Consider the following 53,446-nt stretch of genomic DNA (forward strand, 5'->3'; position numbering starts at 1 on the left):
ACGCGCCAGGCACTCCAGGATCTTGATCCGGACCTTGGCCTGGAGCCGGCGCGAGGCTTACCAATCCGGACCGCAAAGAATGTCTTCGGCCATCCGCCGGTCGACGGAGGCCGAGCGCAAATCAAGGCCGGGAACCCCGGTTTTGACGAACGGCACGGATGCGCAGCCGATCGGCTTTGTCGCACAAATCCGGTTACGGCCAGTCTACGCCCCTTTCTCCCAAACTTCAGGCGAGCTTGCGGGATGCGGGCATCCCGAGGCTCGTCATGCGGTTGATGACGGCGCAGGCGATGCGGGCCTCGACTTTCTGCGCGGACAGAGTTCGGGCCTGGAGCCTGTGTCCGATCAAAGTTTTGTACCGGAAGAAGGCCGTTTCGCCGAGCGCGCGTTTTCCATAGCCGGTGGCTGTCTGCCAACCCAGGCGGCCCTTCTCGGCAAGCAGCTGGATGTGCTTGTCGCGCTGCATGGGGGCGGTCGTGGCGGTGTCGCTCAGCACCGCCGTGCAGCGCGGTGGAATGATCACCGTGGCGTCGGCGTGGCGTTCGGCGATGGTCTGATACACCGGCTCGCCGTCATAAGCGCCATCAGCCAGCACGGCTCGGACCGGGCCAGCGATTTGATCGAGCAAGGGCCCGACCTGGGACGCGTCGCCGTCCTCGGTCGTGGTCAGTTCGGCGGCGAGGACGTTACCGCTCTCCGGATCGACGGCCAGGTGCAACCGACGCCAGCTGCGGCGCGGTTTGCCACCGTGCTTCTCATGACACCACTCGCCGGCGCCAAACACCTTCAGCCCGGAGGAGTCGATGACGACATCGACCGGCCCAGTCGGCGTCTTCAGTGCGGTAGTCAGCGGTAACCGGGCGCTGCGGCGGGCCAGCGTGGTGTCGTCGGGGACCGGCACGTCGAGCCCGAGCAACTGGACGATGGAGCGCAACAGGCCCTTGGTCTGGCGCCACGGCCGCCCCATCGCCAGGCGCAGCATGATCCCCGTCTCGATGGCGAGGTCCGAGTATGCCAGCGGCCAGCCCCGCCGCCCGGTCTGGGCCGGCGTCCACGTGGCCAGGGCCTCGGGGGTGACCCACACCGTCAAACTGCCACGCTGCCGCAAAGCCCGGTTGTACTCCCGCCAGTTCCCGACTTTGTACTTGGCCTTCGGGATCTTGTGGCGACGCGGTTCGTTGTGCTTGTACGGCATGCGGGCTCTCGGCTTCAGCGCTCGCCTCTATACCCCAATCGCCCCTCAGGCCAACAGAGCGGTCCCTGACCGGACTTGTGCAACAAAGCCGTGGTACCCTGCACCAAACCAGTCCGCCAACCCAGGGACAGATCACTCGGCAGTGTTCGATCCGCGAGCCTGGCCGGCGGGCGACAGGCGCGACAAGGCCTCCAAAAGAAATCGCCTCGCCTCGCGCTGCTCCTCTGTCGACATCCGCCGCGGGTCGAGTTCGAGCTGAAGGTGGGGCAGATTGGCACTCAACGGGCGGTTGTTGGACGTCAGATTCTCCAGTAGGTCAATCGCCTCGTAAGTGACGACTGGATAGGCGACGCCCTTGACATGAATCTGGCCGTGCTCCTCGCAATAGACTTGGTCGTTGACGTGTGCGTAGGTCTCGTAGCTAATCAGGATGCTCCCCACGGGGGCCTCGTGCTCCAGGCGCGAGGCGATGTTCACAGGACCGCCGATGATGGTGTAATCCATCCGGTCCTCGCTGCCGAAGTTGCCGACCGTGCAGTACCCGGTGTGAATGCCGATCCGGCAGCGTGGCGGCGCCTCAACGCCCGAGGCGTGCCAGATGCCGGCCAGTTCGCGCATCCGCTTCTGCATGGCGATCGCCATCTTGACGCAGGCGAGCGCATCATCCTTGATGCCGCGCGTCTCCGGATCGCCAAAGAAAATCATGATCGTGTCGCCGACATACTTGTCAATAGTGGCACCATATTCCAGCGCAACGCTGGACATCTCGGTCAAGTAGTGGTTTAGAAGATTGGTAAGATCCTCCGACTCCATTTTGTCAGTTGCCTCAGTAAAGTTAGCAATATCGGAAAAAAAAATGGTCAATTTTTTGCGCTGACTTTCCAGTTTGACCTCCTGGGCGCCAATAAAAATCGAGTTATAGACTTGTGGCGAAAGGTATTTCGAAAGCTTTTTTGATACTGCCTCGAGCTGTTTGTTTTTCTGCGCGATTTTTTCGACCGAACGCCGCTGCTTCTCGGCCATCGCGTTCAGCTCGGCCTCGTTACGGTCGGAGAGGCGGATGAGCCGGCGGGTGATCTTGAACAGGTGCTCGTAACTCTTCAGGAGTTCGGCAAAGGCGGCGCGCGCGGCCTCGTTCCCGAAGCCGTCGGTTTCGACGAACGCGCGGGCCCGTGCGATCACCGCCTCCTCACTCTCGAAGAGGTCGAATTTCATTCCTCGCCCGCCATCCTCTCGAGGTGGAACGTGGCATGCTCGAGATCCTCCCCGAACTCCTCGCCCAGCTGCCGCATTGTGTCGTCCTCTTCGTCGTAGTGCCAGTTGACGGTCACCGCGGCACCGCCGGCGGCCACCTTATCCAGCTTCTCCAAAAGCGATGTGATCGCCTTGGCGCTCGAGCTGTTGAAGTAGACCAACTCGAAGTCGAAGCAGCATGCGCCGTCGCGCAGCCCGTCGAAATAGCCATCAAGGGTCTCGAACACCGGTCCGTAGAACGCGGCCACGTCCTCGGGGTAGGATTCGCCCTTGAGCCTCAGGCGATGGTTGTCAAAGTCGAAATCAACCTCGGGCGAGCGTTCGGTGGCAGGGATCTTCAGGTTGGGCATGGTGTGCCTCCCTGGCGTTCAGATCTCGGCTTCCAGAGCGAAGAAGGCGACACGGCCGTCGATCGCGCTGATGTCGAAGTTGATCGGGCGCGACGCCCGCCGCGCGATCTCGATGAAGCCGACGCCGGCGCCCTTGCTGCCATCCTCCGGTTCCGATTTCAGCGTCTCCTTGTACATGGCCTTGAGTTCATCCTTGTCGGCCCTGCGGATGCTCTCGAGCTTGACCCGCAACGGCTCGATGTCGGCCACGCCGATGAGGTTGCCGGCCTTGACGACAAAGCCATCGCCCACCCGGCTGATCGTCATAATTCCGTAGCGGAGATCGGAGCGCGGCGCACTCTTGCCGCTGGAGGCGGCGTGCGGCTTCTCCCTCTCAGCCGAGTAGCGGATGATGTTCTGCATCTGCTCGACGAAGACGGCGAAGACACTGCGCGCCGTCTTGGTGTCCATGTCGTCGAGGACGAGCTTCCGCTTGAGCGCGTCGCCAACGCCGGACAGCACCGACTCTGTCACGTAGCCACAGTAGGCGAAGATGATGCCCGACTCATGCAGTTGAGAGCGCAGTTCGAACAGGTCTTTGGCTAGCATCGATACCCTCCTACCCTCCCAGCGCCACGAACCCCAGAACGGTGACGTCGTCGCGACGTCGTTCCGCGCCCTGGTGGTTGGCAAGGGCCGCCCGGAGCGCGTCGCGCTGCTCCGTCATCGCAAGGCCCCGGCACTGCGTGACGACGTCGACGAAGCGCTTGCGGCCGAATGCCAGGTGCCGTTTCCCGCCAATCTGTTCGATCAGCCCGTCGGTCGCGAGGTAGAAGGCCTCGTCGGCCGCGAGGTCAAGCGAGATGTCATGGAACCGCGCCTCCTCCGGCATGCGCCGGTAGCCGATCCCGAACCGGTCACCCTTGATCTCGTCGAGCTCGCTGTCGTGCGCCCGCCAGAGCGACAGATGGGCTCCGGCGAAAACGAGCCGGCGCTCCTTATCACTGACGAAGCAGACGCCAGCGTCGAAGCCGTCGTCGGTCTCGCCCTTCAGGGCCCGATCCTGCCCCAACATCGTCCGCAGGTCGCGATCGATCGTGCTCAGCAGCAGCGACGGTGGCGGATCCTCGAGGGCATGCAGGTGGCGGTCGAGGAGGCCACAGGCGATGAGGGTCATGAACGCTCCCGGCACGCCGTGTCCCGTGCAGTCGCCGACGATGATGTAATAGCCGCGGCCAGTGCGATGGAACCAGAAGAAGTCGCCACCGACGATGTCCCTCGGTTCCCAGATCAGGAAGTAGTCACGCGTCGCCGCCGCCAGCGTCTGGCGGGCCGGCAGCATAGCTGACTGAATGCGGCTGGCGTATTGCAGGCTCTCCAGGATGAGGCGGTGGGCCTGGACGGCCCGTTCTTCGTTCTCCTTCAGTTCGGTGAGGTCGCTGTAGACGGCGACGGTGCCGCCACCGATGATCCGGCGTTCACTGACCTGAACCCACCGGCCGTCGCTGCGTCTCTGCATGATCGGCGCATCGGGGTTGCGATGCCGCGCCAAGCGCTCCTCGATCCACACCTGCGCGCCGACCGCGTCGGCATCGCGGATGCGGCCGTCGGCGACGACCTGCTGGAGAATCGATTCGAAGGTCATGCCCACGGTGACCTCCTCCTTGCCGCCGCCATGCAGCATCTCGCGGTAGCGGGCGTTGCAGAGCCGGAGCCGGTCCTCGGCGTCGTAGAAGGCGAAGCCCTCGCCGATGCTCTCGATCGCGTCGACCAACCGCTGCTCCGTCTCGTGCCGAGCTTCCTCGGCAAGCTTACGGGCGCTGATGTCGCTCCACGCCCCGATGACCTCAATGGGGAGGCCGTCGGCGTCGCAAATCAGGTGCAACTGATCGCTCATCCAGCAGTAGGTCCCGTCGCGGCGCCGGAGGCGGTACTCGTAGCTGTGATGGCCGAGCTGGAACACGCGGGGAAACTCCTCCGCCACCCGAGGGACGTCGTCGGGGTGGACGCAGTTCCGCCAGAAATCGGAGTGCTCGAGGAATTCGTCCGGCTCATAGCCGAGCAGGCGCCGGATGTTTGCGCTGACAAACGTCGGCGCGTAACTGCCCGTCGCCGCAAGGCTGTAGATCACCGCGGGGGTATGAGCGAGCAGATGATCGAGCCGCGCCTGTGCCGCCGCAACCGCGGCCTCGGCGGTCTTGCGCTCGGTGATGTCGCTCCAGGACTCGACAACCTCAACGGGCTCGCCACGTTCGTTACGGACGAGTCGCTGCTCGTCCCGGACCCAGCGATAGCTGCCGTCCTTACGGCGGAACCGGTACTCGACGATGTTGCGCCCCGTTGCCAGCAGCCGCGAAAACTCAGACAACACTCGGTCACGGTCATCGGGATGTACGTGCTCTAGCCAGAACTCGGGGCCAGCCAAGTATTCACTCGGCTCATAGCCAAGCAGGTCACGTACATTCTCACTTATAAACGTCGGCGCGTTTCGACCGCCCACCTGGAAGCTGCAGATGAGCGAGGGTGACGCGGTCAGCAGGTAGGTCAAGCGCGCCTGTGTCGCGAGCAGCTCCTGCTCGGTGCGCTTGATCTCAGACACGTCCATATAGACGCCGACCGTTCCGCCGTCCTGGGTTCTCCGCTCGTTGATCTGTATCCAACGGCCATCCCTTTGCAGCTGCAATGTTGGGCCAGAAGGCGATTCGTGCTGGGCAACCCGCCGCCCAAGCCAATCCTCGGCCGATGTTTCCGGTCCGCGGTGTACGCAGCGCTCCACAGCAGCGCGAGCAATTGTGCCGAAAGGCACCCCCGGCACAATCACTTCAGCGAGGCCGGGATAAAGGTCGCGGAAATGGCTGTTGCAGAGTACGAGCCGGTCCTCGTTATCAAACAGCGCAAAGCCCTCCGAACTGCTCTCGATGGCATCGATCAAGCGCTGTCGAGCTGCGGCGATCTCCCTTAGGTTTTTCTCCTCAATTTCAACCGCCGTGTCGCGGAATACGGCGAGTGCTTCGGCCATCTGGCCGATTTCGTCGCGGCGTTCGCGCCCCGGGATGGCAACCGTGGTATTCCCAGCTGCGAGTGCGGCCATTGCGTCGGTGATGCTCTTGATGGGACGCACGACGCGCGGCTCAACGTATTGCAGCATGATGACGGAGCCGCCAATGATGCTGAGGGCAGCGATGATCAGCAGGAGAATTTTGCCGGTTCTGATCGCCTCTGCAGAACGGATCGCGGCGGCATCGGAGGCGCGCTGCGCAGCGGTGACCAAAGCCGCCACTTCGTTGCCAAGACCCAAGGCGAGCATCCCGCTGGCTTCGAGCGCCCGCTGGGCGGTCGTGCCTTGATGCAATTCATCCCGACGCGCATCGAAGATGCTACGCTCTCCACGGCCGAAGGCCAGGAGGGCTTCAGTGACATCTCCGGCCCCGCTCGACTTCGCTGTTTCGGGCAACCGAGCAAGCAGTCTCTCAAGGTGTCCGACTGCGGCAATGAAGCGCTCCCGCAAAGGCTGCAGTGCGCTCCCATCTAGTACGCCCGCCGCCTCGGTAAGCACACCCACCGCGAGATTCCCTTCGGCGCGCAACGCAAGAAGCACGTAGAGTGCATCGACGTCGACATCGATCGGTTTCGTGACAGCGGGTTGGCTTCGCGCCGCCATCGCTTCCCCGGCGAGGACCAATTCAAAGGTGGCATCGTCCACCAGAGACTCAAGATTCTCCAGGAATTTCGCATGCGCAGCCGCAAGACCTGAGATCGCCATCTCCTTGCGGGTCTTGGCGGCTAAACGCTGTTCGACGGCCGCATCAAGCTCCCGGAGCTTCGCCGTGATCTCCTCTTCGGTTCGGGTGAGGGCGGTGACGCTCTGATCGCTGATGCCGGCGGTCCTTAGGGCCGGCGTCAGACCGGCCAACTCTTTTGCCTTCCGGTCCAGTTCCACCGTTTCACGCTGGCGGTCCTCCTGCCGTACGCTCGCTATCAGCGCGGGTGCGGTCGCGGCGATTTCGGCTGCCCTTTCGGCCAAGCGCAGCGACGCTGCCATCCGCGGCAGACTATCAGTGACATGCTCGACCGATGCATCGATGGTGGCGAAGGCGTACCAAGCCACGCCGCTGGCGACCATGGTGAGTGTGGCCATCCCGAAGAAGGCGAAGAAGAGCTTGCCCTTGATGCCCAACACAGACTTCGTCCCGGCGCTCACAGCGGCCTTTGTCTTCAAAGATAGTGTTTCGATGCTCATGCTGTTGTGGCGCATGCTTGGGGCAACCTCAGTATCATCGGCGGAGGGGAACCCTTCCTGCGGTGTCAGTCTCCGAGCCGGTCGACCGGTCTGATGCGGGCGTCTGCCTGAATAACGGTGAGGAAAACTTGGTTCATGCCCTGGTTGTTGTCCGGGCTGTAAGTGAACGTGATGCCGCCGAGATCGAAGGGGCCACCCTTTTTGATGGCTTCGAGCAGACCGGTTCGCGTCACAGCGCTTCCCAACCTGTTGAGAGCCTCCACGATCAGCCGGCCGACCATATAGCCTTCGAGCGAAACGAAGCCGAATTCGGCGTCTGGCTCGGCCGCTTTCAATGCCTTTTGATAGCGGGCGACCAGCGGGATATTGGCGTCCTCGGGGAACGGGACGACCTGCGAAATCACGACCCCTTCTCCGTCCTTCCCGAGTTCCTTGGCGAGAGCGTTGCTGCCAACAAAGGAGATGTTCACGAAGACGGCGTCCAACCCAATCCTATGTGCCTGCCTGATGAATTCGGCGCACGCCTTGTAGGTGCCAATCATGCCCACAGCCTGCGGCTTGGCCTTGCGAATTGCGAGCAAGGCGGTCTTCACCGCGGTCGTGTTGCGCATATAGGTACCCTCGGCGACCAATGTCATGGAGCGCCGTTCCAGAGCGGCGATAACGCCGGAGCGACCCGCGAGGCCAAACGAGTCGTCCTGGTAGAGGAGCGCAACACGCGACACGCCGAGGTCAGTGGTGAGATGCTCGATCCACGCTTCCGTCTCCTGATCGTAGGACGCTCGGACGTTGATCACGTTGTACAAAGATGGATCACGCAAAAAGCCAGCGCCGGTGAAGGGCCCAATGAACGGCACCCGTGCCTCGGCCGCAATTGGCTGGGCGGCTCTCGACGTCGGGGTTCCGACCTCGCCGACCAAGGCGAAAACCTGATCATCGATGATGAGGCGGTTGGTGTTTCCGATTGCCTTGCCTGGTTCGTAGCCATCATCACGGGACACGAGCTCGAGCCGGCGCCCGTTGACCCCGCCGGCCGCATTGGTTTCGGCGAACGCCGCGAGGATGCCTTCGCGCATACCAATGCCCAAGGCGGCAGCGGGCCCATCAAAGGCCGCCGATTGGCCGAACACGATGCGATCGTTGAAGACACCCGGTTCGGCGCAAAGGGCGGAAGGCAGTACAAAATGCGCGGCTATGCCGAGCATCACCGCAGCCACACTATTGAATGTTCGGGCAACGATGGCCATTACCAACCTCGCACATCTCGGATGACAATGCGATTTAGAAACCCGCACGTTACGAGTACTACTTAAGCGTCCATGCGCGACGATCGAAATGGTAAAATGCGTGAAAGTGCGATAGCACCTTCAGAAGCCAAGACTGTGCGGTGGTTGCGACTGTTGTTTGAGTGGCGAATGACCTTCTAGCGAGAGCGAAGCAGTTAAAAAACCGCCATTATGATCGCTCCTCTCTGCGTAAGAGCTGCGCAGCGCGAGTAAAGATACAGCGTTATTGTTGAGCTTTCAAACGATTTCGTTTCGAAGTGTCGATGAAAAGTTGGTATATCGACAGATTTACGTCACCAGAATAGGAGGGTATTGAGAACCTGGATCATTTATGGTGAAATTATTAAAAGTGATGGCTCTTGTCGAAAACCAAGGGGTGTTGTCAACTTCGCCAGCGTTTGACGAACTGAAGGCCTGAGCAACTGCCTTTGGTGTTGGTGCAGCGAGGCTCTGGTTTTCCGGTTCTGGGGAGTGGTGTAGAAGGGCGCCTCCCCGTGTTCCCCTGGATTGGTCCGCCTCGGTATGCCGAACAAGCACAATGACGCCCGGCGCCATCACATCCGGAAGATGCGGTTCAAGGTGACGAACAGGACGGCCTACGAAGCCGGCCTTCGGCGACGCGGCAGCCTGACGCTGTGGCTCAGCGACGAAGCGATCGCCGCTTGGCGAGCGGCACCGCGGCGCACGCCGGGTGGGCAGGCGCGCTACTCGCACACCGCCATCGAAACAGCGCTCATGGTCCGTTTGGTGTTCCACCAACCGCTGCGCCAAACCGAAGGACTGCTCGGCTCCCTGCTGGACCTTATGGGTGTTGACCTGCCGGTTCCCGATCGCACCACCATCAGCCGGCGCGCGGCCCGGCTGACGGCGGTGTTGGCCACGGCCCTGCCGACGGGCCCAGTCACGCTGGTGATCGACAGTACCTGACTGAAGGTCTACGGGGCTGGCGAGTGGCACCGGGACAAGCACGGTGTGCGCGGGCCGCGGACCTGGCGGAAACTCCATCTGGCGGTGGACGCCGCCGCCAACACCATCGTCGCCGCCACGCTGACGACCACCAGCGACGGCGACGCTTCCCAGGTCGGGCCGCTGCTCGACCAGACCAGCGGCCCCATCAACACCGTCATGGCTGACGGCGCGTACGACGGCGAACCGATTTACCAGACCATCGCCGCCCGGGATGCCGGTGCTCGGGTGGTCATCCCACCGCGCGCCACGGCGGTTGCGAGCGACGCCGCCAAGACGGCCCCTACCCAGCGGGACCGCCATATCCAGACCATCGCCGAACGGGGCCGGCTGGGCTGGCAACGGGAAACCGGCTACGGCAAGCGCTCCAAGGCGGAAACCGCGATGGCACGCTACAAGCGCATCCTCGGCGGCCAGCTTCATGCCCGCACGCTGCCCGGCCAACAGGCCGAAGCGGCCATCGGGGTCACCATCCTGAACCGGATGAGCGATCAAGCACGCCCGAACTCCGTCCGCATCGCCTGATCAAGGGACAGATCAAGCATCGGTCCGTCTGCGCGGACCTCGGTGCACCAACACCACGCAGACGGCGACGCAGGCGGCTGAGGCGACCAGCAACACGCTGTCCGCGGCCGGAATCTGGGGCACCATTTCCCTGTTGCTCGGCGCGGCGGCGGCGGCGCTCGGCGGCCGCATGGGCACGCAACGACGCGAGCACGTGATCGTCACTGAGTGACGGCCCGGCCGATCTTTAAGAGTTGTTAACTATGGGGCGGCATGGTGTCCGGACTTGGAGGCACCATGTCGCTTTTTTGGTTTTGCGCCTGCGCGTACTTGTTGTTCAGCGCCGTCGGGCTGCTTGAGGCGGATATCCGGGTCAAGCCGGGGGCATCGCCCTCGACCGCGTGCATCGTCGGGACGACGCTGTGCTTTGCCTTGGCTCACCCGACGAGCGCCGCCCTCCGGTGGGCGGCGGCACAGTCCCGGAGGTAAGGCCGGGGCGCCGCATGGGGCGCGCCGGGTGAACGTAAACGCTCGAAAGCCGGGAGGCCCCCTGCCGATCGATCCGTCGCGCAGCGCCCATTGTCGCCGTCCCCAGTGAACACTGTGGAACGGTGTCGCCGGCGCTGGTAAGCCGCTGGTCCTCGCACCATCGTTCTCCTCTCCACACAGGCGTCTATGTCACGCCGCTTCTTGGTGGGCTTTGCGGTGAGGAGGCGGTCTCGCGGGTGGTTTGCCGTTCCATTTCGGCGTTGAGGGCGGCTCCGAGGAGGATGGCGTAGGCGATCAGGTTCAGCCAAAGCATCAGCGTGATCACCGCGCCGGCAAGGCCATAGGCTGCCTGGTAATTGGTCACACGCTGCACATAGGCGGTGAACAGGGCCGAGGCGACGATCCACAGCGTCGCCGCGACGACCGCCCCCCAGCTGACCCAACGCCACTTCGGCGCCGTCCGGCATGGCCCGACCCGGTAGAGCAGCGCCAACACCAGCAGGATCATGGCGACCAGGAACGGCCATCGCAGCCATAGCAGCATCCAAACCAGCCTCGCCGGAATCCCCAGCGCAGCGGAGAGCGTCGAGGTCCCGAGGAACACGCCGAAGGTCAACGGAACGAAGCTGAGCCAAACCAGACCGAGCAGCAGGGACAGACCGTTCAGGGCGAAGAAGCCGCGGCATTCCTTTGTCCGGTAGGCGAAGTTGAGCGCGGCGATCAGCGCCCGCATGCCGAGCCACAGACTCCACAGGGTCAGCAGAAGGCTGCCGGTGATGCCCCAGCGCAGCGTGCCCCCGGTGTTGCCCACCATATCGGCCAGCTGATCGACGAAGGCACCCAGCGCCTGCTCCGGAACGATTTCACGAAGCTGCCCGAACCGCTCCTTGATGCGGTCGGCGCCGCTGATCATGCCCAGCGTCAGCAGCGTGAAGCCGAGGCCGGGCAGAACGGCCAGCACGGCGTAGAAGGCGACGCCGGACGCCATGACCCAGAGTCCGGTTTCCGATTGGATCAGCCTGAGCCGCCACAGGATGGCTCCCCAGCTGGATGGCGAGAGGTCCTTCGGGCAGTCGACGTCGGCAACGTGGGCGATATCGCCCGGCGGCTTGGTCATGGCTTGCGCTTTCGGAAATGGCAGGCGGAGTGCAGCGGACACGAGGACCGGCACCCGTCGAGCCAACGGGCTAGAATGAACAGCACGGCGGGCGCCCGAGTTCTCTTCGCCGCCGCGGAACGTCAGTCGTGCCGCGGCCGGATTGAACGCACGCTCGCCGACGTCTGGTCGGCATCGGCGTCGACGATGGCCATTCCAGGGCACCGCACGGAGCGGGCATCGCGTCGGCAATGCCGGGCTTCTGTGCGCCCCGCCCGTTTTGGAGAGGAAAGTTTTTCGCAAACGGCGGCACCCGCCGGTTCAAGGGCGTGGAGCAACGAGCGTTTGCTGTGGACAAGGACCGGAACGGCTCACTGCGGACAGGCCAATGGGCTTGCGGACGTGAAGTCTGGACGGGTCAGGCGCCTCCTCGCCGCCTTTGCAGGCTAGCGGTGCTGATGGCCTTCAATGCCGAGTGACACAGCGCGATGCGGGAAAAGTCCATGTCGGGATGACAGTCGATTTTCGGGACCTCAAAGTGCCCGTCCGCCCGCCGGAAAAACCTGACGGTTCCGGCTTCCGATACCGCAGACTCGTGGTTGAAGTCAATTTTCCACGTTAGGTTCATTTCAAACGTCACACGGTGCCTTGAGAAATTCAGGTGGGAGTGGTTACGTTCAAGGAACAGCAATGTCAGGATACCAATTGATCATACCACGCGAGCGGTAAGCGCGCGCCAATCAGGCCGGCATGGGCTTGACTTGTCTTCAACGCACGGATTGAGTTGGCCGTCGTTCCCAATGCAGGGTGTAGCCTGACCAATGCTTACTGAACCGCGCTGGGTTTCCGGTAAGCCCCATTTCTGGTGAGTATGGGGTTGATCGGGAGAACGCGGAAACATCAGGTCCCTTACACCGTTATGGCTGTGCTTTACAGCATCGGAGGGTGACATGGAGCGCAAGAAGCTTATCTGCCCCAAATGCAAGGCCCAGCGGTTGGAGCGGCACAACCAAGGCAGTGAGTTCGAAGAGATCCATTGCCAGACGTGCGGATTCATCGCCTATGTCGGCCTAATCCGAAAAACGCGCTCCACCGCCCACCAAAGCGGGCCGAGATCGGCCGCGTAAGCAGCGACCATCGCGGCTTCGATCCCACGGGGGCCCGCGGCTTCCCAAGCCCCCGTTCGGAATTCCGCCAACGGGCTTGAGCGGTGGGCGCCGCGCCGACCACCATGGGGCGGGGCCGCCGTGTTCAAAACGGTAGCGCCCGCAGCCATTCGGAGGCGGCGGTCAGCCATGGCGCGCTCGTGCGATTGATCGACGGGCGACCGGCAGGTCCTGGAGACGGCAGAAATCCCAGATCGCAAGCCGTGCGCTCACCCCCTTGACGTCTGTTGGACGCGGGCGGTGCTGGAGGCTTACAGCTCGGCGCCGGCCCGCCAAGAGGCACAGGCTGCAGCGAGCGCCCGGCGGATCTCCGTGCCGTTGCTCGGATCGAAGGCGTCAGATCATCTGCCACCTTTGGGGCGCGGCATCGTTCTGCTCCGCACCACATCGAACTGGCGGTAAAGGTCGGACAGCCCCTCGAGAAGGCGCAACTTGGCCGTAGACCATCCTTTCGCGTCGGCGGTGCGAGCCAAATCCACTCGGCGGTTGATAGCCCGTAACGAGGTTTCCATCCCGGTCAACGGACGCTGCTCGGCCTCGTCCCGAGCGCTGCTCTTTAGGTCCTCGGTGGCAGCGCGCAGTGACGCCAGGCTTTGCTCCACCCGGTTGAGGAACTCGTCTCGGCGCTCGAAGGTCCATTCCTCGACCCGGTTCACGTCGATGCGGGTGACGTCGTCCTGAGCGAGCCCGTCGGGCGGGGCGAACACTGTCGTGGCCGCGGCCAGAACAAGGCTGAAAAGCCATCGCCGGACGCGTCGAGGCGTCCTGTTGGTAGCGACGCCCCGGTCATGCTCTTTTGTCCACTTCCTTGTCATGGCTCCCTCCGCATGGACCATGCTCGGCCTTACCTCGAGCGCAGCATGCGCGATGCCGCAGCCGCATAATCGAGCAGATCGAGCAGGCAGGAGACGTCGTGCTCCCTCACCGCGAGACTCTCCCGGGTCGGCCCGCGCAGCTTCGCTTCCAGAACGGCCAGCAGGCGCTGCAGGCAAACCCAGGCGGCGCTGGAAAGGCCCACCACCACGCCCGCGAAGGCGGCCGCCAAGGGGGAACTGAGCAGCATCAGGAGCACAAACGTGCTGGCCAGGAGGTTGGTCGGTACCCACGCCGGAAACACAAAATACCACAAGCCGCCGAGGGTGGCGCCGAGGAGAAAGCTGGCCACCGCCGTCTGCTGCGCGAGCACGGTGACCACGCTCGGGCCGAGGGTCATCATCCCGGACGTCACCTTGGCGAAGGCCAGAGCTCCCGCACCGAGATTGACGCAGGCGCTCGACACTTCACCCGCCGCGTTCCTGGTCCACCGTGACGCCCAACATGAACGACACTGGCGCGCCGGCAATCAGTCCTGGCCGAACGCGCCGCCGACGTGCGCGTCGTGCTCTGGAACACGCACGTCGGCCAACGGGCCGGAATCGGAAAGCCGGGTGGCCCCGCCCCGCCAGCGAGCGGGGGTTACTGGCCGAGCTTGTTGGTGTCGAGCACGATCATCGCGACGCCGATCTTCTCTTTGCTCGCCGGGTCGACCACAGGAACGCTGACCTCGGTCAACAGGGCGTTGGACTTGTCGTCCTTTTCCGGCTCGGTCATGTAGACGTCCGAGCCCTCAGTGTACACCTTCTGCCATTTGGGCTCGTCACCCTGCCAGTAATCCGAGGTGCTGTCGGTCTGCGCCACGTTCAGGCCGCGGTTGTCCATCAGCAGGATCTCGGCGACTTTGCCATTGCTCTTGGCTTTGATGTCCTTCAGATGCTTGGATACGGCATTGGCAGCGATTTTGTCGTACAGCGGGTTGGCGCTGCTTTTGGCGGCAGCCTTCCACTGGTTGTCCATCTCATCGATTTTTGCTTGGTCAAGGCTCTTATGCTGGGCGTTTTGCGCTTTGACCACGTCCACCACAGCCGGTTCGGCGAGCCATGGCTGCGCATCCCGGCTCACCGCCTTGCGGACAGCCGCTTCGAGGTTGGGATCGGCCGCCTGCGCGGACCAAACGAGCCCAAACATGGCCATACCGACGCAGGCCGACGCAAACAAAGCAGAGCGTTTCATCATTGATTCCTCCCATGAGCAAGACGCTCGCGGCGCGGCCTTTGCGGCTGTCATCCGCGGGCGGGCAAACCGTAGGTCACGGCGCACCACGCCGACAGATCTTCCGGCACATTTTCCGTCAGATGAAATGCTTCGCCGTCAATACTTTTGCTCCCGAACCCGGTCATCAATGGGCAACTCGTTTGAATGAGTGGGTGTGCTGTGCGCGGCATCTTGGGTGCGGTCTTTTGCGCAAGAGCTGGCCAGCTGTTTTGGGTTTTGCCACAGCTCAGCGATGCTTTCGTCAGCGTTGATGTCACTCGCGAAAGCTTTGGTCTGTATCCACGTGCAGGTCCGGCAGGTCTCCGTCACCGGTGCCACATGCCGCTATCGGTAATGGATTTTGTCGTCCTCGACGAGGCGCTCCAACAGCTCCCTGATGAGCACCCAGTCGCGCCCGGCCGATCCGGACAACAGGAGGCCGCTGTCGAGTGCGTGGTCGAGCAAAGCACCGGGGTCGGAGCCTTCCGGGCCCTCAAAGACGTCCCAGTGTCCATCGCGCCATGTGGCCACGATCTTCCCCGTCATGTCCGAGGCTGGCCACGGTTCGACCTCCAAGCGCACGAACATCGGCTTGTTGAGGTGGACGGTCGCCGTCACCTCGTGAGGCCTGCCCTCCAGGCGCAGCTGAAAGCGACAGCGGACCGGGTGTTCCGACATATACAAACTACCACCTGCATGGGCGTCAGGTTTTCACGAGCGCATCGGGCGGATCGATGACCAGCCCATCGGGCTCGACCCGCAGAAAAGACCCGACGTCCACCCACCCGTCCGCGATGGCGTCGTTGAGCAGAATTTGCGTATCGGCCACGGTCAGCGGTTCCCCCGCGTGGAACACCCGGCCGTCGGCATGTCGGATCACGGAGTATGTTTGCGTCATCATCGCCCCAAACCACGGCCACCGTGTGGTGGCCGTGGATCTCGTTGTCGTCGGAATCAGACCGCGGCCTCCGAGCCGGTGGTTGCCGGCAGGAGCCGCATCCATGCATCCGTGGCAGTGGCTCGATCACATGAGCTGGGCCTTGGATACCGAAGCCCAACGGTCTCTCCGGTCCACACCGGCCACGGCGTCGCCGTCCGCGCCCTCTCCGGCGTGACCAACCGGATTGGATCGGTCATCCATTCCGGCCGCCCGCGCGTCCATCGTTTCCATCACGAAGCGGTGCAGAGCGGCCCGGTGCTCGCCCGACCACCAGAGATCCGAGCCGGTTTGTCGGTGTTGGTTCATGTCCGTCCTCATGGTCTGAGGCCAGCCGCTTTGGCTCTCTCCCGCCCAAGCTCACCAGCGGCTGCGGCGTGTGACGTGCTGGAGAGCGGGACGGGCCTCCAATGCGCCCGTCCCGCCGATGGATGGTTCAGCGCCCGCTCACTTCAGGGCGCCCTTGATGTCCTCGTACTGGCCCTTCTGCCACTTCTCCAGGCCCTGCATCTGCTCCTTGGTCATGTCGACGGCGAGCTTGTCGCCCGTCATGTGCAGCTTGTTCATCGGCAGCACGACGTCCTTGTCGCTGATGTTCACAACGTGGTCGACGTCGAGCACAGCGAAGGTGTCGTTGCCCTTGCGCACGACGCCCTCAATTTTGGCGAGCTCCTTGCCGTCGCTGCCGTAGACCTCTTTGTTCTTCAGCTGGTCGGCGCTCATCCTCGCGATCGCCGGGTCCACTGCTCCTGCCGATGAGGAGGGCGAGGGAGCGGTGGTCGTGGTGGTCGCGGTCGTGCTCTGCGCAAAGGCCGGAGCACCGCTCAGCAGGGCAACGACACCGCACGCGGTCATCAGGGATTTCATCGTGGGACCTCCCGATCCGACGTCTGTCTATGGCGAAAAACGGCGCACGCGCCGGATTCATCCAGTGGTACTCCATCTGGGAGCGGGCTTTGGGACTGCGGACGAATCCCTGGCGCGTAAGCCAGTGAACAGGCTTGCGGACCGAACGGGAGAGCGCCGACGGGAAAAGAGTGGAAACGGATGCGGCGGCCTGTCCAGCGTGCGACGAACAGCTGTGATTGCGGTTGAGTAAAGAACCACAGCTGGGGAGGAAACCATGGACAAGGACCGCGTGGAAGGCTCGGGCAAAAAGCTCAAGGGTGATGTGAAGCAGGCCGCCGGAGATGTCACGGGTGACGAAAAGATGAAAACCGAAGGTGCCGCGGACAAGGTCAAGGGCAAAGTGCAGAACGCCGTTGGCGGTGCCAAGGATGCTCTGCGGGGCAAAAAGTAACTCCAGCGCAAAGAGGGCGGCCGAAGGGCCGCCCCGTTTCCTCGAGGACCTGATCGCCGGCGGGCAGCCGCACTGTTCGGAACTGCCATCACGACGGCGTTGATGTGGCGCGCGGTGTTCCGTCTGGCGTGGCGCCAGACCGAGGGGCTGATCGGCTCTATTCTCGCCGCCGATCGGGAAACAGAAGCGCTATCCGGCGTTCACTCTGACAGTCCTGCATGCCCGGGAACGTGAGGCGCCCGCCGATCGGCCGCGCATCAACTGGAAGCTCCTCAGCGATCTGCCTGTCCTCTCGAACGGCGATGCCGTCGAGAAGCTCCGCTGGTACGCGGCGACGTGGAAGATCGAGGTGTTTCACAAAATTTTGAAGTCGGGCTGTAAAGTCGAGGGGGCGCGCCTGCGAAGTGCCGACCGCTTAGTGAAGTTGATCGCCGTCTATTGCCTGGTGAGCTGGCGGGTCTTCTGGCTGACAATGATCAACCGATCGGCACCGGACGTCGATGCGGGGATCGTCTTCACTGATCGCGAGCAACTGATCCTGGATTTCCTGGTTCCGAACAAGGCTCCCAGCCTGCCCGGCAGCAACACTCTGGGCATCTATCTCACCAAAGTGGCCAAGCTCGGCGGCTATCTCGCCCGGAGTTGCGATCCACCGCCGGGGAATACGGTCATGTGGCGGGCTATGTCTCGTCTGATCGACATTGCCCTGGGTTCGGAGATCGCCCCGCAGCTTGTGGGTAATTGAAAGTCTCACCGGAGCAATACGTGGAACCCAAGCGATGCGCATGATTCTGAACGCAAAAGGCGCCGGCTGAGCCGGGAGTGTCCAATGACCAAGTGCGCCTTGGCCTCCCGCTCCCCCGCTTGCGCAGCCGCACCATCAATTTTTCGCGGGCGATGAGGATGCCATTCCGTCATGGGCGCGCATCGGCCAGAAAAATGGCCGCTGGGTTTGCCCAGCGGCCTGAAAGTCTAGGGAGGAAACGCCTAAAAGCGTTAACGAGTTCAATATAATGCTGCGCTGCACAACGGGCAACGCCCGGCGCACCGCGGTGCGGTATGCAGTGTTCGCATGGAACAGAAACAGACGACGACGTTTCGAACTCCGCTCGCTCGACAAATGGGCGATCTGCGCAACGTGTGCTCGAGAGCTGTCAATGGCCAGTCTTGGCGTGCGGCGCGGCGACCGGCTTGGACTCCGGCGATCCGCGCTCGCGCAGATAGATGCCCAAAACCATGAGCAGGCCCATGGACAGGAACTCGCTTTGCCAGTTCTGAAAGCTCTCGTACCAGAACTCTGGGTCGCCCAAAGTCTCGGCCATGGTCTTTGTGGGCTGGTGGTGCCGCAACGCCTCCTCGTTGGAGCGCCGCGTGCTGCCGGCGAGATGCAGCCAGAACGACAGGGCAAAAAGCGTCACCAAGGCTAGGCTGAGCGAATGCGAGTAGAGCCGCAGCAGCAGGCCACCACGGTGAACTGGCCAGGGGGCGTCGGGATCGGCGCGCTGCTTCTCAGGCGCCTCATCCTCCGGATTTGACTCCCCCGGCGTCTTGGACTCCGACGAGCCTTTTTGGACCAGGATGACGGTCAGCAGCACATAGACCGACATCTGGAGAAACTCACTCTCCCAGTTCTCGAACGTCGCCGACAGGAAATGACCCGTGGTCAGGTAGTCGAGCAGGCCGACCGGCGGCAAGCCGTGCAAGCGCAGCTCCTCGATGAGCGCCCGCCACCCGGTTAAGGTTTGACCGACAATGGAGAGTAAGAACAGGGCGAACAAAGTAATCGACAGCCCATTGTTTTTCAGGAACCGGCGCATTGGGTTCAATCTCGCGTTCCGCTACGTGCTTTCCGAACAACGCTCGCACTGACCATCAGGTTTCCACGCCCGCAGGATGCGGACATTCGCGCGCCCTTCGTGATTGTGGGCGGATATTCGAGATCGTCGTTCTCCCCCGGATGCTCGCTCTCCAGCATCTGGCCACGCTTCCCCGTCACCACACCGCGGCGGAGACCAGCGGGCCTGCGGTGTCGGTGCGAACCGCGCTCGTCCACCGCTCGCTTGGGCGCTGCTGAGAAGCCGGGTCCCGTTCCGCGTCCCGAGGAATTGCTGCGGCGCGCGGACATTGCACGGCATCCATGCCGGTGAGATGTGTGCGATCTCCTGGGCCTTGTTGAGCACCAGGCGCGGGCGGACGCCCAAGAGGGACCTTTCCTTGACGGTTTCGGTTCAAAAATTGTTGGAAGGGATGGAGCCGTGCGAACAGCGAGGCGATGAGGATACACATGGCCGGACAGCGCTCGACGCGAGAGACCCTCGCCCACACTCATCCTCGGAGTGGCCCGGTCTACCCTCCGCCACAGCCTCCCGGCCTCAGCTCGGTGCTGGAACGCAACATCGAGGCGTTGCAGCGACGTCGGCAGCGGGAGGAGAAGCAAGCCAGCGTGCAGGAGCGGATCGCTGACGCGATCACCCGCTTCACCGGCAGCCTTCGGTTTGTTTATCTGCACCTCGCCTATTTCGGGTTCTGGATCATCGCCAACCTGGGCTGGATCCCAGGCATTCCAGCGTGGGACCCCTCCTTCGTGGTGCTGGCGATGCTCGCGTCCGTGGAGGCGATCTTCCTCTCCACTTTCGTCCTCATCAGCCAGAACCGCATGGCTGCGGCGGCGGACAAACGGGCAGACCTCGACCTGCAGATCAGCCTGCTCGCCGAGCACGAGGTCACGAAGCTCGTCACGCTGGTGTCGGCCATGGCCGACCGGATGGGCGTGACGACGGAGGTTGACGCCGAGCTGGCGGAAATCACCCAGGACGTTGCCCCAGAGGCGGTCCTCGATGAACTCGAGGCGGACAAGCCGCCGAGTGAGTCGCACTGATTCCAGCGACGCGGGGGCATCGTGGTCGTTACCGCTCGCGCCTGCTCTCCTCCGGAGGGCGGACGTGGCGGAACAGGCCCAGCAGCAGCAGGTCATAGGTGATCTTCAGCCCGCCCGCGAGGACGAGCGGCCAGCCGAACCCGGACAGCGCCAGCAGCTGGCCTGCCAGAAGCGGACCCAGAGCCGACGCGAGGCTGCGCGGCACCGCCGTCACGCTCGCGGCCGCCGCCCGCTCGCCGGGGGTCACCACGGCCATGACGTAGGAGGTGCGCGTGGGAACGTCCATCTGCGAGAGCAGGCTGCGCACCAGCAGCAGCGCGATGGCCGTCCTCAAGTCCGGCGCGAAGGGCACCAGCACCAGGCAGACGTTCGACGGCAGGTGCGTGAACACCATGGTGTTGATGAGCCCGATCCGCGCCGCGATCCGCTCCGCCACCAGGTAGGAAACGGCGGACAGCACGCCGGTCCAGAAGAAGATCGCCCCGGTCGTCGTCAGCGACAGCCCGAACCGCTCGAACAGCCAGAGCGCGAACAGCGACTGGACGACCAGCCCGCCGGCGAAGGCGTCGAGCGAGAACAGCGCGGCCAAGCGCAGAACGATGGCGCGCGACCGCCGCAGCGGCTCGGCCGGAACGCTCACGGCGTCCGCCCGGGTGTCCGGCAGGCGCCGGTAGAGCAGCAGCGACGCCAAACCCAGCAGCGCGTAGGACACGAACGCACCGTCGATCGCCATGCCCGGGTCGATGCCGGTCACGCCGGCAAGCAGCTCGGGCGCGCCGGCGCACAGGGAGCCGACCGCGGCGGCCAGCGAGCCGATCAGGCTGTAGCGGGCGAACAGGGCGGTGCGCCCGCGGTCCGGGACCGTCTCGGTCAGCCGTGCCTGCTCAAGCGGCAGGAAGACGCTGACGTCGCCCGACGACGGGTTGATTGTCCCGACGAAAGCGATCAGGAACAGTGGCCAGAACTCCCGCGCCAGGGGGAACGCGAGGCCGGTCGCGACCATCAGCACGGCGGCGCCGAGCAACGGCGCGCCCCCCTTGGGCAAACGGTGGGCGGCGAGCCCCACCGTCAAGGTCAAGGCCGCCGAACCGGCCAGGGTCGCCGTCGCCAGGGCGCCGATCGCGACCGGGCCGAAGCCGAGCCGAGCGAGGTGAACCGGCAGAAGCAGGCTGATCAGCCCGTCGCCGAAGGCCCGCAGCGCCCGCGCGCCCAGCAGCAGCGCCGCCTCCGGCGCGGTGCCGGTCGGCAGCAGCGCGAACCGTTCGGCGGGGGCGCCGCCCGTCATCGGGCTAGCCCGCTACGCCGGCGAAGTGCAGGAGGAGCCCGGCCGCCGAACAGGCGGCGAGCACCGGGATCATCCCGACCTTGAAGCGGAACACCGCCAGCATGGCGCCGGCGGTCAGGACCAGCGAGGGGAGGTTGAGCGTGCTCAGCACCGGGACATCGAGGGTGGCCCCGGCGACGTGCACCGGCTCCAGCCGCCCGAACAGCACGTGCAGACCGAACCACACCGCCAGGTTCAGCACGACGCCGACCACCGCGGCGGTGATCGCCGACAGGGCGCCGCCGAGCGCCTTGTTGCCGCGCAGAGCCTCGACGAACGGAGCGCCGAGGAAGATCCACAGGAAGCAGGGCACGAAGGTAACCCAGGTGGTCAGCAGCCCGCCCAGCGTGCCGGCCAGCAGCGGCGGCAGCGCGCCCGGAGCCCGAAACGCGCCCATGAAGCCGACGAACTGGGTGACCATGATCAGCGGTCCCGGCGTCGTCTCGGCCATACCGAGCCCGTCCAGCATCTCGCCGGGCCGGAGCCAGCCATAGTGCTCGACCGCCTGCTGCGCCACGTAGGCGAGCACCGCGTAGGCGCCGCCGAAGGTGACCACCGCCATGGTCGAGAAGAACGTGGCGATCTGGCTGAACACATTGTCGGACCCGAACGCCAGCAGCAGCGCCGCGACCGGCACGAGCCACAGCGCCAGGCAGATGGCGCTGACCCGCAACGACCAGCCGAGCGTTGGCCGCGCGTGGACCGGCGTGCCCTCGCCAAGCAGGCTGTCGGCGTCCGCCAGGGTCTTGCCCTTGCTGGCCCCGTGCCCCCCGCCGACCGCGAACTCCGGACGGCCCAGGCGCCCACCGATGAAGCCGATCAGGCCCGCCGCCAGGATGATGATCGGGAATGGCACGTTGAAGGCGAAGATCGCCACGAAGGCCGCCGCGGCGATGCCGAGCATCACCCGGTTCTTCAGCGCCCGCCTGCCGATGCGCACCACGGCCTCGAGCACAATGGCGAGCACGGCCGCCTTCAGACCGAAGAACAGCCCCTGCACCAGCCCGACGTTGCCGAAGGCCGCGTATATCCAGCTGAGCGCCATGATGGCGACGAGGCCGGGCAGCACGAACAGGGTGCCCGCGATCAGCCCGCCGACCGTCCGGTGCATCAGCCAGCCGATGTAGACGGCCAGCTGCTGCGCCTCCGGTCCCGGCAGCAGCATGCAGTAGTTCAGCGCGTGCAGAAACCGCGTCTCGCCGATCCAGCGCTTCTCCTCCACCAAGATGCGGTGCATCACCGCGATCTGCCCGGCCGGGCCGCCAAAGCTGAGCGCGGCGATGCGCGCCCACACCCGCGTCGCCTCGCCGAGGCTCACCCCATGCGTGCCGTCCTTCGTCGCGGATACGGGTGTAGCCACGGCGGCGTCCGCCTCGGTCATCAACCTTCTCCTCAGTCGCGCTTCTTGCGGAAGTATTCGTAGAGGTCCTCGAACACGGCGCCGCCACGTTCGAGGCGGCGTTCGTCGTCGTCGGTGGCGGCGGCGATGCCGGAGAGCAGCGTGCGGATTCCCGCCGCCTCCTCGCGCTGGAACTTGCCGTCCTTCAGGTCGATGTCATGGACGATCTCGGCAATCGCCTTCAGTGCCCGGTCCGGCTTGACCAGCTTCGCCAGCAGAACCTCGAAGGTGCAGTGGTCGCCCTCGTGCGTGAACTCCGCCTCGAACATGTCGAAGCGCAGTTCACCAGGCTCCGGGACGTAGCCTTTGTCCGGCACGAACGTGAAGCGGGCCTCCGGGTCGATGAACCGGCGGATCAGCCACGCCGAGGCGATGCGGTCCACCTGCACGCCGCGGCGTGTCACCCAGGTCCGTCCCTTGAGCGGTCCAACGTCATCGACGTCCATGGTCGTCTCCTCCTCATCCGGACCGCGCTCGGCTTCGGCGAGCCGCGCCTCGATCCCGGCCAGCAGTCCCTCCACCGGCTCCCGGCCGCCCGCACCGAAGAAGTCGATGGCGACGATCTCCGCCAAGCGCCGCCGCAGGCGGGTCGTCTGGGCCCGGACCTCGCCCTTACGGGCGCGCCAGGTGTCCGGCCCGGCGGCGAGGACATTGGCAACGTCGCGGGCATCGGTGGCGAGCGCCTCATAGTCGGCGTCGCGGGCCTTGTCGAACAGCGCCCGAACCTCCTGGTCGGTCAGCCCGTCGATGAACCGCGCCTCGAAAACCGCCGCCTCGCCGCCACCCTCGTTGATCTCGCGCAGCAGCCACTGGAAGTCCTCCTGGGCTTGCCCCCCGGCCGGCAGCGCGTAGAGCGAGTTCTTGATCGCCACCGCCCCCAGCCCCTGCAGGCGGCGCCAGACCTTCACGCGGAAGTAGGCGGGCTTCGGCGGCAGCTGGTGGGCCAGCAGCAACCAAGCGTACCGGGAGTCCGAGGTGGTGGGCGCGTCGCTCATTGGCCACCTGTATCTCAGAGATACCAACAAGGCAACACTTGTATCGTCACATATCCGGGGGTACAGTTCGTTTCCTCACCGGATGGTCCGGCGACCCAACAGGAGGCGCGTCATGCCCTACGAGGTCGCACCGCTCCCGTTCAAGCCGCCGCGGCTGAACGGCCTCTCCGAACGGCTGCTCGCCAGCCACTTCGAGAACAACTATGGCGGCGCTGTCCGCCGCCTGAACGCCATCGAGGCTGATCTCGCCCGCCTCGACTGGATCACCGCGCCGACCTTCGTCATCAACGGCTTGAAACGCGAGGAGCTGGTCGCTGCCAACTCGATGATTCTGCACGAGGCGTACTTCGACGGCCTCGGCGGGTCCGGGGACGCCGGCGGTGCGCTCGCCGCCGCCCTTGAGCGGGACTTCGGGTCGGTGCAGCGATGGCGGCAGGAATTCACCGCCATGGGCAAGGCGCTCGGTGGCGGCTCCGGCTGGGTGCTGTTGACGCTCTCGGAGCGCGACGGCCGACTGCGGAACGTCTGGGCGGCCGACCACACGCACACGCTCGCCGACGGTCGGGTGGTGCTGGCGCTCGACATGTACGAGCACGCCTATCACCTCGACTTCGGCGCCAAGGCCGGGGCCTACGTCGACGCCTTCATGGCCAACATCGCCTGGGAGCGCGTCGCGGATCGCCACCGGCGCGCCGTCGAGGGGCTGCGCCCGGCATCACGGTCCACCGACGCTGAAGCCCCGGAAATGAGCGTTGGCGAGGCTCGCCGGACGATCGAGGGCGGCGAGATCCTCGTGCTCGACGTCTGCTGGGACGAGGACTTCGCGCGTTGCCCGGACATGATCCCGACGGCCGTCCACCACGACGCCCGCCGCATCGGGGAATGGGCCGACGGCGTGCCGAAGGATTGCGAGGTCCTGGCCTACTGCGTCTACGGGTTCCAGGTCAGTCGGGAGGCCGTCGCCGAATTGCGGCGGCGCGGCGTGTCCGCCCGCACCCTCGCCGGGGGCATCTCGGCCTGGCGCGCTATGGGAGCACCAACCGTGCCCAAGTCCTGAGCCCTTCACAGAAGGAGGCCCGCCATGAAGTGGGTCACGCGCGAACGCCCGAAGATCGACCGCATCGCCTGTCCGTGGCTGATCGCCCGGTTCATCGATACTGAGCCAGAGTTCCTCTACGTGCCCGCCGAGCGCGTGCTGGCCGTAGCCGAAGAGACCGGCGCCACTCCCTTCGACGTGGCCGGTGTTGAGCTTGGTCATGTCGGGGACCATTGCAGCTTCGACGCGTTCCTGGCGAAGTATCACCTCACCGATCCGGCTCTTCACCAGCTGGCGGACATCGTCCGCGGTGCTGACACCGCCCGTCTCGACCTGACGCCGCAATCGGCGGGGCTGCACGCCGTCTCGCTCGGACTCTCCACCGTCTTCACGGACGACCACGCGATGCTCCGGCACGGCATGGTCGTCTACGACGCCCTGTACGCCTGGTGCCGGATGCGCCGGAGCGGGACGCACGACTGGCCGCCCACGGGATGGCCCACGGCGGCCTGACAGCAAGGAGGAAGGAACGCCATGATGCGACACATCGGAGCCTTGGTCGCCGTGATCGCCGCCACCGGGTTGTCCACGGCCGCCCTTGCGGCGGACCCCGCCTGGAAGGCCGTCGATGAAGCGATGGGCCGGGCCGGGGCGATGCAACCGGGCGTGGTCTACAAGTTCAGCTTCCCGCGTTCGGACCTGAAGGTGACGGTGGACGGCGTCGCGGTCAAACCGGCGCTCGCGCTTGGCTCGTGGGTCGCCTTCAAGGGCGAGGGCGGGCACGCGATGGCCATGGGCGACCTGGTGCTGACCGAGGATGAGGTCGCGCCGGTGATGAAGAGCCTGGTCCAGGACGGCCTCCAGGTCACCGCCGTGCACAACCATATCCTGCGGGCTTCCCCATCCACGCTGTACATGCACATCGCCGGAATGGGCGACCCGACCAAGCTGGCGCAGGCCATTCACGGCGCCTTGGGCAAGAGCAAGACGCCGATGGAAGCCATTCCGGCTTCCGAGCAGCCGCTCGACCTCGACGCGGCGGCACTGGACGCCGCGCTCGGTCAGAAGGGCAAGGCGGCGGGCGGCACGTACCAGTTCAGCATCCCGCGAACCGAGACGGTGCAGGACATGGGCGCGCCCGTTCCACCCGCGATGGGCACCGCCATTGCCATCAATCTCCAATCGGCCGGCAGCGGCAAGGCCGCGACGACCGGCGACTTTGTGCTCACCGCCGAGGAGGTCAACCCGGTGGTCCAGGCCCTGGTGACGAACGGCATCGAGGTGACGGCGCTGCACACCCACATGCTCGCCGAGGAGCCGCGGCTGTACTTCATGCATTTCTGGGGCGTCGACGACCCGGCGAAGCTCGGCTCCGGCCTGCGCGCCGCGCTCGACAAGGTGAACATCGCCCGCAGCCAGACGTCGGAACTGCCGGGTGCAGGCAAGCAGTAAGGTTCTGTTGCAAAGTTCTGACGGAGACAAAATCGCTGTGGTTTTGCGCCGTTCTCAGGCGGCAACGTCGAACAACGCGTTCACGAAGGCAGCCTGGGCGACGATGTCGTCCCCAGTGATTGCTTTCACCTGCCCTTTTCTCATCATCGCCAAAGTCTCATAGCCAACCAGGGTGCGCCACGCGGTTCGGAAGCTTTTGAAGCCGAGCCCTGGCCGGACCAGCCGCTTTATTCGCCGATGATCTTGCTCGACAATGTTGTTCAGATACTGAACCTGGCGCAGTTTGGCGAAGCGCCAGAGCCGCCGGTTCCGCTTCATATCGGCCACCACCTTGGGGTAAGCGGCGTTCTTATCGACCGTGATGGTGCGGGGATTGACCGTGTTCGGCCGGGCCAGCGTTTTTTGGAAGAACCGCTTGGCGGCTGCGGCATCACGCCGGGCGCTGAGCCGGAAGTCGATGGTCTGGCCGCGGCCGTCGACCGCCCGGTACAGATAGACCCAGCGACCCTTCACCTTGATGTAGGTCTCGTCGACCCGCCACGAGCCGGTGGTCGGGCGCAGGTGCGGCCGCAGCCGCCTCTCCAGTTCCACCGCGTAGGCCTGGATCCAGCGGAAGAGGGTGGTGTGGTCGACCGACACGCCGCGGTCCCGCAGCATCAACTCGAGGTCGCGGTAGGAGATTGGAAACTGCAGGTACCAGCGCACCGCCCACAGGATCACCTCCGCGGTGAACTGCCGGCCCTTGAACGGCTTCTTCCCGCTGCCCATTACCCCGTCACCCCAGCTGCCGAAAGGGGTTGGGTTCTACCCGATCTCCGTGCCGTCGAAAACGCTGCAACAGAACCCGGCAGGCGGTGGCGACGTCCACCGCGGGGGCCGCCTGCTCGATGGCGGCCATCACCTGCGCTTGCTGCGGTCCGGCGAGGTCTCCAGCAATTGAGCGACTTTTTATGGAATGGCCCGCCCCTCACGCTCCGCCGTTAAAAGCGGCGGACTGAGCTGAGAAAGGAGGGCGACATGCAGATTGCCGTACTGGGGATCGACCTTGGCAAGCGGACGTGCAGTGTGGTCGGACTGGACGCGGCGGGGCGCGTCGTCCTGCGTCGCCGGATGGCGCGGACGAACGTGATCGGGTTCACCGCTGGGCTGCCGACCTGCGTCGTCGCCATGGAGGCCTGCTGCGGCGCCCACCACGTTGGACGCGAGATCGCCGCGCAGGGCCACACCGTGCGGCTGATGTCGCCGGAGTACGTGCGCCCCTACGTCAAAGCGCAGAAGAACGACGACCGCGACGCCGAAGCGATCGCCGAGGCGGCGACGCGGCCGACCATGCGCTTCGTTCCTCTGAAAACCGAAGCGCAGCTCGACGCGCAAATCCTGCATCGGGTCCGCTCGCGGCTCGTGGGGGAGCGAACGGCGCTGATCAACCAGCTGCGTGCGGTGCTGCTTGAACGCGGCCTCGTGTTCCCACAGGGACGGCGACAGTTCGAACAAGCTCTGGCCGAGCTGTTAACCGGAACTGAGACGGCTGATCTCAGCCCCCGAATCCGTCAGTTGCTGGTGGATATGCAAACCGAATGGCAGGATCTCGACCAGCGCATCGCTGCGCTCGATGACGAGTTCGCGGAACGCGCCCGCAGCGATGACAGCGCGCGCCGCCTGGCCACCATTCCCGGCATCGGCGTGCTGAACGCCACGGCGCTGGCGGCGGCAGTGGGCGACGCGAGCGCCTTCGCCCGCGGCCGCGACTTCGCCGCGTGGCTTGGCTTGGTGCCCCGGCAGAGGACAACCGGAGGCAAGGCGAAGCTGCTGGGCATCAGCAAGCGAGGCAACGTGTACCTCAGAACCCTGCTGATCCACGGCGCCCGGGCCGCCTTGCCGGCGCTCAGTCGCAAGGCGACACCGCTTGGTGCCTGGCTGCGCGCCCTGTCCGCCCGCGCCCACGTCAACACGGTGGTCGTGGCGCTCGCCAACAAGCTGGCCCGGATCGCCTGGGCGGTGCTGGTGCGCCAGACGACCTATGAGGCGCACCATGCACACGCATGAACCGAGCCGCCTTCAGCCCACCGGGCATCCGCAAGCGATGATCCGCCTTCGGCCGCCCCTCCTCAAGCCTGGCCCTAGCGGGCCACCGCCTACGGCGGCTGCGGGCTTGACCAGGGACGACCTCCAGGCGCCCTGTTCCACCATCGGATGCCGGATGGGGTCAGGCGGAAGGGATAGAATTGTCCGGGGCCGATCGTCCCGGACGGTGATGTCGATCGTGCCCCGAGGCGTGGTGTCTGAGGGGGCCTCTGTGCTCTTCGGCGGGTTGAGGCCGCCGGTCTACTCCGCTGCGATGGACAGCGGATCAGGGGTGTGAGGGTGGCACAGCTCGGCCAGGCTTTCCATGGTCATGTAGCGCCGGGCCACCGCCCATTCATCATGCTGCTCCAGCAGCAAGGCGCCGACGAGGCGCACAACCGCCCCTTCGCCAGGGAAGATGCCGACGACGTTGGTGCGCCGCTTGATCTCGCCATTCAGCCGCTCCAGAGGATTCGTGCTGTGCAATTTGGTGCGCAGGTCCTTGGGGTACTTCATGTAGGCCAGCACGTCGAACTCCGCCTCGTCCATCAGCGCCGCCAGCTTGGAAAAGCGCGGCCGCAGGCTGTCGGCCACCCGGCGCCACTGCTCATGCGCCGCCTCAGCGGTCTCCTGGGCAAAGGCGGTGCGAATGGTGGCCGCGACCATCGTCTGGTGCGCCTTGCCGACGCAGGCGAGGAGATTCCTCATGCAATGAACACGACAGCGTTGAAGTGTGGCGCCCAGCACCTTGGAAGCGGCGGCCTTCAGCCCGAGATGCGCATCGGCGATCACCAGCTTTACGCCGCGTAGGCCCCGGCGGGTGAGGGTGCGCAGGAAATCGGTCCAGAAGGTCTCGGCTTCCGACAGCCCGAGGCCGAGCCCCAGCACCTCGCGCCGGCCATCGCTGTTGACGCCGATGGCCAGTATGGCGGCGAGCGAGACGATGCGGCCGTCCTGGCGCACTTTCACGTAGGTCGCATCCAGCCACACAAAGGGCCAGTCGCCTTCCAGCGGCCGGTTCAGGAACGCCTGCACGCGCTCGTCGATGTCCTGGCACAGGCGGCTGACCTGGCTCTTGGAGATGCCGGTCATGCCCATCGCCTTGACCAGATCATCGACGTTGCGCGTCGAGATGCCCTGCACGTAGGCCTCCTGAATCACCGCGATTAGCGCCTTCTCCGCGGTGCGGCGCGGCTCCAGGAAGGCCGGGAAGTAGGAGCCGCGCCGCAGCTTGGGGATGCGCAGGTCGATGGCCCCGGCGCGCGTCTCCCAGGTCCGCTCCCGGTAGCCGTTGCGCTTGGTCTGGCGGTCCTCGCTGCGTTCGCCATACCCGGCGCCGCACAGGCTCTCCACCTCCAGCTCCATCAGGCGCTGGGCGGCGAAGCCGACCATCTCGCGCAGAAAGTCGGCATCGGCGCTCTTCCCAATCAGCTCCTGAAGAGCGATCCTGTCCTCGGTCATCGTGGTCTCCGTCTTGGTTGATGGTCGTTAAGCAACCTCAACTTAGCCGAAGAACACGGTGACCGCCGCTCCCGAACGGCCGGCCCGCCTGCGCCAGCTATGGGGGAGCGCTCCGGCGGGCCAGCCTCACGCCTCAGACACCACGCGGTGGGACGCGATCGTGATGGCGGGTGGTTGAGCGAGATGGCCTGAACAGTCGAACGGCGGCCCGGAAACCTGGTTCAAAATGCGGCGCGTCGATGCCGTGACTTTTATGAGGACCGGACCGCGCGGATCTCCATCTGGGCCGGGAGCTGTGCTCCGAGGCCGGATACGTTGGGGCAGACTTTCAGCGCTGGATCAGAAACCGCTTGCCGACGGGGCGGGCCATACGTTTTTGGAGATCAATGACCGCCTCGGCGCGGGTGAGGCGCTCACGCAGGCGCGCGTTCTCCCGCTCCAGGCGTTCCACGTCGCTTTTCAGCGGATTGGCCGGCGGGCTCTTCGGGCCGGGCTTGGCCGGCACCAGTCCACGCAGCATGCCGGCGTCGCGCTGCCGGCGCCATCGCCCGACATTGGACGAGTACAGCCCTTCGCGGCGCAGGATGGCGCCAACATCACCGGGGCGAGCGCGGTCGATCTCCTCCAGGATACGCAGCTTGTCGGCGACGCTGAAGGTGCGCCGCTGCGGGCGCTCGCTCACCTCCGGGTCGGGAGCGGACAGGGCGGTAGAAACGTGGGAGAGTGTCGGTGTGCTCATCGGGTCCTCATCTATGGACGCCCCCCGCCTTGCAAGAGCGTTTTCAACGTGACGGCGTGCGAAGTCGGTTGCTGCCATCTATCCGGCCTACGGGTGCAGCCCACGAGCTGCTGGCCTTGATGAGATCCGCGGATCGACACCCAATCAACGTCGCGAGCTTATCGGCTCGTTGGTGCATACGGGGTTAGCCGATCCCGGTCCGACCTATGCTGCCATCATGTCGGTTATCGCCCTCGCAACCGAAGGGGGGCTTGGGGTGCCGTGCTCAGTCCGCCGATCCGATGACCAGCGTGGCGATGATCCTGTTCACCTCATTGTTCAACCTCTTTGTTCGACCGCCGGGCCCCACCTCTTTGTCCCGACCTGTCTTCCTCGAGAGCGCCGCGCGCTGGGCTTGGCAAGGCCGGCCCTTGGGCCGCCGCGCCAGCGGCTTGGCCTTGCCAAGCCCGAGCCCGGCGCTATGCTGGCGGCGGTCAGGGACCCGGCCATTCTCGTCAGGGCGCGGCCGGCCCCGGCTCGGGGCGCCGGTAGGTTTCCCCGCGCGTCATCACCGCCCAAGCGATGCGCGCTGTCTTGTTGGCCAGCGCGACGACGGCGACGGTGATCGGCCGGCGCCCCAACAGCCTGGCCAGCCACGGCGAGGAGGTGCGCCACCAGCGCAGCACCGCGCGGGCCCCGTGAACCAGCATGCGTCGTCGATAACCGTCGCCCGCTTTGGAAATGCCGCCCAGACGCTCCTTCCCGCCGCTGGAGTTCTGCCGCGGCACCAACCCCAGCCAAGCCGCCAAGTGTCGGCCCGAGGTGAAGGTCTGGGCATCACCGATGGTGGCCACCAGCGCCGTTGCGACGATCGGGCCGATGCCGGGGATGGTGAGCAAGCGCCGGCAGGTCTCGTCCCGTTTGGCCTGCTCGCCCAACTGAGCATCGAGGTCGGCGATCCGGCGCTCGGTCTCCCGAAGTTGCTCCACCAGGACCTGCAGCACCGTCTTGGCGGCCGCTGGGACCGCCTCGTCACCGGGGTCCGCCAGCCGCATCGTCAATTGCGCGACCTTCGGTGCCCCTTGCGGCGCCACAATGCCGAACTCGGCGAGATGCCCACGCAAGGCATTGATCAGCGGCGTCTTCTGGCGGACCAGCGTCTCGCGCACCCGGTGGACGACAAGCGTGCTCTGCTGCTCCTCGCTCTTCATCGGCACGAAGCGCATGCTGGGGCGCTGGACGGCCTCGCAGATCGCCTCGGCATCGGCCTGGTCGTTCTTGTGACGCTTGACGTAGGGCTTCACGTACTGCGGCGGCAGCAGACGCACCGTGTGCCCGAGCCTGCTGATCTCGCGAGCCCAGAAATGCGCGCTGGCGCACGCTTCCAGGCCGACCACACAGGCCGGCAGGTTGGCAAAGAACGTCAGCACCCCATCGCGGCGCACGCGCTTGGTAAGCACGGTCTTACCGCGCCCGTCCACACCGTGAAGCTGGAACACCGACTTGGCCAGATCGAGGCCGATGATCGTGGGCTGCATGGAAAGATCTCCGTTTCCAGAGGGCCGATCCCCTTCAGGTAAGATCACTCACCAGAGGCGGGGGCGTCCATTCCATCACGCTGGCCCCCGGCAGTCGCACGGGCGCTGTTGTGCCGGTGGGCAAATCCACCCGGAGTGACGTGGAGCCGGGATGACCCGTTTGCCGACCGCAAAGTTCACGGGGGATTTCGCCCCAACCACTGACGCGTGGTACTCTCATTCCGTCATCGTGCACGCATCCGAGGGGGAGACGGTATGATGGACTGGGACAAGCTGCGGGTGTTCCACGCGGTTGCCGAAGCCGGCAGCTTCACCCATGCGGGAGAAGCCCTCAACCTGAGCCAATCGGCGGTCAGCCGGCAGATCAGCGCCCTGGAAGACAGCCTGGGCGTCGCGCTGTTCCACCGGCACGCCCGCGGGCTGAGCCTGACCGAGCACGGCCAGGTGCTGCACCACACAGCGCACGATGTCTTCGCCAAGCTGGCCACGACCGAGACCCAGCTCATCGCGAGCAAGGAGATCGCCAAGGGCCCCCTGAAAGTCACGGCCACCGCGGCGTTTGGCGCCACTTGGCTGACGCCGCGCGTCGGCGAGTTTCTGGCACTCTACCCCGAGATCCAGCTCACTCTGCTGATCGACGACACCGAATTGGACCTCGGCATGCGCAAGGCCGACGTCGCCATCCGGGTGAGCCCGCCCCGGCAACCGGACCTCATCCAGCGGCACCTGATGGCCTTTCACTCGCATCTCTACGCGCACCAACGCTATCTCCAGGAGCGCGGGACGCCACAGGCGGTTTCCGATTTGGCGGCGCACGACCTCATCACCTACCCTCCGGATGTCCGCGGGCCGTTCGCCACCATCCATTGGCTCCGCAGCCTGGTCACCGAGCCGATCGCCCGCGATCGGACGGTGCTGCAGGTCAACAACCTGTACGCTATCTTCCGTGCGGTGGAGAGCGGGCTCGGCATCGGCGCCCTGCCCGATTATCTGGCCAAGGACCGCCCTGAGCTGGTGCGCGTGTTGCCCGCCCACTCCGGCGCACAGGTGGACGCCTTCTTCGTCTATCCGGAGGAGCTGCGGAATTCCAGGCGCATCGCGGTGTTTCGCGACTTCCTCGTCCACAAGGTGGCGGAGAGCCAATTCTAAGGGTTCGGTTGGACGGTGGGCGGCGCGGGGTTTGAGCGGCATCGGGCGACGATGGTGGCAGGCATCAACGGGCTATGGCTTCGACGCCGCTCTGTAAGCCGCCGCCAATCCTCCATCCCTGCGCTACGCTGCCGGTCGGCCCTCTTTTTCCTTGCGCCGCGGGGGCCGTCCCACCGTGACAACGCCGAAGCGTCTTTTGCGCCGCGATTGCAGTGGTCCGTGGTGGTGATGACTTGGATGATCTGGCGATGAACGCTCCCAGGCTCGATCGCTGGCGGCTGATCCAAATCGCCTCCCACGCGGTCCTGATTGGTCGCGTCAGCGGGCGTCCGCAACGCCGGACGGGGCCGTTGCGGTCACATCACCCGTCGTGCAGCGCGCATTGGACAGCGGCACGGCGATCACATGCTCGGGCAGCAGCTGTCACGGGTGCCGCGCCTATTTCTTAGTTTTGGTAGGGGCAAACTCAAGGCTGTTTAACAGATTTGCCCAATGAGCCGCATGCTCTTCATCATGGAGAGCAAGAACTCCAGCCTTCACGCGGACAAACCCGCCCCCGTCATGGTCAAAGACGGTCCAGGCGTGTTGGTCGTCGTTCAGGGCAACGGCGTGTCGGGGTTTCTTGCGCTGCATCATGAGCGCATCTATGCCGGAAATGCTGCGATGCAACAAGCCGAACGAAAGGTTAATAGCGGGGCCAGATGCGACGGCCGGCGTGTTGCATGGATGGAGCCGTTCGGGTAGGCGCGGGCCTGCGTTCCTCGTCAGCCGGACTGTCGCCATTCCGCACAAGGCCAATGCCGCTCGTCGCCATCACAGTCCGCGAGCGAAGCGCACCGTGACGAGTTGGGCCGAGTACGATGCCGCCCTGCGCCAGCGCGGCAGCCTCATGGTCGGGTTCTCGCAAAAGGCCATCGAGGGGGGAAGGCGGCGGTGCGCCGAACGCCGGGTGGACCGGCGAGCTATTTGGATCTCGCCACACCAGCGCGCTCCTGCAGCGGGCCGTGTTCCGGCTGGCGTTTCGCCAGACCGAAGGGCTGATCGGCTCCGTCCTCCAGCGGCTCGGGCTTGAGCTGCTGGTGCCCGATCACTCCACCATCGCCTGCCGCGCCCGAACGGTGACGCTGCCATCAACGCCGCGCTCAAGCAGCGGGCCCATCCACCTGCTGGTCGACAGCACGGTACGGAAGCTGTGTGGCCCCGGCGAACGGTTGATCGAGAAACATGGGACGAAGCGGCGGCACTCCTGGCGTGCGCTACACATCGGCTTGGACGCGGGCAGTGGCCGAATGGTCGCGGCCACGCTGACGGAGCGCGGTGTTGATGACGCCGCGCAGGTCGGCCCCTTGCTCGATCAAGTCTCCGAACCCGTAGTCTCGGTGACCGGCGATGGCGCGTATGACCGGAGTGGCGTCTATGCGTCCGTGCACGAGCGCCATCGCGAGGCTGCGGTGGTGGCGCCACCGCGCCGCGATGCCGTGCTCAGCGACACCGCCGAGACGGCGCCCACCCAACGGGACCGCCACATCCTGACCATCGCTGCGATGGGCCGGATGGCTTGGCAGCGCGCCAGCGGCGACAACAAGAGAGCAGGTGTGAGAGCCAAATGGCGCGCTGGAAGGGCGTCCTCGGCGAGGCGCTGCGCTTCCATTCCGATCAGGCGCAGGCCACCGAAGTCGCCATCGGCGTTGCCGTCCTCAACCGCATGCTCGACCTCAGACGCCCGAACTCTGTCCGCGTCGCCTGATCACCAACGGCAATGGTGGCGACCTCCTGCCCGTCTCGCCTCCCCGCACACGCCGATTCCCGTCCGATGGCGTCACTCCGTTTCGAAATGGCCGCTCCCCTTCAGATGGGACCACTCGCCAGACACGGGGGCGTCCATCCCATCATGGTGACCACAAAGGATATCGCCGCTCCGCTTAGAATCAGACCGTCCATACCAAATCGAATTGCCATTCAGAATAAGGCATCTCTGAAGGAAATTTGAACGTGGAAAGCACAGAGTGCACCATAGGGACACAAGCGGTATTGGGAGGACAGCGCCATGCATAAAAATAGCGCGATTTTCGGAACAATAGACAACGATTTCATCTGGGCAAAGTCCGGCAGCGACGTTGTGCGCGCTGGTTCGGGCAACGACATCGTGTTCGGCCGAGCCGGGAAGGATGAGCTTTTCGGCGAGGCTGGAAACGACACGCTCTACGGCGGAAACCAAGTTGATCATCTGGAGGGAGGTCCCGGCAACGACCTGTTGTGCGGTGGCAACGGCGATGACCTGTTTTTCTTCTACAGCGGCCAGGACACCTTCGTCGGCGGGTCCGGGCACGACTACTTCATGATGAACGGCAGCACCACATCCGGGAACTCGATCACCGTCGAAGACTTCAAGCTTGGGGAGGATTGGCTCCACAACACTGACTACTTCGGCCTGACAAGCGTGTCCTCGATCAACGGAGGATGCGACACCCAGCTGGTCTTTTCGGACATCCTGCACGAGGACAATCCCGGATCGCCGGTGTCTATCGTCCTGGCTGGCGTGTCGCTGAGCGAAATCCACGACTATCTGGCGCCGATCAACGGCGGCACCGATCTGCTGCCCTTGTTCAAGAGCCACCTCGAGATCCCCTGGAATTTCTGACGTGAGGCAGTGTGGCAGGGCTGTGCAATTCTCCTCATGAGGCCCCGAGTGCGAGCAGGCGAACGAGGCTGAATGCGTTGGCGTAGGTTCCGGCAGCTTTCGCGTCAGCTTGATCACGCCGGGGTTATAAAAGACGGAGAGGACCACCTCCAATGAGTGCTCGTGCAGCGAGGCTCTGGTTTGGCGCCGTGGGGTGTGGTGTAGCAGAAGTGCGCCTCCCCATTGCTTTGGTGCAGGGATGGGGTAGCTGTCAGCATGGACGTGGTCGGGTCAGGCGTACCCCCTGCCTGATCGATCCGCCCGAGTATGCCGCACGAGCACAATGCCGACCGTCGCCACCGGATTCCGAGAGCCCGCTCCAAGGTTAGGAACTGGTCGGCCTATGAAGCCGGGCTGCGTCGGCGCGGCTCCTTGACCATCTGGTTTTCGCAAAAGGCCATTGCGGCGGGCGCCGCCGCGGTCCACGCCGGGTAGCCAAGCGCGCTACTCGGACCTCACGATCGAGACGGCACGGATCCTGAGGGCGGTGTTTCGCCAACCGCTGCGGCAGACCGAAGGGCTGGTCAGCTCGCTGCTCGCACTGATGGAACTGGACCTGCCGGTGCCGCATCACTGCACGCTGAGCCGGCGGGCCGGAACGCTGGCGATGGCGCCGGCGGCGACGGACCGGTGCGCGTCCTTGCTCCGTTTGACGTGGCGCGCTCGGGCAAGCCCCGCGAACATCCAGCCGTATTCCTGAATGCCCCAACACACCGGATCCCAACAACGTTGGCCATCGCACAGGGGCCCAGCTGTGTGAGGGTGCTGAGGGAAGTGATGGCGAGACGGTTCAAGCCGGGGATCGGGAAGACCCATGTACTGTCATGCGCCGGGACTATCCGGAATTTCGTGCTCGGCGGGGGTATAGTGAGACGGAAGGAGCCCCCTTATGGCACGACGCAAAGCCCCTGTTATCCCTGACGCGATCCTTGACCAGCTGCTGGCGGGAGCCGATGCCAAGACGGCGTTTGAGCAGAACGGCTTGCTCGATCAGCTGAAGAAAGCACTGACGGAGCGGGCGCTGAAAGCGGAGTTGGATCATCATCTGGCCAGCGATGAGAGCGACAACCGCCGCAATGGCTATGGCCGCAAGACGGTGCTGACCAATGGGGGAAAGCTTGATTTGGCCATTCCCCGCGACCGGACAGGGACGTTCGATCCAGCGCTGATCGGCAAGTACCAGCGGCGTTTCCCCGGCTTCGACGAGACGATCATCTCGATGTACGCGCGGGGCATGTCGACGCGGGAGATCACCGGGCACCTGCGGGAGCTCTATGGCAGAGGTCTCGGCCGACCTGATCTCCACGGTGACGGACGCGGTGATCGACGAGGTGACGACCTGGCAGAACCGGCCCCTAGAAGCAATCTACCCGCTGGTGTTCCTGGATGCCATCCGGGTCAAGATCCGGGACGAAGGCTTGGTGCGCAACAAAGCCATCCATGTGGCCATCGGCGTGCGGGCCGACGGCGCCAAGGAGGTGCTGGGCCTGTGGATCGAACAGAACGAAGGCGCCAAGTTCTGGTTGCGCGTGCTGAACGAATTGAAGAACCGCGGCGTGGAGGACATCCTGCTGGCCGTGGTCGACGGCCTGAAGGGGTTTCCCGAGGCGATCGCGGCGGCCTATCCCGAGACGATCGTCCAAACCTGCATCGTTCATCTGTTGCGCCACAGCATGGAATTTGCGTCTTGGAAGGACCGCAGGGCCATCGCGGCCGCCTTGAAGACGGTCTACGACGCCGTCGACGACAAAGCCGCCGAGGCCGCCCTGACCGCTTTCGAGGACGGACCCTGGGGTGAAAAATACGCAGCCATCGGCAAGGCGTGGCGCCGGGCGTGGCAGGAGGTCATTCCCTTCTTCGCCTTCCCCCGCGAGGTCCGGCGTATCCTCTACACCACGGATGAGATTGACAAGTTCCGATGTGACCTGATCTGCCGACAGCGTTTTTCACCCGTGACCGTGGTACAGGCCCTCGCAAGCATCGGCTCGCTCCCCGGCATTCGGGACATGAATGCCCCTCTGCGCGGCGCGGTGCCGCGGTCAAGCCCCGCAGCCGCGCAGCGGTGCGCCTTCGGCGCAGGGCTTGACCGCGGCACCGCGCCGCGCGACCCTTTCTTCGTCCCGAAGGCGGGCTGATCTTGCACTCAGTTCGCCGGTGGCATCGGTGGCGGTCCGCCGTCACGGCTCTCCCGCGGGTGCGGCTTGCGTTGGCGCCGACGCCGCTTTAGGGCGGCGTGGCTGCCAGTGGCTGACGAACGCCTCGTCAGCCTGCTGGGCCTGTTGCGCCATGACGATCTCATGATCGCGCAGGACCTTGATGTTGTAGGCGTAGGCCGCACCAGGCCGATTGCCTTTCTTCAGCGGCGCTCCCGCCTGCAATTCCATCGCGCGGGTCTTGTGGGCGACCAGAGCCGGCCGTGCCCACTGGTAATCCGTGCCCTTGGACAAGAGATGCCAGCAGAGCACCGCCAGCTTGCGAGCCACGGCGACGGCGGCGACTTGGTGGCCACGGCGGGCGCGAATGCGCAGGAAGAACGCCCGCAGCGGTCCCGGCGCCTTGGACGCCGCCCAGGCCGCCTCGACCAGCAGGGCGCGGGCGTGGGAGCGTCCCCGCTTGCTGATGCGGCCATATTGGGCGAGCCCAAGCCCGGACTGGTGAACCCGAGGATTGAGCCCGACGTAGCTCACCAGCTTCTGCGGGCTGTCGAAGCGATGGATATCACCAATCGCGGCAACCAGCCCGGCGGCGACGGTGAGGTTGACGCCGGAGATCGTCAGAAGCCGTCTGACCGCAGGATCATCACAGACGGATTGGGCAATCTCACGGTCGAGCCCCTGCAAGTCCTCGCCCAAGCGATCAAGTTCGCGCAGGTGGCGCTCAATGGCCGCCCGTTCGTCATCGGGAAGTGGTTGACGCGCCAGCCAGGCCCGCCCCCGGTGGCCGAACAGATCAGCGTGCGGGCATGGCGGGATCAGATGGGCGTGCAGGATCGCGTGGACCTCGTTCTTGATCCGGGTGCGGTGCCGGACCACTTGGTTGCGCCGCGTCACCAGACGGCGGCGCCGTTCGGTTTCGGCGTCCGGCAGCCAGACCTCGGGCAGGAAATCGGCCGCCCGCAAAGACGCCAGCACGCCGGCGTCGATTTTGTCGGTCTTGACGTGGGCGTGGGCGATCGCCTTGACCTCCAGCGGGTTGGCAATGATCACGCGCGCCACGAAGGGCGAGAGAACGCGGACGACGGCCATGCTGTTGCCGGTCGCCTCGACGACGACCTCGTCCTCCGTGGTCAGCATGCGGCCGAAGCCTTCCAGGCCCGAGCGGGTCATATCGACCCGGCCGGCCGGTCGCAGCCGGCCGTCCTCCCAGAACACGACCTCGGCAAAGGTGCGATGGATGTCCATTCCGACGATGCGTCGCATGATGGCTCTCCCTCATGAACGGCGGGAGCGGCGGGCAACACGACAACTACGGATCCGCGCTCGCAGCGCAACCGGGTGGGTCGCAGGGGCGGCCAGCTACTAACACGAGCTCGCAGCTCATCGTATACATCGGCCTGCCCACCTTACGCGCTCCCGATGCCCCTTGTCCCGGATGGTCGCACCTTACATCAGAGCCCAAGAGGCCCCAACCGGACGAGGGCGGCATCGGGCATCATCATACCAGTTACCAACGCCATCGAGGCCTTGAACTCAAAGCTGCGCCGGGCGGTGCGGGCCAGGGGGCATTTCCCCAATGACGAGGCCGCCCTGAAGCTCCTGTTTCTCGTCTTGAACCGCGCCGAGAAAGACTGGAAAATGCCGCCGCGGGAATGGACGGCCGCCAAGGCGCAGATGGCCGTCATCTTCGGCGAGCGATTCTCTAAGGCGATGAGCGCCTGAAAGTGAAACCCGCCCCCGCCGAGCACGAAATTCCTGATAGTCCCCATGCGCCTCAAGCGCGGCACGTTGATCGGGACCCAATCCGCGGAGTTCATCATGGCCCGCGGTCATCAGCACCGCACCTTTCGAGGCCGGAAACAGGACCGCACCTGACCATTTCGCCAAGCCAGACCTCTTTTCCCTTGCACCGCAGCGGTCGTCCACACATGACGGTGCCGTTCATATTGCCTCCCTGCGTCACTCAGGCCCTGGTTCCTGCGCTGCGTTCCGCTTCACCTCCGTGGACTCGTCCCACAGTCCCCGGCGGATGGTGCCGGCCATCGTGGCTTGCGCTTCATCTGTTGCAGCCGTTCCGCCGCCTCCTTAGCGAACTTCTTGCGGGCGGCAAGCGCCAGTCGAGCCTGCGCACTCACCACCTGAGCCCGGTGCCCCGCGTCCTGCGCCTTGCTCAGTATCGCTTGGAGATCGATCGCGTGAACTGGCTGGCGCCCGCTGGATGCGCTGGGGCCACACCTGGCGGCCTTGAGCAGGTGGTGGCACATGGCCGGCCAGCGTCCGGCCGCTTCGAGCCGTCGATAATATCCGTATACCGTCGGCCAAGGCGGAAAGTGCGGCGGTGGGGGCAACTCCCGCCAGGAGCAGCCGGTCCGCAGCTTGTGGTACAAGGCGTCCAGTACCGGCCGGACATCGGGCGCGCGGGGCCGCCCGGTCCGCTGGGGTGTGGGGACCAGACGCATGAGGTGGGCGTAATCCGCCTCACTCAGACAGTCGTTCGGCGCCCAGTGCGGGGCGCAAGGTCGATCAGCCATGGGCGCCACTCTAGGCGACGCGCAACCCGGTGTTCCAGCTAGCAAATTCCGTATGCCGGTCGGGGTTTCCCTTTCGGAACGAGGCATGACCAAACGGCGGAGCGATCCATGACAACCGGCTGGTGGTGCAAAGTAGGCTGAATGTATGCGGTGAATGATACTTTCAAAACAACATGCTCAAGTTTTGAACGCTCCATTACGGCTATGCAAAACTCTCATCCGCACAGCTTAAGCAAGCAAAGGTGAGGCGGCAAAGAAGTTTCAAAACGCACCAGAACACGCAACGCGGAGAAAGCACATCGCCATGTTCCCCCAGGGTTAGCCTCTGTTGGCAATAAGCATTTTGAGATCGGTGCGGCGGTCTCTTTTGCCTTGACGGCGAGACCGCCACGATTGTTATGCTATTAACGCGATGCCGGCCCGGAAATCCAGGAGGTTCTTGGAATTAGGGCCCAACGGCACTGGTGGACCTCATGAACACAGCGGTCGCTTTGGTCCGGTTCACAAGAACGCGAAAGGCAGGGCCGGGCGGGCGGTGGTCTCAATTCCGGTGTGCATGGGACTGCTTTGAGGATGAATCCGAAGACGCTGTCCTGGTACTGCGAAGGCGCCGGACAAACCACGGCGCCTTCCTCGTCCTTTGCAAAGAGGACCACAGAAACGACCACACCGGGTCAGGCGCGGTGGTTCTCGCCAGAGTCCGCCTGGCCTCGGGGAAGCGAAGAAAAGGGTCATCCATGAAGAAGAATACGAATGACGTGACCGCACGAGAGCTGGAAGTCTACATGGCCGGTGGTCTCGATCACTCCACCCGTGCGAAGATCGAGCACCATCTGCTTCGCGATCCCAGTTCATCTGATCAGGTCCGGGCGGATGGCGTGGCCATTTGGCACCTGCGGAAGCTGTTCGCGCCGATCCTGCACGAGCCAATCCCTCGCCGCATGCGCGACCTCATCACACGCTCTTAAACGTCCCCTGCGCTCGTCGACCGACGGGGCGCGTTCATCGCGGCCTCCCGTTGCCAGGGGAATGGTTGCCAGGGGGATGGATGCCTGAAGGAACGCTCACTTACATCACGCACCGTTGCCCAAGCGTGCCGAATCTGTCCGGAGATCCGCAGCGGGTCGCTTGGCGGGTGGTCGATGAACACGTGCCAACGCGTCTGCCGCGCGGCGTGTATCGGTTCCAGGTGATGGCTCTGCCTGGCGCAGCGGGGCCTGCTCAGCCGCTCGAAGCCACCGGCGATCACGAGACCATCCGGAGCAGCGCCGCGGCGGTCATCGCCGAGGCCATGCGCCGGTTTGGCGAAGTGAGCCTGCTTGATCTCCAGCTCAGCCGGGTGGTGCCGTACGCCACCGCCGCGCGGCCGTTTTGAGGAGTCATGTTGGGCCTTGTTGCACAAACCCGGCCGGGGGCCGTCCTGGTGGCCTGAGGGGCGATTGGGGAATAGAGGCGGGAGCTGAATTTGAGACCCCGCATGCCGTACAAGCACAACGAACCGCATCGCCACACGATCCCGAACGCCAAGTACAAAGTCGGGCGCTGGCGGGAGTACAACCGGGCTCTGCGGCAGCGCGGCCGTTTGACGGTGTGGGTCTCCTCCGAGGCCCTGGCCACGTGGACGCCGGTCCAGACCGGGCGGCGGGGCTGGTCGCTGGCATACTCGGACCTCGCCATAGAAACGGGATCATGCTGCGCCTGGCGATGGGCCGGGGTGTTGTCAGGTTGGCGAGGGCGGATCGCGCATGGCAAGTTGGTCGGCATGAGCACGACGCCTGACCCGTACCGCGGCTTCCGCTTTCCGGCCGAGATCATCAGCGAAGCGGTGTGGCTGTATCACGGATTCAGCTTGAGCCTGCGCGAGGTCGAGCTGATCCTGGCGGCGCGCGGCATCGAGGTCAGCGACGAAACCATCCGGGAGTGGGGCCTGCGCTTCGGCCGGGAGTTCGCCAACACGCTCAAGCGCCGCCGGTCCCAGCCGGGCGACACGTGTTTGCTGGACGAGGTGTTCATCCGCATCCGCGGCAAGCAGCACCACCTGTGGCGGGCCATCGACCAGAACGGTGTGGTCCTCGACATCCTGATCCAGAGCCGCCGCAACACCAAAGCGGCCAAGCGCTTCTTTTGCAAGCTGCTGAAAGGGCTGCGCTACGCCCCGCGTGTCCTCGTGACCGACAAGCTGAAGTCCTACGCCGCGGCGACGAAGGACCTGAAGCTCGGCCGCGAGCATCGGCAAAGCCGATACCTGAACAACGCCGGCGAAGTGTCGCATCAACCGACCCGACGGCGCGAGCGGCACAGGAAGAGGTTCAAATCCGCCCGACATGCCCAGAGGTTCCTCTCCCCCATAGCCCGATCCACAACCATGTCCAGCTTCGCCGCCATCTAATCACTGCCACCGAATACCGCGCCGCCCGAGCTCACGCCTTCACCACCTGGCGCGAGGTGACCGGCCTCGCCCTGACCGCCTGAACCATCCAACACACGGATTGTCCACACCCTCAGTTTGTCAACCAACCGTGAAGTTGACAGCACCGCAAACGGGCACCCGGAACGGCAAAGGCCGGACCGGGAACCAGCCACCCCGCACCCCGGACGAGCCCCGGCCATGCCCGACACCGCCCCGATCCTGCCCGTCCCCGACGACGGAGACGACCGCGCGCTGCGGCGCCTGGGCGCGGAGCACGGCATCCTGCTCGACGCCTACCGAGCCCTGTGCCGCACCCCACCCATCGCCGACGAGCCGCTGGACCGCCTGACCCAAGCCCTGACCGAGCTGGAGGAGTGCGTCGCCGGCCTGCCCGCGCACAGCGCGGCGGGGCTGCTGGTGCGCCTGCGCGTGCTGTGGGCCGCCCTCGACCACACCGACGCCAGCCTGTTCCGCCCGCCCGGGTCTGAGGCCGGCATCGTCCACCGCCTCGTCAGGCGCGCGCTCGACGACGCCCGGCGCCTCGCCGAGCGGTGGTGACCGCGGGACCGGCCTTTCACCCGCCGGACGGCGAGCCCAGGTCCAGCAGCGTTCTCGGCGGCACGGCGAGCGCGTCCGCCAGCTCCTTCAGGACGGTGACGGTCGGGTTGCGCGTGCCGCGTTCGATGCCGCTGATGTAGGTGCGGTGCAGCCCCGACTGGAAGGCAAGCTCCTCCTGCGACCAGCCGCGCGTGCGCCGGACCCGCTGAACGTTGAGCCCCACCTGCTTGCGGATGTCCATGGCGCCAGTCCTGCCCGCTTGCAGCCGATCGGTCTACAGACTATGAGTCACATTTTGCCGGAGGCGCGTGTGGCGCGTACTGTCGGTGCAGCCGATGCGCGATGGTGGCGGAGGTTCATCGCGCGGGCTTGCGGGCATGGCCGGTGCGGAGCAGGAGGGCAGGGCTGGGCGGCGGAGCGAAGGCGAGGCACACGGGACGGGGGCGGGCGCCCGCGGCGGGGTCCGGGCTGGACACCGTCGATGCCCACGTCGGTGGCCGGGTGCGCCTCCGCCGCGCGCTGCTCGGGCTGTCGCAGACCGACCTCGGGGAGCGCCTCGGCGTGACCTAGCAGCAGGTGCAGAAGTACGAGGCCGGGCGGAACGGCATCGCCGCGTCGCGCCTGTGGCAGCTGGCCGAGGCGCTCGACGTGCCGGTCAGCTTCTTCTTCGACGGCATGCCGGACGGCCGCGCCGCCGGGACCGGCGGCGAGACGCCGCTGGACCGGCGCGAAACACTGGACCTGCTGGCCTGCTACTACCGGCTCGCCGCCCCCAAGCTCCGCCGCCGGGTGCTCGCCCTGCTGGCGGCGACCGTGGCCGCGCTGGAGGACACCGTCGCCTGACCCGGTGCGGGCCCCGCGCCGCGCCGTCCGCCTCTCCCCACAGCCGACACGCGAAGGAGGTGATCATGCCGCCGATGGCCCGCGCCCCCACGGCGGGGACCGCATCGCGCCGCGCCGCCCTGGCCGCGGCGACACGGCTCCTGAGGGCTGAACTGGACCGGGGCGGCCCGGCCGATCCGCTGGTCACGCTCTGGCGGGACTGGCGCGACGCCCATCGCGCCCTGGTCCGGCTGTCACGCCGGGCGCAACGGCTGGAGCGCGGCCTGGGCGGGCGCATCGGCTTTCCGCGCGTTCCGGTGCCTCTGGAAGGGGTCGGTGCACCACCCGCTTACGCGACGGAGGAGCGTGACGTGGACCGGCTGCTCGGCACCGGTCCCGCCACCCGGGCTTTGCGCGCCCGGCTCAAGCGCGACCTGGCCGCCGTGCGGACCGCCTGGACTGTTGGGGCCGAGGCCTGTGGCCTGACCGCCGCCCGGGCGGGCGAGGACGCCGCCGACCGGCGTGCCGCCGCGCTGATGAGAACGGCGGCCGCCACCCCCGCGCAGTCCCTCGCCGGCGTGGTCGCCCGGCTGGCCATCGCCACCGAGTGGAGCGCCCACGAACCGGAGCCCGACGGGCAGCCCTGGACGTTCATCCGCACCACCCTGGCCGACCTGCTGGTCCTCGCCGGCGCCGCCCGGACCCCTTGCGAAGATCCATAGTCGGGACATTGGCCGATTGGCACCAGGAAAGGACGACGCTCATGGAGCGTGACATCGGTGCCCAGCGAATCCCTGAGATCATCGCCGCGCTTTCCGGCGAGCCCAATCCCGCCGTGCGGCGCGCGGTGCGGCTGGCGATTCTGGACATCGCCGATCGGTACGGCGTCGGGCCGTCCAAGCCGGAACGGACGCCGATGGTCCCGAGGCGCCTTGCGGCCCGATCAGGTGATGCCATATAATGGGATCAGTTGGTTTGGAGGCGGTGATGCAGGTTCAGGAGATCGTGAACGTCATGGGCGGCCCCGCCACCTTCGGCCGCGCCGTGACCACCCCGTTGGACCTACAGCGCCGGATCGGCGAGGGGGTGACCGTTGACGCCCTCGACCGGGTCGCTAGGCACGTCTACGCCGATCCGGCGGCGCGCCGGACCCTGATGACCCGCATCGTGCCGGAGGGGACGCTGAAGCGTCGCCTTCGCGAGGGACGGCTTACCCCGGCCGAAGGCGAGCGCACGGCGCGCGTGGCGAACGTCATCGCGCACGCCGAGTACGTCTGGCGCAACGCCGAAGACGCCCGGCAGTGGCTGACGACGCCGCACCCGGAACTCGCCGACCGTGCTCCCATCGAGGTGGCCGTCGACGAGTTCGGCGCCCGGCACGTCGAGGACATCCTCGACGCGATCCTGCATGGGCTGCCCGCGTAACCCATGCCGTCCCACCCGACCGGGCCGCACCGGACTGAGATGTTGACGGCCTTCCGCATCGCGGACGACCGCTTTCCGCTGCTGGACGGCGGCGGGGCCTTCAAGACCGGCGGCCGCTGGAACTCCAGGGGGCGCTACGTCGTCTACGCCGGGCTCGGCTTCGCCACCGCGATGCTGGAGAAACTGGCGCACACCCGGATCGGCAAAATCCCGGCCGGGCAGCAGTTCGCCGAGGTTTTCGTTCCGGGGCACGTTACGGTCGAGGAGATCGGCCCCGGTGACGTGCCCGGATGGGATGATCCCGGCTACGCCGCCAGCCAGGCCTATGGCGATGCGTGGTACGACGGCCGGCGGTCGGCGGTCCTCGTCGTGCCGTCGCACTCGGCCATGGGCTTCGAGCGCAACCTCCTGATCAACCAACTGCACCCGGACTTCGCCGACATCCGCGCATCCCGGCCACGGCCCGTGCTGTGGGATGCCCGCCTGTTCGCACCGTCTCCTTAACGCGGTCGCAAACCTCGGGCTTTCACACCGTATGGGGACCGTAGGACGCGCCCGCCATCGGGCAAGGCCGGGCGCCATCGGCGGGTGCGCCGTTCCTTGATGGCGACGGTTCTCTGCCCTACCATGGATGGGAATGACCGGGATGACGGTGCGGGGGAGTGGCGCGTGGGCGACCTGACCATTCGAAACTTGGACGAACCGCTGGCGCAGCGGCTCCAGAGCCGTGCGGCCCATCATGGCCGTTCCATGGAGGACGAGGCGCGCCTGATCCTGCGCGACGTTCTGGCCGGGCAGCCGGAGGCGGCGGCGAATCTGGCGGAAGCGATCCGGCGCCGCTTCCAGCGCTTCGGCGGTGTCGAGGTGCCGGACGTGCCACGCGAACCGCTGCGGGAACCGCCGACGTTCGAGTGACCGGGGTTTTCTGACCATGATCATCCTGGACACCAACGTCCTGTCGGAGTTGATGCGGCCGAACCCGTCGGCCGCGGTGGTGCGGTGGATTGCCGGCCAGACGGCGACCGACTTGTGCACCACCGCCGTTACCCAGGCGGAAATCCTTTACGGTCTGGTGTTGCTACCGGAAGGCAAACGGCGCAATGACCTTCTGACCGCCGCGGGACAGATGTTCGCGGAGGATTTCGCCGGGCGCGTGCTGCCCTTCGATGGAGCGGCGGCGGAGGCCTTCGCCTTGCTTGCTGCGGGCCGGCGCCGGGCGGGGGCGTCCGACCGGAACCTTCGACGCGCAGATTGCCGGCATTGCGCGGTCGCGCGGTGCCGCCGTGGCGACCCGGAACGTGGCGGATTTTCAGGATTGCGGCGTGATGGTGGTCAACCCCTGGGACGAATGATCGTGAGGGAACGGTCGGCGGGAGATCGGGACGTGCAACGCTTCGGATCGCCCCGACCCGCCCAGCGCTTCGTCTCATTGCAGTCCGCCGCTTTCAACACCTTCAACGTCCAGCGGCATCCGATCTCCCGCCGCACAGTCCGGGCGCAGGGCATGGCTGATTGGCGGAGCCCGGTCGTCGCGGCGTGAGCCCGTCGGCGGTTCCGGGATCTCCGCGCATCGGAATGGTCCCTGCGACAAAACTCCACCGTGGTTGCCCGCGGACTTTCTCTCGACGGCGCGGCCGACCCGGACTACCAATGGACCTGACGCGGCGGGAGACGGCAGGCATGAACACGCCACCATGGCAGGAACGGGATCGGCTGGTTGCGATCGACATCGAGACGACCGGCCGGCGGATGCCGCGTCTCGAGGACATTCGCAAAGCCCCCAAGGGTCTGCGCCAGCCGGGCATCATCATCGAGATCGGCTGCCTGGAGATCGTCCGCGAGGGAACGGAGTGGGTGAAGGCGCGGACCTGGGAAACCCGGGTCAACCCCGACGCGCCGATCAACCCCGATGCGATCAAGGTGCACAACATCCGCCCCGCCGACCTGAAGACGGCGCCCCGCTTTCCACAAGTCGCCGACGAGCTGCTGGCCTTTCTGGGCGAAGACCTCCTGGTCGCCCACGCTTATGAAAACGAGATGGATTTCCTGAATTACGAGTTCGCCCGGTGCGGGCGCGTCCCCTGGGGAACGGATCTCTTCGAGAGCAGCCGCTTCATCTGCACCCGGGAGATGTCGCACGAACGCTTTCCGGGTGCTTCGGGCTCGCTCGATGCCTTGTGCGACCGGTTGTGGCTCGATCGCAGCGCCCGCTTTGCCCACCATGGGGCGTTGCTCGACGCGGACCTGACCGCCGATGCCTTCCTCACGTTGGCCTTCGGCGACACCAGCCCCCGCGGTGCGGTGTTCGACTGATCCCGTGCCGTCGGCGGGAAGCGTCTTGAGCGTGTCGCGGTGCTTGCCGCTCCAAGAAGGCGGAGGACGATCATGCCGGAGTTGCGGGTGCCGGTCCTGAGGTTCGCATCCGAGGCCGCGTGCCAGCGGGCAACCGCAGTTCTCAGCGAGCAACAGTTCGACTGGCGCAAGGAGTCGGAAACCGAGATCGGATGCACACCCTGGGACGATCTCGACGAAGCCGTTCAGGGGCTGAAGGCCGAGGGCATTCCCTGCGAGCGGGCGGACAAAGCCGCCGTCAGATTGGGGCCCCGGATTCCTCGGCCGCGGACATGACGGCCGAATGCTCGGCGGGTGGCTGTCGAGCACGGGCGGGCCTTGGCGGCCGTAATGCCTCGACGGATTCGTCATTTGCGGCATCAGGCATCCGGAGGGACGCGCACCTCCGCCAGGAGCGCGTCCAGGAACGCGGCGTGCGACGCCGGCAGGGTGCCGGCGGCCCAATAGGCGAAGGCATCGCAGCACCATTCCTCGGCCACGGCGTTGTGGTTGGACAGGAGCTTGCGCGACACCGGGTCGGCGAGCCCGCCGAGGCGCTGCATGCGGCGCAGGAAGTCGGCGTGTTCGGCTTCGATGCGCTGGCGCACGGCACCGGGGCTGGCCTCCCGGGCTTCGAGGCGTTCGAGGACGAAGTGGGCGTATTCGTGCAGAACGACGAAGGCGACCTCCCACTCGGGGTCGGTGCCCCGCTGCGCCACGTCGGCGAGCCAGGCCAGATTCAGCCGGATGTTCGCTGTCCCCTTGGTGTGCAGGCCGATCGCCGCGCCTGGCCGGTGAAGCTCCTCGATGAAGTAGGAGACGCGGCACGGCGGCAAGCGACCCAGGCCCCGGGCTGCCAACAAGCGGTTGGCCAGCGCCGCCGACGGCGCGACGAACGCGTCGGCGACCCGGGATTGCTCGACGAACTGTGCCGACGCCAGAAACCGCATGCTGCCTCTCCATATTCTCCGAAAACAGATGGGGGCGGATCGCGGCCCGCCCCCTGGGGCCCCACCGTTCGTGCGTTCCCGCGACTTGGGTCCGGCTTTGCCGGGCGCCGTGCACCATGTCATCGGCGCAGCGGGTTTCGGCCTTGGCGGGAACCCTTGCGAGCGTGCTTCGCATCACCGTGCGCGGCGACACGGTGGCTGTGGCGGAGGCGCCAGTCCGCGGCCGGGCTTCCTTGTGGCCTCCCTTGACCGACGGCGTGCGCTCGATCAGCAGCAGTCAGGGCGCGCGGGAGCGGGCACCCGGCGGTGATCGGCCGACCGGGAACCAGTCACGGTGTTGTCAGGTTGGCGAGGGCGGATCGCGCATGTTCGTCTCGGCCAGCCGCAGCCGGCCGAGGGGGATGGCGATGGTCTTCATGGGAATGGATCCTGAAAACGGACGCGCGGCGGGACGGCCCCACCGGCGCGCTGGGGACGGGGAGAGGCTCGGGCGAGGCGGCTATTCGGCGGCCAGCGGCGCGTCGAACGACCGCTCGACGATCGGGGCGATGGCGGTCGCCGAGACCACACGCAGCCGGGCGGTGGCATCGGTGGCGAGAAAGTCGTTGCCCTCGAAGCCGGCCTCGCGGACCAGCCGGACGGACGCCAGATGCGCCAGCAGCGGCGGGGGCACGAGCGCCAGCGGGATCGGCAGGAAGCGTCGGGTGTCGAGCTGCACCAGCAGCAGGACGGTGGGGTGGGAGTCGGTGTCTTCTTCGGCGCTGTGGGGGATGAGGGCGAGCGGCGGGTTTCCGCCGGTGGTCGGGCCGGTGTGCATCGTCGGGTCCTCCGGTTTGCCTGCGTCCGTGCAGGCCGTCCGAATCCGTTTCCATCCTGACTGCCTCCTGCCCGCCCCGTCGATGCCGCGGTGGGCCATTCCGCCGACGCGGCAGGGCTTGGCTGTGCCGCGACGGAGTCAGGAGACGACGCCGACGGCGTCGCGGTCTTGGCCAGCCCGGAACCGGAGGACAACGGGTTGCCAATTCGCGCGACTCGAATCATCTTACATATCCTATCGCGCGTGATTCATGATAAACAGCTACCGTGAAGAGAGATAACACGGCGATCATCAGCCGTGCAGTTGCGGAACCGAGCCGGGTGGTGCGAGGTTATCCGACGGGGTGGTGAGGAGGTGCAGGCCATGCCGGCCGATGGTAACCGTGATCCCGACTTGGCCGAACTGATCCGCCGGCGCGAGGCCGAAGCCTCGGCCATGGGCCGGACGGAAGGCCAGCTCTGCATCGAGGCCGAGATACTGTTGCGCCTGGCCGAACGCCGTTTCGGCCCAATGCCGGGCAGCCGTCCCAAAGGTTTTGCGCGCAGGCCGGTTGGGGCTACAGTGCGCGGCCCCGGAGAGGCACGCCATGACCGACCACGCCGACCTGACCCCGAAGGAACGCGACCTGATCCGCCGCGAGTTCATGCGCCGCCTGACCTCGGCGCGCTCGATCCACGACGGCATCATGCTCAAGCGCTGGTCGACCGGGCCGCGCAAAGGCGAGCCGAAACTCCAGGCCGCCGTGCAGTCCCTGCGCAACCGCGGCTTGGTGGAACTCGCCGACCTCGACCGGCACTGGCCGACGGCCCGCTTCACCGCGGCGGGCTACGCCGCGCTCCGGCGCTTGGCGGCCGACCGCCGGGCGCTCAATGCCGAGGACCACGCGCAGATGATCGGGGAAATCACCGCGCTGGACACCCCCACCGCGACACCGGACGCAGCCTGACCGGCCGGCGGCCGCCATCCCGCCACGCTTTTCCGCCCTTCCGCAAGGAACGCACTGCCGTGAGGGCGCGAACGCCGTCGCCCCGAGGATGAACGATAAGCCGGTCAGTGCCCGCGCGGCTCGTCCAGCCAGTCCTCGCAGCGCAGGCCGGGCACGCGGCTGAATTCGCCGAGATTGCCGGTCACCACGGCGAGGCCGCGGCTGCGGGCGTGGCCGGCGATCATCAGGTCGTACGGCCCGATCACGCGGCCCTGGCGCTCCAATTCGGCCCGGATGTCGCCGAAGTGCCCGGCGGCTTCGTCGTCGAAGGGCAGCACGTCGAGACGGGCGGTCAGCCGCTCGACCTCGTGGCGCTTCTCCGCCGGGCGGTCGGACTTGGCGGCACCGTGCAGCAGTTCCGCCAGCGTCACCGCGGAGATGCACAAGCCGCCCGCTTCCGCGTTGAACCGGGCCCGGGCGCTCGGCGGGCGGTCGCGCAGAACGCGGATGCAGACGTTGGTGTCCAGCATGTAGCGCAGCATCACCACGCCTCGCGCTCTTGCGGTGCGGGCTGGTCGCGGTCCGGAAAGGCGATGCCGGGGGAGTCGAAGAAGTCGTCCCAGACGCTGTCGGCCGGCACGATGATGCGACGGACTCCTTCGCGCAGAATGACGACCTCGCGGACATGCGCGGGGAACGACACGTCCTTCGGAAGCCGGACGGCCTGGCTGCGGTTGGACTGGAACAAGGTCGTGCGGACGGTCATGGATCACCCCCGTGCGTATATCCTGAATGTATATCCCAAGACACGGGGCGTCAATGCCCGGAGCGCCCCCGAATCCCGACTCTGAAGCCACAGACACCGCTGAAGCACACACGCGGCGCATTCGGCGAAGACCCAGGCTCATTGGATCGTCCGGCTGGACAACACCGCGGCGGAACGACAGGTGATGCACCCGGCACCATCAGCCGGAGCCACTCTTCGCGGGCGCGCAGCATGAGCGACGACGTCTGGCGGCTTCCGCCAACCCAGCACGGCCGCGACATCCGGCTCGGGCAGGATCGCGCCCCGGTGCCCCTCCCCTCCGGCGGCAAGGCCCAGCTGGGGCGCGTTGCGACGAAAACGCCCGAAGCCGTGGTGAAGGGTGTTGGTGCAGCGAGGTCCGCACAGACGCAGTGAAGCCTGACACGACCTTTGATCAGGCGATGCGGACGGAGTTCGGGCGTGCTTGATCGATCATCCGGTTCAGGATGATGACGCCGGTGGCGGCTTCAGTTCGTTGGCCGGGCAACGTGCGTGCACGCAGCTGGTCGCCGAGGATGCGCTTGTAACGCGCCATCGCGGTTTCCGCCTTCGCCCGCTCGCCATAGTCGGTCTGCTTTTGCCAGCCTGAGCGCCCGTGCTCGGCCAGGCTCTGGATGTGGCGGTCCCGCTGGGTCGGGGCGGTTGTGGCGGCCTCGCTCACGACCGCCGTGGCGCGCGGGGGGATGATCACCCGAGCCCCGGCATCCCGGGCGGCGATGGTCTGGTAAATCGGTTCGCCGTCGTACGCGCCGTCAGCCATGACGGTGTCGATGGGGCCACTGATCTGGTCGAGCAGCGGTCCGACCTGGGAGGCGTCCCCGTCGCTGGTGGTGGTCAGCGTGGCCGCGACGATGGCGCTGCTGGCGGCATCCACCGCGAGATGGAGTTTGCGCCAGGTCCGCGGCCCGCGCACGCCATGCTTGTCGCGGTGCCACTCGCCGGCCCCGTAGACCTTCAAGCCGGTGCTGTCGATCACCAGCGTGACCGGGCCCGTCGGCAGGGCCGTGGCCAACACCGGCGTCAAGCGCGCCGCCCGGCGACTGATCGTCGTGTGGTCGGGAACCGGCAGGTCCACGCCCAGGAGATCCAGCAACGAGCCGAGCAGCCCCTCGGTCTGGCGCAGCGGCTGATGAAACACCAAGCGGACCATGAGGGCTGTTTCGATAGCCGTCTGCGAGTAGCGCGCTTGCCCACCGGGCGTCGTCCGCGGCGCCGCTCGCCAGGCGGCGATCGCCGTGTCGCTGACCCACAGCGTCAGACTGCCGCGCCGGCGCAGTCCGGCTTCGTACGACGCCCAATTCGTTACTTTGAACCGCATCTTCGGGATGTGATGGCGCCGCGCGTCGTTGTGTTTGTTCGGCATGCCGAGGCTGACCAATCCGGTAATCAAGAGACGCGCCCTTCTACACGATGACCCAGGACCGGCAATCCCGAACCTCGCTGCACCAACGCCGGTAAAGGCGGTACGCGATCGGCAAGCTGGCCTGCTCGTTGGCCACCGACAGCGTCACGGCGACCTGACAGTTGTCCTGCTTGCCGATCTGCCCACAGTACTGCCGGGCCACGCCGACCGAGAGCTTGCCCTTCTTCGGCACGCCGGTGTCGTCGATGAACCAGTGGCGGATGGGCCCGTGGCGCTCGATGAGAGGCAGCACGCGCGCGCCGCGTCCAGCATGGCCTCGTCGCTTCACTCCGCCTTGGCGACGAAGTGATGCAGCGACCGGTGGGCCGCCTGAACGCGGTGCGGGGCGACGCGCACGGCCATCGGCTCGACGCTCTTACGCCGCCCCGGGAGCAGAAGCCCCGTGCAGTAAGCGTGCATCGGGGCGCAGCGGTCGGCATGCCCGAGCACGCTTCCGGTCGCCTCCAGATAATCCTCAAACCGGCGCTCCGCCGCGCCCTGCCGATCCAGACTCGTCTGTGCCATAGCCCTTATATGGGGCGGCACTTATGACACAGTAGTACCAGTTCCCCGCCGTGCCCTAGGCGCGCCAGAACGGCTTGGAAACTTCCGCCTCTCGGGCTTGCTCCGAAATGCCCAGGTCTTGCAACAGGCGCTCATCAAGTTTCGCAAGCTCCTGACGCGACACAGCTCTCCGGCACCATGTGCGAAAAATACGGGCAAGCTTGGATGGCTGATGCCGCTCGGGAACATGGGGCGCCGGCGCGACGTCAGAATACTGGAACATC

General features: G+C 65.9%; 60 protein-coding genes and 8 pseudogenes (2 of these 68 only partly in view). 35 read left to right on the forward strand and 33 right to left on the reverse strand.

What is annotated here, in order from left to right:
- Positions 1 to 26, forward strand: the end of a protein-coding gene (locus tag M2351_RS44955) for a hypothetical protein (RefSeq protein ID WP_319801901.1). The gene continues 436 nt to the left of window position 1, outside the view; 26 of the gene's 462 nt are visible here — the last part of the coding sequence; its start codon lies beyond the left edge, outside the window; it ends in the stop codon at positions 24 to 26.
- Between the two features lie 200 nt (positions 27 to 226).
- On the opposite strand, the gene M2351_RS19390 is transcribed toward M2351_RS44955, so the two are convergent.
- The 6 genes from M2351_RS19390 to M2351_RS19420 form a co-directional block, all read right to left on the reverse strand.
- Entirely contained in the window at positions 227 to 1,195 is a 969-nt protein-coding gene (locus tag M2351_RS19390; RefSeq protein WP_264657735.1) for an IS5 family transposase, read from the reverse strand.
- 132 nt (positions 1,196 to 1,327) lie between these two features.
- On the reverse strand, positions 1,328 to 2,410 hold the full coding sequence (locus M2351_RS19395; RefSeq protein WP_264657736.1) for an adenylate/guanylate cyclase domain-containing protein: 1,083 nt from the start codon (positions 2,408 to 2,410) through the stop codon (positions 1,328 to 1,330).
- Complete coding sequence (locus tag M2351_RS19400; protein WP_264657737.1) at positions 2,407 to 2,799, reverse strand: DUF1987 domain-containing protein; 393 nt, start codon at positions 2,797 to 2,799, stop codon at positions 2,407 to 2,409. The genes M2351_RS19395 and M2351_RS19400 overlap by 4 nt, the downstream gene beginning before the upstream one ends.
- 18 nt (positions 2,800 to 2,817) lie before the next feature.
- Entirely contained in the window at positions 2,818 to 3,387 is a 570-nt protein-coding gene (locus M2351_RS19405; protein ID WP_264657738.1) for a SiaB family protein kinase, read from the reverse strand.
- A gap of 10 nt (positions 3,388 to 3,397) precedes the next feature.
- A complete protein-coding gene (locus M2351_RS44960; protein WP_319801902.1) occupies positions 3,398 to 7,033 on the reverse strand; it encodes a PAS domain-containing protein in 3,636 nt (1,211 codons plus the stop codon).
- A gap of 50 nt (positions 7,034 to 7,083) precedes the next feature.
- Positions 7,084 to 8,265 carry an ABC transporter substrate-binding protein gene (locus M2351_RS19420; protein ID WP_264657739.1) on the reverse strand — a complete coding sequence of 394 codons (1,182 nt, stop codon included), beginning with the start codon at positions 8,263 to 8,265 and terminating at the stop codon, positions 7,084 to 7,086.
- A gap of 561 nt (positions 8,266 to 8,826) precedes the next feature.
- Here M2351_RS19420 and M2351_RS19425 point away from each other — a divergent pair.
- Positions 8,827 to 9,795 (forward strand): annotated as a pseudogene (locus tag M2351_RS19425) (IS5 family transposase).
- 652 nt (positions 9,796 to 10,447) lie between these two features.
- Here M2351_RS19425 and M2351_RS19430 read toward each other — a convergent pair.
- Positions 10,448 to 11,380, reverse strand: a complete 933-nt coding sequence (locus M2351_RS19430) for a YihY/virulence factor BrkB family protein (RefSeq protein WP_264657740.1) — start codon at positions 11,378 to 11,380, stop codon at positions 10,448 to 10,450.
- Positions 11,381 to 12,309: 929 nt separating this feature from the next.
- Between M2351_RS19430 and M2351_RS19435 the strand changes: the two genes are divergently transcribed.
- Positions 12,310 to 12,486, forward strand: a complete 177-nt coding sequence (locus tag M2351_RS19435) for a hypothetical protein (protein WP_264657741.1) — start codon at positions 12,310 to 12,312, stop codon at positions 12,484 to 12,486.
- Positions 12,487 to 12,866: 380 nt separating this feature from the next.
- On the opposite strand, the gene M2351_RS19440 is transcribed toward M2351_RS19435, so the two are convergent.
- The 7 genes from M2351_RS19440 to M2351_RS19470 form a co-directional block, all read right to left on the reverse strand.
- Positions 12,867 to 13,340: a hypothetical protein gene (locus M2351_RS19440; protein ID WP_264657742.1), complete on the reverse strand. Its 474-nt coding sequence runs from the start codon at positions 13,338 to 13,340 to the stop codon at positions 12,867 to 12,869.
- Between the two features lie 29 nt (positions 13,341 to 13,369).
- Entirely contained in the window at positions 13,370 to 13,867 is a 498-nt protein-coding gene (locus M2351_RS19445) for a DUF6635 family protein (protein WP_319801903.1), read from the reverse strand.
- A 113-nt stretch (positions 13,868 to 13,980) separates the two neighbouring features.
- A complete protein-coding gene (locus tag M2351_RS19450; RefSeq protein ID WP_264657744.1) occupies positions 13,981 to 14,577 on the reverse strand; it encodes a PDC sensor domain-containing protein in 597 nt (198 codons plus the stop codon).
- A gap of 363 nt (positions 14,578 to 14,940) precedes the next feature.
- A complete protein-coding gene (locus M2351_RS19455) occupies positions 14,941 to 15,213 on the reverse strand; it encodes a hypothetical protein (protein WP_264657745.1) in 273 nt (90 codons plus the stop codon).
- 85 nt (positions 15,214 to 15,298) lie between these two features.
- Positions 15,299 to 15,496, reverse strand: a complete 198-nt coding sequence (locus M2351_RS19460) for a hypothetical protein (protein ID WP_264657746.1) — start codon at positions 15,494 to 15,496, stop codon at positions 15,299 to 15,301.
- Between the two features lie 123 nt (positions 15,497 to 15,619).
- The gene (locus M2351_RS19465) at positions 15,620 to 15,841 is read right to left on the reverse strand and encodes a hypothetical protein (protein WP_264657747.1); all 222 of its coding nucleotides are present in this window, start codon (positions 15,839 to 15,841) and stop codon (positions 15,620 to 15,622) included.
- Between the two features lie 138 nt (positions 15,842 to 15,979).
- Positions 15,980 to 16,399, reverse strand: coding sequence for a PRC-barrel domain-containing protein (locus tag M2351_RS19470; RefSeq protein WP_264657748.1), 420 nt, complete (start codon positions 16,397 to 16,399; stop codon positions 15,980 to 15,982).
- Between the two features lie 256 nt (positions 16,400 to 16,655).
- Between M2351_RS19470 and M2351_RS19475 the strand changes: the two genes are divergently transcribed.
- Positions 16,656 to 16,832: a CsbD family protein gene (locus M2351_RS19475; protein ID WP_264657749.1), complete on the forward strand. Its 177-nt coding sequence runs from the start codon at positions 16,656 to 16,658 to the stop codon at positions 16,830 to 16,832.
- A 349-nt stretch (positions 16,833 to 17,181) separates the two neighbouring features.
- A complete protein-coding gene (locus M2351_RS19480; protein WP_264657750.1) occupies positions 17,182 to 17,577 on the forward strand; it encodes an IS4 family transposase in 396 nt (131 codons plus the stop codon).
- Between the two features lie 409 nt (positions 17,578 to 17,986).
- Here M2351_RS19480 and M2351_RS19485 read toward each other — a convergent pair whose 3' ends face one another.
- A complete protein-coding gene (locus M2351_RS19485; RefSeq protein WP_264657751.1) occupies positions 17,987 to 18,649 on the reverse strand; it encodes a DUF6766 family protein in 663 nt (220 codons plus the stop codon).
- Positions 18,650 to 19,212: 563 nt separating this feature from the next.
- Here M2351_RS19485 and M2351_RS19490 point away from each other — a divergent pair.
- The gene (locus M2351_RS19490) at positions 19,213 to 19,710 is read left to right on the forward strand and encodes a DUF1003 domain-containing protein (protein ID WP_264657752.1); all 498 of its coding nucleotides are present in this window, start codon (positions 19,213 to 19,215) and stop codon (positions 19,708 to 19,710) included.
- Positions 19,711 to 19,738: 28 nt separating this feature from the next.
- On the opposite strand, the gene M2351_RS19495 is transcribed toward M2351_RS19490, so the two are convergent.
- The 3 genes from M2351_RS19495 to M2351_RS19505 are packed head-to-tail and all read right to left on the reverse strand — an operon-like array spanning position 19,739 to position 23,428.
- Complete coding sequence (locus M2351_RS19495) at positions 19,739 to 20,995, reverse strand: MFS transporter (RefSeq protein WP_264657753.1); 1,257 nt, start codon at positions 20,993 to 20,995, stop codon at positions 19,739 to 19,741.
- A 4-nt stretch (positions 20,996 to 20,999) separates the two neighbouring features.
- Entirely contained in the window at positions 21,000 to 22,415 is a 1,416-nt protein-coding gene (chrA, locus tag M2351_RS19500; RefSeq protein ID WP_264657754.1) for a chromate efflux transporter, read from the reverse strand.
- Positions 22,416 to 22,426: 11 nt separating this feature from the next.
- On the reverse strand, positions 22,427 to 23,428 hold the full coding sequence (locus tag M2351_RS19505) for a chromate resistance protein (protein WP_264657755.1): 1,002 nt from the start codon (positions 23,426 to 23,428) through the stop codon (positions 22,427 to 22,429).
- Positions 23,429 to 23,540: 112 nt separating this feature from the next.
- Between M2351_RS19505 and M2351_RS19510 the strand changes: the two genes are divergently transcribed.
- The 3 genes from M2351_RS19510 to M2351_RS19520 are packed head-to-tail and all read left to right on the forward strand — an operon-like array spanning position 23,541 to position 25,916.
- Positions 23,541 to 24,485 carry a Fe-Mn family superoxide dismutase gene (locus M2351_RS19510; protein WP_264657756.1) on the forward strand — a complete coding sequence of 315 codons (945 nt, stop codon included), beginning with the start codon at positions 23,541 to 23,543 and terminating at the stop codon, positions 24,483 to 24,485.
- 24 nt (positions 24,486 to 24,509) lie between these two features.
- The gene (locus tag M2351_RS19515; protein WP_264657757.1) at positions 24,510 to 24,977 is read left to right on the forward strand and encodes a chromate resistance protein ChrB domain-containing protein; all 468 of its coding nucleotides are present in this window, start codon (positions 24,510 to 24,512) and stop codon (positions 24,975 to 24,977) included.
- Positions 24,978 to 25,028: 51 nt separating this feature from the next.
- Positions 25,029 to 25,916 carry a DUF1259 domain-containing protein gene (locus M2351_RS19520; protein WP_264657758.1) on the forward strand — a complete coding sequence of 296 codons (888 nt, stop codon included), beginning with the start codon at positions 25,029 to 25,031 and terminating at the stop codon, positions 25,914 to 25,916.
- Positions 25,917 to 25,970: 54 nt separating this feature from the next.
- Here the strand turns inward: M2351_RS19520 and M2351_RS19525 are convergent, their stop codons facing one another.
- Positions 25,971 to 26,684 (reverse strand): IS6 family transposase, encoded by a 714-nt coding sequence (locus M2351_RS19525; protein WP_264657759.1) that lies wholly within the window; start codon positions 26,682 to 26,684, stop codon positions 25,971 to 25,973.
- A gap of 249 nt (positions 26,685 to 26,933) precedes the next feature.
- Here M2351_RS19525 and M2351_RS19530 point away from each other — a divergent pair, with 249 nt between their 5' ends.
- A complete protein-coding gene (locus tag M2351_RS19530) occupies positions 26,934 to 27,962 on the forward strand; it encodes an IS110 family RNA-guided transposase (protein ID WP_264657760.1) in 1,029 nt (342 codons plus the stop codon).
- Positions 27,963 to 28,241: 279 nt separating this feature from the next.
- On the opposite strand, the gene M2351_RS19535 is transcribed toward M2351_RS19530, so the two are convergent.
- The 3 genes from M2351_RS19535 to M2351_RS19545 all read right to left on the reverse strand — a co-directional run bounded on the left by M2351_RS19535 (position 28,242) and on the right by M2351_RS19545 (position 31,697).
- Entirely contained in the window at positions 28,242 to 29,441 is a 1,200-nt protein-coding gene (locus M2351_RS19535; RefSeq protein WP_264654291.1) for an IS256 family transposase, read from the reverse strand.
- Positions 29,442 to 29,769: 328 nt separating this feature from the next.
- Positions 29,770 to 30,180, reverse strand: coding sequence for a hypothetical protein (locus M2351_RS19540; RefSeq protein WP_264657761.1), 411 nt, complete (start codon positions 30,178 to 30,180; stop codon positions 29,770 to 29,772).
- Positions 30,181 to 30,674: 494 nt separating this feature from the next.
- Complete coding sequence (locus M2351_RS19545) at positions 30,675 to 31,697, reverse strand: IS110 family RNA-guided transposase (protein WP_264657762.1); 1,023 nt, start codon at positions 31,695 to 31,697, stop codon at positions 30,675 to 30,677.
- A 258-nt stretch (positions 31,698 to 31,955) separates the two neighbouring features.
- On the opposite strand from M2351_RS19545, the gene M2351_RS19550 reads away from it, so the two are divergent.
- The 7 genes and pseudogenes from M2351_RS19550 to M2351_RS19575 all read left to right on the forward strand — a co-directional run.
- Positions 31,956 to 32,846 carry a LysR family transcriptional regulator gene (locus M2351_RS19550; RefSeq protein WP_264658089.1) on the forward strand — a complete coding sequence of 297 codons (891 nt, stop codon included), beginning with the start codon at positions 31,956 to 31,958 and terminating at the stop codon, positions 32,844 to 32,846.
- 492 nt (positions 32,847 to 33,338) lie between these two features.
- The gene (locus M2351_RS19555) at positions 33,339 to 33,590 is read left to right on the forward strand and encodes an SH2 domain-containing protein (RefSeq protein WP_264657763.1); all 252 of its coding nucleotides are present in this window, start codon (positions 33,339 to 33,341) and stop codon (positions 33,588 to 33,590) included.
- A 116-nt stretch (positions 33,591 to 33,706) separates the two neighbouring features.
- Positions 33,707 to 34,321 (forward strand): annotated as a pseudogene (locus M2351_RS45155) (transposase); the annotation flags it as partial.
- 131 nt (positions 34,322 to 34,452) lie between these two features.
- Entirely contained in the window at positions 34,453 to 34,593 is a 141-nt protein-coding gene (locus tag M2351_RS19560) for a hypothetical protein (protein ID WP_264657764.1), read from the forward strand.
- Positions 34,594 to 34,893: 300 nt separating this feature from the next.
- Complete coding sequence (locus tag M2351_RS19565; protein ID WP_264657765.1) at positions 34,894 to 35,487, forward strand: calcium-binding protein; 594 nt, start codon at positions 34,894 to 34,896, stop codon at positions 35,485 to 35,487.
- Positions 35,488 to 35,793: 306 nt separating this feature from the next.
- Positions 35,794 to 36,127 (forward strand): annotated as a pseudogene (locus tag M2351_RS19570) (transposase); the annotation flags it as partial.
- Positions 36,128 to 36,415: 288 nt separating this feature from the next.
- A pseudogene (locus M2351_RS19575) lies at positions 36,416 to 37,454 on the forward strand (IS256 family transposase); the annotation flags it as partial.
- A 249-nt stretch (positions 37,455 to 37,703) separates the two neighbouring features.
- Here the strand turns inward: M2351_RS19575 and M2351_RS19580 are convergent.
- Positions 37,704 to 38,927, reverse strand: coding sequence for an IS110 family RNA-guided transposase (locus M2351_RS19580; RefSeq protein ID WP_264658090.1), 1,224 nt, complete (start codon positions 38,925 to 38,927; stop codon positions 37,704 to 37,706).
- Positions 38,928 to 39,179: 252 nt separating this feature from the next.
- Here M2351_RS19580 and M2351_RS19585 point away from each other — a divergent pair.
- Positions 39,180 to 39,404: pseudogene (locus M2351_RS19585) on the forward strand (transposase); the annotation flags it as partial.
- A 272-nt stretch (positions 39,405 to 39,676) separates the two neighbouring features.
- On the opposite strand, the gene M2351_RS45160 reads toward M2351_RS19585, so the two are convergent.
- Positions 39,677 to 40,300 (reverse strand): transposase, encoded by a 624-nt coding sequence (locus M2351_RS45160; RefSeq protein WP_406567408.1) that lies wholly within the window; start codon positions 40,298 to 40,300, stop codon positions 39,677 to 39,679.
- 650 nt (positions 40,301 to 40,950) lie between these two features.
- On the opposite strand from M2351_RS45160, the gene M2351_RS19590 reads away from it, so the two are divergent.
- The 5 genes and pseudogenes from M2351_RS19590 to M2351_RS19610 all read left to right on the forward strand — a co-directional run bounded on the left by M2351_RS19590 (position 40,951) and on the right by M2351_RS19610 (position 43,181).
- A complete protein-coding gene (locus M2351_RS19590; protein WP_264657766.1) occupies positions 40,951 to 41,181 on the forward strand; it encodes a hypothetical protein in 231 nt (76 codons plus the stop codon).
- A gap of 80 nt (positions 41,182 to 41,261) precedes the next feature.
- Positions 41,262 to 41,588 carry a hypothetical protein gene (locus M2351_RS19595; protein WP_264657767.1) on the forward strand — a complete coding sequence of 109 codons (327 nt, stop codon included), beginning with the start codon at positions 41,262 to 41,264 and terminating at the stop codon, positions 41,586 to 41,588.
- A 102-nt stretch (positions 41,589 to 41,690) separates the two neighbouring features.
- A pseudogene (locus M2351_RS19600) lies at positions 41,691 to 41,926 on the forward strand (transposase); the annotation flags it as partial.
- 49 nt (positions 41,927 to 41,975) lie between these two features.
- Positions 41,976 to 42,685, forward strand: a pseudogene (locus tag M2351_RS19605) (IS6 family transposase).
- Positions 42,686 to 42,821: 136 nt separating this feature from the next.
- Positions 42,822 to 43,181, forward strand: coding sequence for a hypothetical protein (locus M2351_RS19610; RefSeq protein ID WP_264657768.1), 360 nt, complete (start codon positions 42,822 to 42,824; stop codon positions 43,179 to 43,181).
- Between the two features lie 16 nt (positions 43,182 to 43,197).
- Here the strand turns inward: M2351_RS19610 and M2351_RS19615 are convergent, their stop codons facing one another.
- Positions 43,198 to 43,422, reverse strand: a complete 225-nt coding sequence (locus M2351_RS19615) for a helix-turn-helix domain-containing protein (RefSeq protein ID WP_264657769.1) — start codon at positions 43,420 to 43,422, stop codon at positions 43,198 to 43,200.
- 143 nt (positions 43,423 to 43,565) lie between these two features.
- On the opposite strand from M2351_RS19615, the gene M2351_RS44965 reads away from it, so the two are divergent.
- From M2351_RS44965 to M2351_RS19660, 10 genes are all read left to right on the forward strand, one after another.
- Positions 43,566 to 43,751, forward strand: coding sequence for a hypothetical protein (locus M2351_RS44965; RefSeq protein WP_319801904.1), 186 nt, complete (start codon positions 43,566 to 43,568; stop codon positions 43,749 to 43,751).
- 6 nt (positions 43,752 to 43,757) lie between these two features.
- Positions 43,758 to 44,024: a hypothetical protein gene (locus tag M2351_RS19620; protein WP_319801905.1), complete on the forward strand. Its 267-nt coding sequence runs from the start codon at positions 43,758 to 43,760 to the stop codon at positions 44,022 to 44,024.
- Positions 44,025 to 44,089: 65 nt separating this feature from the next.
- Positions 44,090 to 44,725, forward strand: a complete 636-nt coding sequence (locus M2351_RS19625) for a hypothetical protein (RefSeq protein WP_264657770.1) — start codon at positions 44,090 to 44,092, stop codon at positions 44,723 to 44,725.
- Positions 44,726 to 44,766: 41 nt separating this feature from the next.
- Positions 44,767 to 44,964: a hypothetical protein gene (locus M2351_RS19630; RefSeq protein ID WP_264657771.1), complete on the forward strand. Its 198-nt coding sequence runs from the start codon at positions 44,767 to 44,769 to the stop codon at positions 44,962 to 44,964.
- A 26-nt stretch (positions 44,965 to 44,990) separates the two neighbouring features.
- Positions 44,991 to 45,428, forward strand: a complete 438-nt coding sequence (locus M2351_RS19635; RefSeq protein WP_264657772.1) for an antitoxin Xre/MbcA/ParS toxin-binding domain-containing protein — start codon at positions 44,991 to 44,993, stop codon at positions 45,426 to 45,428.
- 39 nt (positions 45,429 to 45,467) lie between these two features.
- Positions 45,468 to 45,932 (forward strand): RES family NAD+ phosphorylase, encoded by a 465-nt coding sequence (locus tag M2351_RS19640; protein ID WP_264657773.1) that lies wholly within the window; start codon positions 45,468 to 45,470, stop codon positions 45,930 to 45,932.
- A 165-nt stretch (positions 45,933 to 46,097) separates the two neighbouring features.
- On the forward strand, positions 46,098 to 46,343 hold the full coding sequence (locus M2351_RS19645; protein WP_264657774.1) for a FitA-like ribbon-helix-helix domain-containing protein: 246 nt from the start codon (positions 46,098 to 46,100) through the stop codon (positions 46,341 to 46,343).
- 16 nt (positions 46,344 to 46,359) lie between these two features.
- The gene (locus M2351_RS19650) at positions 46,360 to 46,968 is read left to right on the forward strand and encodes a PIN domain-containing protein (RefSeq protein WP_264657775.1); all 609 of its coding nucleotides are present in this window, start codon (positions 46,360 to 46,362) and stop codon (positions 46,966 to 46,968) included.
- Between the two features lie 140 nt (positions 46,969 to 47,108).
- Positions 47,109 to 47,741 (forward strand): 3'-5' exonuclease, encoded by a 633-nt coding sequence (locus M2351_RS19655; RefSeq protein WP_264657776.1) that lies wholly within the window; start codon positions 47,109 to 47,111, stop codon positions 47,739 to 47,741.
- A 72-nt stretch (positions 47,742 to 47,813) separates the two neighbouring features.
- Positions 47,814 to 48,056, forward strand: a complete 243-nt coding sequence (locus tag M2351_RS19660) for a hypothetical protein (protein WP_264657777.1) — start codon at positions 47,814 to 47,816, stop codon at positions 48,054 to 48,056.
- Positions 48,057 to 48,139: 83 nt separating this feature from the next.
- On the opposite strand, the gene M2351_RS19665 is transcribed toward M2351_RS19660, so the two are convergent.
- The 3 genes from M2351_RS19665 to M2351_RS19675 form a co-directional block, all read right to left on the reverse strand.
- Positions 48,140 to 48,709 (reverse strand): hypothetical protein, encoded by a 570-nt coding sequence (locus M2351_RS19665; protein WP_264657778.1) that lies wholly within the window; start codon positions 48,707 to 48,709, stop codon positions 48,140 to 48,142.
- Between the two features lie 499 nt (positions 48,710 to 49,208).
- Entirely contained in the window at positions 49,209 to 49,526 is a 318-nt protein-coding gene (locus M2351_RS19670; protein ID WP_264657779.1) for a hypothetical protein, read from the reverse strand.
- Between the two features lie 291 nt (positions 49,527 to 49,817).
- Positions 49,818 to 50,114 carry a hypothetical protein gene (locus M2351_RS19675; RefSeq protein WP_264657780.1) on the reverse strand — a complete coding sequence of 99 codons (297 nt, stop codon included), beginning with the start codon at positions 50,112 to 50,114 and terminating at the stop codon, positions 49,818 to 49,820.
- Between M2351_RS19675 and M2351_RS19680 the strand changes: the two genes are divergently transcribed.
- Entirely contained in the window at positions 50,113 to 50,472 is a 360-nt protein-coding gene (locus tag M2351_RS19680) for a hypothetical protein (protein WP_264657781.1), read from the forward strand. The genes M2351_RS19675 and M2351_RS19680 overlap by 2 nt on opposite strands.
- A gap of 104 nt (positions 50,473 to 50,576) precedes the next feature.
- Here M2351_RS19680 and vapC read toward each other — a convergent pair whose 3' ends face one another.
- On the reverse strand, positions 50,577 to 50,993 hold the full coding sequence (vapC, locus tag M2351_RS19685; RefSeq protein WP_264657782.1) for a type II toxin-antitoxin system tRNA(fMet)-specific endonuclease VapC: 417 nt from the start codon (positions 50,991 to 50,993) through the stop codon (positions 50,577 to 50,579).
- The gene (locus M2351_RS19690; protein WP_264657783.1) at positions 50,993 to 51,217 is read right to left on the reverse strand and encodes an antitoxin; all 225 of its coding nucleotides are present in this window, start codon (positions 51,215 to 51,217) and stop codon (positions 50,993 to 50,995) included. Before M2351_RS19690 ends, vapC begins: the two co-directional genes overlap by 1 nt.
- 231 nt (positions 51,218 to 51,448) lie before the next feature.
- On the opposite strand from M2351_RS19690, the gene M2351_RS19695 reads away from it, so the two are divergent.
- Positions 51,449 to 51,631 carry a hypothetical protein gene (locus tag M2351_RS19695; RefSeq protein WP_264657784.1) on the forward strand — a complete coding sequence of 61 codons (183 nt, stop codon included), beginning with the start codon at positions 51,449 to 51,451 and terminating at the stop codon, positions 51,629 to 51,631.
- A gap of 19 nt (positions 51,632 to 51,650) precedes the next feature.
- On the opposite strand, the gene M2351_RS19700 is transcribed toward M2351_RS19695, so the two are convergent.
- The 3 genes and pseudogenes from M2351_RS19700 to M2351_RS45165 form a co-directional block, all read right to left on the reverse strand.
- A complete protein-coding gene (locus tag M2351_RS19700; RefSeq protein ID WP_264657785.1) occupies positions 51,651 to 52,619 on the reverse strand; it encodes an IS5 family transposase in 969 nt (322 codons plus the stop codon).
- A 73-nt stretch (positions 52,620 to 52,692) separates the two neighbouring features.
- Positions 52,693 to 53,183: pseudogene (locus tag M2351_RS19705) on the reverse strand (transposase); the annotation flags it as partial.
- Positions 53,184 to 53,238: 55 nt separating this feature from the next.
- Positions 53,239 to 53,446, reverse strand: the 3' portion of a protein-coding gene (locus M2351_RS45165) for a DUF1127 domain-containing protein (RefSeq protein ID WP_406567409.1). 65 nt of this gene lie beyond the right edge of the window; the window shows 208 of its 273 coding nt (coding positions 66-273); its start codon lies off the right edge, out of view; its stop codon occupies positions 53,239 to 53,241.

It is taken from the genome of Azospirillum canadense (genome assembly GCF_025961225.1).
Classification (GTDB): domain Bacteria; phylum Pseudomonadota; class Alphaproteobacteria; order Azospirillales; family Azospirillaceae; genus Azospirillum; species Azospirillum canadense.

Excerpts from the sequence above, each read along its gene's own strand:
- M2351_RS19690 (WP_264657783.1), bottom strand. The coding sequence starts at position 51,217 with ATGACCGTCCGCACGACCTTGTTCCAGTCCAACCGCAGCCAGGCCGTC.
- M2351_RS19580 (WP_264658090.1), bottom strand. The coding sequence starts at position 38,927 with ATGGACATCCATCGCACCTTTGCCGAGGTCGTGTTCTGGGAGGACGGC.
- M2351_RS19515 (WP_264657757.1), top strand. The coding sequence starts at position 24,510 with ATGAAGTGGGTCACGCGCGAACGCCCGAAGATCGACCGCATCGCCTGT.
- M2351_RS19505 (WP_264657755.1), bottom strand. The coding sequence starts at position 23,428 with ATGAGCGACGCGCCCACCACCTCGGACTCCCGGTACGCTTGGTTGCTG.
- M2351_RS19630 (WP_264657771.1), top strand. The coding sequence starts at position 44,767 with ATGGAGCGTGACATCGGTGCCCAGCGAATCCCTGAGATCATCGCCGCG.
- M2351_RS19650 (WP_264657775.1), top strand. The coding sequence starts at position 46,360 with ATGATCATCCTGGACACCAACGTCCTGTCGGAGTTGATGCGGCCGAAC.
- M2351_RS19465 (WP_264657747.1), bottom strand. The coding sequence starts at position 15,841 with ATGAACCAACACCGACAAACCGGCTCGGATCTCTGGTGGTCGGGCGAG.
- M2351_RS19680 (WP_264657781.1), top strand. The coding sequence starts at position 50,113 with ATGACCGACCACGCCGACCTGACCCCGAAGGAACGCGACCTGATCCGC.
- M2351_RS19700 (WP_264657785.1), bottom strand. The coding sequence starts at position 52,619 with ATGCCGAACAAACACAACGACGCGCGGCGCCATCACATCCCGAAGATG.
- M2351_RS19535 (WP_264654291.1), bottom strand. The coding sequence starts at position 29,441 with ATGACCGAGGACAGGATCGCTCTTCAGGAGCTGATTGGGAAGAGCGCC.
- M2351_RS19390 (WP_264657735.1), bottom strand. The coding sequence starts at position 1,195 with ATGCCGTACAAGCACAACGAACCGCGTCGCCACAAGATCCCGAAGGCC.
- M2351_RS19675 (WP_264657780.1), bottom strand. The coding sequence starts at position 50,114 with ATGGCGTGCCTCTCCGGGGCCGCGCACTGTAGCCCCAACCGGCCTGCG.
- M2351_RS19610 (WP_264657768.1), top strand. The coding sequence starts at position 42,822 with ATGCCCGACACCGCCCCGATCCTGCCCGTCCCCGACGACGGAGACGAC.
- M2351_RS19510 (WP_264657756.1), top strand. The coding sequence starts at position 23,541 with ATGCCCTACGAGGTCGCACCGCTCCCGTTCAAGCCGCCGCGGCTGAAC.
- M2351_RS19525 (WP_264657759.1), bottom strand. The coding sequence starts at position 26,684 with ATGGGCAGCGGGAAGAAGCCGTTCAAGGGCCGGCAGTTCACCGCGGAG.
- M2351_RS19670 (WP_264657779.1), bottom strand. The coding sequence starts at position 49,526 with ATGCACACCGGCCCGACCACCGGCGGAAACCCGCCGCTCGCCCTCATC.
- M2351_RS19470 (WP_264657748.1), bottom strand. The coding sequence starts at position 16,399 with ATGAAATCCCTGATGACCGCGTGCGGTGTCGTTGCCCTGCTGAGCGGT.
- M2351_RS45160 (WP_406567408.1), bottom strand. The coding sequence starts at position 40,300 with ATGCCTCGTTCCGAAAGGGAAACCCCGACCGGCATACGGAATTTGCTA.
- M2351_RS19420 (WP_264657739.1), bottom strand. The coding sequence starts at position 8,265 with ATGGCCATCGTTGCCCGAACATTCAATAGTGTGGCTGCGGTGATGCTC.
- M2351_RS19550 (WP_264658089.1), top strand. The coding sequence starts at position 31,956 with ATGGACTGGGACAAGCTGCGGGTGTTCCACGCGGTTGCCGAAGCCGGC.
- M2351_RS19530 (WP_264657760.1), top strand. The coding sequence starts at position 26,934 with ATGCAGATTGCCGTACTGGGGATCGACCTTGGCAAGCGGACGTGCAGT.
- vapC (WP_264657782.1), bottom strand. The coding sequence starts at position 50,993 with ATGCTGCGCTACATGCTGGACACCAACGTCTGCATCCGCGTTCTGCGC.
- M2351_RS19540 (WP_264657761.1), bottom strand. The coding sequence starts at position 30,180 with ATGAGCACACCGACACTCTCCCACGTTTCTACCGCCCTGTCCGCTCCC.
- M2351_RS19475 (WP_264657749.1), top strand. The coding sequence starts at position 16,656 with ATGGACAAGGACCGCGTGGAAGGCTCGGGCAAAAAGCTCAAGGGTGAT.
- M2351_RS19590 (WP_264657766.1), top strand. The coding sequence starts at position 40,951 with ATGAAGAAGAATACGAATGACGTGACCGCACGAGAGCTGGAAGTCTAC.
- M2351_RS19405 (WP_264657738.1), bottom strand. The coding sequence starts at position 3,387 with ATGCTAGCCAAAGACCTGTTCGAACTGCGCTCTCAACTGCATGAGTCG.
- M2351_RS19450 (WP_264657744.1), bottom strand. The coding sequence starts at position 14,577 with ATGATGAAACGCTCTGCTTTGTTTGCGTCGGCCTGCGTCGGTATGGCC.
- M2351_RS19625 (WP_264657770.1), top strand. The coding sequence starts at position 44,090 with ATGCCGCCGATGGCCCGCGCCCCCACGGCGGGGACCGCATCGCGCCGC.
- M2351_RS19560 (WP_264657764.1), top strand. The coding sequence starts at position 34,453 with ATGGCGCGCTGGAAGGGCGTCCTCGGCGAGGCGCTGCGCTTCCATTCC.
- chrA (WP_264657754.1), bottom strand. The coding sequence starts at position 22,415 with ATGACCGAGGCGGACGCCGCCGTGGCTACACCCGTATCCGCGACGAAG.
- M2351_RS44960 (WP_319801902.1), bottom strand. The coding sequence starts at position 7,033 with ATGCGCCACAACAGCATGAGCATCGAAACACTATCTTTGAAGACAAAG.
- M2351_RS19400 (WP_264657737.1), bottom strand. The coding sequence starts at position 2,799 with ATGCCCAACCTGAAGATCCCTGCCACCGAACGCTCGCCCGAGGTTGAT.
- M2351_RS19565 (WP_264657765.1), top strand. The coding sequence starts at position 34,894 with ATGCATAAAAATAGCGCGATTTTCGGAACAATAGACAACGATTTCATC.
- M2351_RS19635 (WP_264657772.1), top strand. The coding sequence starts at position 44,991 with ATGCAGGTTCAGGAGATCGTGAACGTCATGGGCGGCCCCGCCACCTTC.
- M2351_RS19440 (WP_264657742.1), bottom strand. The coding sequence starts at position 13,340 with ATGACAAGGAAGTGGACAAAAGAGCATGACCGGGGCGTCGCTACCAAC.
- M2351_RS19615 (WP_264657769.1), bottom strand. The coding sequence starts at position 43,422 with ATGGACATCCGCAAGCAGGTGGGGCTCAACGTTCAGCGGGTCCGGCGC.
- M2351_RS19665 (WP_264657778.1), bottom strand. The coding sequence starts at position 48,709 with ATGCGGTTTCTGGCGTCGGCACAGTTCGTCGAGCAATCCCGGGTCGCC.
- M2351_RS19485 (WP_264657751.1), bottom strand. The coding sequence starts at position 18,649 with ATGCGCCGGTTCCTGAAAAACAATGGGCTGTCGATTACTTTGTTCGCC.
- M2351_RS19655 (WP_264657776.1), top strand. The coding sequence starts at position 47,109 with ATGAACACGCCACCATGGCAGGAACGGGATCGGCTGGTTGCGATCGAC.
- M2351_RS19545 (WP_264657762.1), bottom strand. The coding sequence starts at position 31,697 with ATGCAGCCCACGATCATCGGCCTCGATCTGGCCAAGTCGGTGTTCCAG.
- M2351_RS19640 (WP_264657773.1), top strand. The coding sequence starts at position 45,468 with ATGTTGACGGCCTTCCGCATCGCGGACGACCGCTTTCCGCTGCTGGAC.
- M2351_RS19395 (WP_264657736.1), bottom strand. The coding sequence starts at position 2,410 with ATGAAATTCGACCTCTTCGAGAGTGAGGAGGCGGTGATCGCACGGGCC.
- M2351_RS19595 (WP_264657767.1), top strand. The coding sequence starts at position 41,262 with ATGCCTGAAGGAACGCTCACTTACATCACGCACCGTTGCCCAAGCGTG.
- M2351_RS19695 (WP_264657784.1), top strand. The coding sequence starts at position 51,449 with ATGAGCGACGACGTCTGGCGGCTTCCGCCAACCCAGCACGGCCGCGAC.
- M2351_RS19555 (WP_264657763.1), top strand. The coding sequence starts at position 33,339 with ATGAGCCGCATGCTCTTCATCATGGAGAGCAAGAACTCCAGCCTTCAC.
- M2351_RS19660 (WP_264657777.1), top strand. The coding sequence starts at position 47,814 with ATGCCGGAGTTGCGGGTGCCGGTCCTGAGGTTCGCATCCGAGGCCGCG.
- M2351_RS19435 (WP_264657741.1), top strand. The coding sequence starts at position 12,310 with ATGGAGCGCAAGAAGCTTATCTGCCCCAAATGCAAGGCCCAGCGGTTG.
- M2351_RS19495 (WP_264657753.1), bottom strand. The coding sequence starts at position 20,995 with ATGACGGGCGGCGCCCCCGCCGAACGGTTCGCGCTGCTGCCGACCGGC.
- M2351_RS19430 (WP_264657740.1), bottom strand. The coding sequence starts at position 11,380 with ATGACCAAGCCGCCGGGCGATATCGCCCACGTTGCCGACGTCGACTGC.
- M2351_RS19460 (WP_264657746.1), bottom strand. The coding sequence starts at position 15,496 with ATGATGACGCAAACATACTCCGTGATCCGACATGCCGACGGCCGGGTG.